This is a genomic window from Pseudoalteromonas sp. UBA6610 (assembly GCF_002433295.1).
In the GTDB taxonomy this organism is placed as follows: Bacteria; Pseudomonadota; Gammaproteobacteria; order Enterobacterales; family Alteromonadaceae; genus Pseudoalteromonas; species Pseudoalteromonas atlantica.
In genome coordinates this window covers 1-53,587 of the sequence record NZ_DJHW01000103.1, presented here as the reverse complement: position 1 = coordinate 53,587, position 53,587 = coordinate 1, and the positions used below count along the sequence as shown (strand labels likewise).

General features: G+C 41.2%; 48 protein-coding genes and 3 tRNA genes. 28 read left to right on the top strand and 23 right to left on the bottom strand.

All coding sequences use genetic code 11. The annotated features are described in order from the left end of the window. The 3 genes from B4F91_RS13840 to B4F91_RS13830 form a co-directional block, all read right to left on the bottom strand. On the bottom strand, positions 1–682 hold a 682-nt coding region (locus tag B4F91_RS13840), incomplete at its 3' end, for an ABC transporter permease (RefSeq protein ID WP_288635885.1). Then, positions 679–1,377 (bottom strand): ABC transporter ATP-binding protein, encoded by a 699-nt coding sequence (locus B4F91_RS13835; protein WP_286938253.1) that lies wholly within the window; start codon positions 1,375–1,377, stop codon positions 679–681. The genes B4F91_RS13835 and B4F91_RS13840, both read right to left, overlap by 4 nt. An 11-nt stretch (positions 1,378–1,388) precedes the next feature. Beyond that, positions 1,389–2,459: a CDP-glycerol glycerophosphotransferase family protein gene (locus B4F91_RS13830; RefSeq protein ID WP_096041158.1), complete on the bottom strand. Its 1,071-nt coding sequence runs from the start codon at positions 2,457–2,459 to the stop codon at positions 1,389–1,391. Positions 2,460–2,836: 377 nt separating this feature from the next. On the opposite strand from B4F91_RS13830, the gene B4F91_RS13825 reads away from it, so the two are divergent. The 6 genes from B4F91_RS13825 to B4F91_RS13800 all read left to right on the top strand — a co-directional run bounded on the left by B4F91_RS13825 (position 2,837) and on the right by B4F91_RS13800 (position 9,547). Then, the gene (locus tag B4F91_RS13825) at positions 2,837–3,940 is read left to right on the top strand and encodes a phosphoribosylaminoimidazolesuccinocarboxamide synthase (protein ID WP_286938256.1); all 1,104 of its coding nucleotides are present in this window, start codon (positions 2,837–2,839) and stop codon (positions 3,938–3,940) included. Positions 3,941–4,061: 121 nt separating this feature from the next. Continuing rightward, positions 4,062–4,721, top strand: a complete 660-nt coding sequence (locus B4F91_RS13820; protein WP_286938259.1) for a methylamine utilization protein — start codon at positions 4,062–4,064, stop codon at positions 4,719–4,721. Then, the gene (locus B4F91_RS13815) at positions 4,714–7,029 is read left to right on the top strand and encodes a bifunctional diguanylate cyclase/phosphodiesterase (protein ID WP_264390093.1); all 2,316 of its coding nucleotides are present in this window, start codon (positions 4,714–4,716) and stop codon (positions 7,027–7,029) included. The genes B4F91_RS13820 and B4F91_RS13815 overlap by 8 nt, the downstream gene beginning before the upstream one ends. Beyond that, positions 7,016–7,849, top strand: coding sequence for a DUF3034 family protein (locus B4F91_RS13810; protein ID WP_286938261.1), 834 nt, complete (start codon positions 7,016–7,018; stop codon positions 7,847–7,849). Before B4F91_RS13815 ends, B4F91_RS13810 begins: the two co-directional genes overlap by 14 nt. Beyond that, positions 7,849–8,268 (top strand): group I truncated hemoglobin, encoded by a 420-nt coding sequence (locus B4F91_RS13805; RefSeq protein ID WP_288635875.1) that lies wholly within the window; start codon positions 7,849–7,851, stop codon positions 8,266–8,268. Before B4F91_RS13810 ends, B4F91_RS13805 begins: the two co-directional genes overlap by 1 nt. Positions 8,269–8,443: 175 nt before the next feature. Beyond that, on the top strand, positions 8,444–9,547 hold the full coding sequence (locus B4F91_RS13800) for a capsular biosynthesis protein (RefSeq protein WP_286938264.1): 1,104 nt from the start codon (positions 8,444–8,446) through the stop codon (positions 9,545–9,547). A gap of 29 nt (positions 9,548–9,576) precedes the next feature. On the opposite strand, the gene B4F91_RS13795 is transcribed toward B4F91_RS13800, so the two are convergent. After that, the gene (locus tag B4F91_RS13795; protein ID WP_029773276.1) at positions 9,577–9,927 is read right to left on the bottom strand and encodes a DUF5522 domain-containing protein; all 351 of its coding nucleotides are present in this window, start codon (positions 9,925–9,927) and stop codon (positions 9,577–9,579) included. Positions 9,928–9,970: 43 nt separating this feature from the next. Between B4F91_RS13795 and B4F91_RS13790 the strand changes: the two genes are divergently transcribed. Further along, positions 9,971–10,297 (top strand): hypothetical protein, encoded by a 327-nt coding sequence (locus B4F91_RS13790; protein WP_286938266.1) that lies wholly within the window; start codon positions 9,971–9,973, stop codon positions 10,295–10,297. A 152-nt stretch (positions 10,298–10,449) separates the two neighbouring features. Here the strand turns inward: B4F91_RS13790 and asd are convergent, their stop codons facing one another. Both asd and rsgA read right to left on the bottom strand, forming a co-directional pair. Continuing rightward, positions 10,450–11,328 carry an archaetidylserine decarboxylase gene (asd, locus tag B4F91_RS13785; RefSeq protein ID WP_004589055.1) on the bottom strand — a complete coding sequence of 293 codons (879 nt, stop codon included), beginning with the start codon at positions 11,326–11,328 and terminating at the stop codon, positions 10,450–10,452. A gap of 15 nt (positions 11,329–11,343) precedes the next feature. Then, positions 11,344–12,402, bottom strand: coding sequence for a small ribosomal subunit biogenesis GTPase RsgA (rsgA, locus tag B4F91_RS13780; RefSeq protein WP_064386962.1), 1,059 nt, complete (start codon positions 12,400–12,402; stop codon positions 11,344–11,346). Positions 12,403–12,527: 125 nt separating this feature from the next. Between rsgA and orn the strand changes: the two genes are divergently transcribed. The 4 genes from orn to B4F91_RS13760 all read left to right on the top strand — a co-directional run bounded on the left by orn (position 12,528) and on the right by B4F91_RS13760 (position 13,874). Then, positions 12,528–13,073 carry an oligoribonuclease gene (gene orn, locus B4F91_RS13775; RefSeq protein ID WP_004589057.1) on the top strand — a complete coding sequence of 182 codons (546 nt, stop codon included), beginning with the start codon at positions 12,528–12,530 and terminating at the stop codon, positions 13,071–13,073. Between the two features lie 336 nt (positions 13,074–13,409). Beyond that, a tRNA-Gly gene (locus B4F91_RS13770) sits at positions 13,410–13,485 on the top strand. 195 nt (positions 13,486–13,680) lie between these two features. Further along, a tRNA-Gly gene (locus B4F91_RS13765) sits at positions 13,681–13,756 on the top strand. Positions 13,757–13,798: 42 nt separating this feature from the next. After that, positions 13,799–13,874 (top strand) — tRNA-Gly (locus tag B4F91_RS13760). A gap of 185 nt (positions 13,875–14,059) precedes the next feature. On the opposite strand, the gene B4F91_RS13755 is transcribed toward B4F91_RS13760, so the two are convergent. The 3 genes from B4F91_RS13755 to B4F91_RS13745 form a co-directional block, all read right to left on the bottom strand. Then, entirely contained in the window at positions 14,060–14,488 is a 429-nt protein-coding gene (locus B4F91_RS13755) for a secondary thiamine-phosphate synthase enzyme YjbQ (RefSeq protein ID WP_054983902.1), read from the bottom strand. After that, entirely contained in the window at positions 14,485–14,952 is a 468-nt protein-coding gene (locus B4F91_RS13750; protein ID WP_029773279.1) for a chemotaxis protein CheX, read from the bottom strand. The genes B4F91_RS13755 and B4F91_RS13750 overlap by 4 nt, the downstream gene beginning before the upstream one ends. 72 nt (positions 14,953–15,024) lie before the next feature. Continuing rightward, a complete protein-coding gene (locus B4F91_RS13745) occupies positions 15,025–15,459 on the bottom strand; it encodes a transcriptional repressor (RefSeq protein WP_029773280.1) in 435 nt (144 codons plus the stop codon). A 94-nt stretch (positions 15,460–15,553) separates the two neighbouring features. Here B4F91_RS13745 and B4F91_RS13740 point away from each other — a divergent pair, with 94 nt between their 5' ends. The 8 genes from B4F91_RS13740 to B4F91_RS13705 all read left to right on the top strand — a co-directional run bounded on the left by B4F91_RS13740 (position 15,554) and on the right by B4F91_RS13705 (position 21,097). After that, positions 15,554–16,174, top strand: a complete 621-nt coding sequence (locus B4F91_RS13740) for a MarC family protein (RefSeq protein ID WP_004589061.1) — start codon at positions 15,554–15,556, stop codon at positions 16,172–16,174. Between the two features lie 81 nt (positions 16,175–16,255). Beyond that, positions 16,256–17,245, top strand: a complete 990-nt coding sequence (gene dusA, locus B4F91_RS13735) for a tRNA dihydrouridine(20/20a) synthase DusA (RefSeq protein ID WP_096041166.1) — start codon at positions 16,256–16,258, stop codon at positions 17,243–17,245. A gap of 245 nt (positions 17,246–17,490) precedes the next feature. Beyond that, positions 17,491–18,183: a PspA/IM30 family protein gene (locus B4F91_RS13730; protein ID WP_064385744.1), complete on the top strand. Its 693-nt coding sequence runs from the start codon at positions 17,491–17,493 to the stop codon at positions 18,181–18,183. Positions 18,184–18,193: 10 nt separating this feature from the next. After that, positions 18,194–18,400, top strand: a complete 207-nt coding sequence (locus B4F91_RS13725; protein ID WP_054983547.1) for a PspC domain-containing protein — start codon at positions 18,194–18,196, stop codon at positions 18,398–18,400. 9 nt (positions 18,401–18,409) lie between these two features. After that, positions 18,410–18,736, top strand: a complete 327-nt coding sequence (locus B4F91_RS13720; RefSeq protein ID WP_286938385.1) for a hypothetical protein — start codon at positions 18,410–18,412, stop codon at positions 18,734–18,736. Positions 18,737–18,815: 79 nt separating this feature from the next. Continuing rightward, entirely contained in the window at positions 18,816–19,328 is a 513-nt protein-coding gene (locus tag B4F91_RS13715; RefSeq protein WP_286938387.1) for a copper chaperone PCu(A)C, read from the top strand. An 8-nt stretch (positions 19,329–19,336) separates the two neighbouring features. After that, positions 19,337–20,323 (top strand): DUF2333 family protein, encoded by a 987-nt coding sequence (locus B4F91_RS13710; RefSeq protein WP_004585847.1) that lies wholly within the window; start codon positions 19,337–19,339, stop codon positions 20,321–20,323. Positions 20,324–20,326: 3 nt separating this feature from the next. Further along, positions 20,327–21,097 carry a TIGR04219 family outer membrane beta-barrel protein gene (locus tag B4F91_RS13705; protein WP_004585848.1) on the top strand — a complete coding sequence of 257 codons (771 nt, stop codon included), beginning with the start codon at positions 20,327–20,329 and terminating at the stop codon, positions 21,095–21,097. A 24-nt stretch (positions 21,098–21,121) separates the two neighbouring features. On the opposite strand, the gene B4F91_RS13700 is transcribed toward B4F91_RS13705, so the two are convergent. Both B4F91_RS13700 and B4F91_RS13695 read right to left on the bottom strand, forming a co-directional pair. Continuing rightward, on the bottom strand, positions 21,122–22,009 hold the full coding sequence (locus B4F91_RS13700) for a TIGR03899 family protein (RefSeq protein ID WP_286938389.1): 888 nt from the start codon (positions 22,007–22,009) through the stop codon (positions 21,122–21,124). After that, positions 21,978–22,559 (bottom strand): SRPBCC family protein, encoded by a 582-nt coding sequence (locus B4F91_RS13695; RefSeq protein ID WP_286938391.1) that lies wholly within the window; start codon positions 22,557–22,559, stop codon positions 21,978–21,980. Before B4F91_RS13695 ends, B4F91_RS13700 begins: the two co-directional genes overlap by 32 nt. A gap of 141 nt (positions 22,560–22,700) precedes the next feature. Here B4F91_RS13695 and B4F91_RS13690 point away from each other — a divergent pair, with 141 nt between their 5' ends. Next, positions 22,701–24,902, top strand: a complete 2,202-nt coding sequence (locus tag B4F91_RS13690) for a bifunctional diguanylate cyclase/phosphodiesterase (RefSeq protein ID WP_286938393.1) — start codon at positions 22,701–22,703, stop codon at positions 24,900–24,902. A gap of 105 nt (positions 24,903–25,007) precedes the next feature. After that, on the top strand, positions 25,008–27,194 hold the full coding sequence (locus B4F91_RS13685) for a YgiQ family radical SAM protein (RefSeq protein WP_064385740.1): 2,187 nt from the start codon (positions 25,008–25,010) through the stop codon (positions 27,192–27,194). A gap of 86 nt (positions 27,195–27,280) precedes the next feature. Here the strand turns inward: B4F91_RS13685 and B4F91_RS13680 are convergent, their stop codons facing one another. The 7 genes from B4F91_RS13680 to lptD all read right to left on the bottom strand — a co-directional run bounded on the left by B4F91_RS13680 (position 27,281) and on the right by lptD (position 36,050). Beyond that, positions 27,281–29,296: a methyl-accepting chemotaxis protein gene (locus B4F91_RS13680; RefSeq protein ID WP_004585853.1), complete on the bottom strand. Its 2,016-nt coding sequence runs from the start codon at positions 29,294–29,296 to the stop codon at positions 27,281–27,283. A gap of 112 nt (positions 29,297–29,408) precedes the next feature. Beyond that, positions 29,409–30,227, bottom strand: coding sequence for a symmetrical bis(5'-nucleosyl)-tetraphosphatase (locus B4F91_RS13675; protein ID WP_248451329.1), 819 nt, complete (start codon positions 30,225–30,227; stop codon positions 29,409–29,411). A gap of 11 nt (positions 30,228–30,238) precedes the next feature. Then, entirely contained in the window at positions 30,239–30,628 is a 390-nt protein-coding gene (gene apaG / locus B4F91_RS13670) for a Co2+/Mg2+ efflux protein ApaG (protein ID WP_004585855.1), read from the bottom strand. Next, entirely contained in the window at positions 30,612–31,418 is an 807-nt protein-coding gene (rsmA, locus tag B4F91_RS13665; RefSeq protein ID WP_286938397.1) for a 16S rRNA (adenine(1518)-N(6)/adenine(1519)-N(6))-dimethyltransferase RsmA, read from the bottom strand. Before rsmA ends, apaG begins: the two co-directional genes overlap by 17 nt. Continuing rightward, positions 31,415–32,407, bottom strand: coding sequence for a 4-hydroxythreonine-4-phosphate dehydrogenase PdxA (gene pdxA, locus B4F91_RS13660; RefSeq protein WP_024031517.1), 993 nt, complete (start codon positions 32,405–32,407; stop codon positions 31,415–31,417). Before pdxA ends, rsmA begins: the two co-directional genes overlap by 4 nt. A 2-nt stretch (positions 32,408–32,409) precedes the next feature. Next, the gene (gene surA, locus B4F91_RS13655) at positions 32,410–33,705 is read right to left on the bottom strand and encodes a peptidylprolyl isomerase SurA (protein WP_064385734.1); all 1,296 of its coding nucleotides are present in this window, start codon (positions 33,703–33,705) and stop codon (positions 32,410–32,412) included. 92 nt (positions 33,706–33,797) lie between these two features. Continuing rightward, a complete protein-coding gene (gene lptD, locus B4F91_RS13650) occupies positions 33,798–36,050 on the bottom strand; it encodes an LPS assembly protein LptD (protein ID WP_024031518.1) in 2,253 nt (750 codons plus the stop codon). A gap of 101 nt (positions 36,051–36,151) precedes the next feature. On the opposite strand from lptD, the gene B4F91_RS13645 reads away from it, so the two are divergent. The 3 genes from B4F91_RS13645 to djlA are packed head-to-tail and all read left to right on the top strand — an operon-like array spanning position 36,152 to position 38,690. Next, positions 36,152–37,153 (top strand): aminoglycoside phosphotransferase family protein, encoded by a 1,002-nt coding sequence (locus B4F91_RS13645; protein ID WP_286938400.1) that lies wholly within the window; start codon positions 36,152–36,154, stop codon positions 37,151–37,153. After that, positions 37,150–37,812, top strand: coding sequence for an N-acetylmuramate alpha-1-phosphate uridylyltransferase MurU (gene murU / locus B4F91_RS13640; RefSeq protein WP_121636983.1), 663 nt, complete (start codon positions 37,150–37,152; stop codon positions 37,810–37,812). Before B4F91_RS13645 ends, murU begins: the two co-directional genes overlap by 4 nt. 17 nt (positions 37,813–37,829) lie before the next feature. Continuing rightward, positions 37,830–38,690 carry a co-chaperone DjlA gene (djlA, locus tag B4F91_RS13635; RefSeq protein ID WP_029773301.1) on the top strand — a complete coding sequence of 287 codons (861 nt, stop codon included), beginning with the start codon at positions 37,830–37,832 and terminating at the stop codon, positions 38,688–38,690. Here the strand turns inward: djlA and B4F91_RS13630 are convergent. The 3 genes from B4F91_RS13630 to rapA form a co-directional block, all read right to left on the bottom strand. Then, the gene (locus tag B4F91_RS13630) at positions 38,673–39,629 is read right to left on the bottom strand and encodes a DUF3530 family protein (RefSeq protein ID WP_286938403.1); all 957 of its coding nucleotides are present in this window, start codon (positions 39,627–39,629) and stop codon (positions 38,673–38,675) included. The genes djlA and B4F91_RS13630 overlap by 18 nt on opposite strands. Before the next feature lie 81 nt (positions 39,630–39,710). Further along, a complete protein-coding gene (gene rluA / locus B4F91_RS13625) occupies positions 39,711–40,364 on the bottom strand; it encodes a bifunctional tRNA pseudouridine(32) synthase/23S rRNA pseudouridine(746) synthase RluA (protein WP_024031523.1) in 654 nt (217 codons plus the stop codon). A gap of 535 nt (positions 40,365–40,899) precedes the next feature. Beyond that, positions 40,900–43,794, bottom strand: coding sequence for an RNA polymerase-associated protein RapA (gene rapA, locus B4F91_RS13620; protein ID WP_286938404.1), 2,895 nt, complete (start codon positions 43,792–43,794; stop codon positions 40,900–40,902). Positions 43,795–44,100: 306 nt separating this feature from the next. Between rapA and B4F91_RS13615 the strand changes: the two genes are divergently transcribed. From B4F91_RS13615 to B4F91_RS13605, 3 genes are all read left to right on the top strand, one after another. Next, on the top strand, positions 44,101–45,498 hold the full coding sequence (locus B4F91_RS13615) for a PhoH family protein (protein WP_004585867.1): 1,398 nt from the start codon (positions 44,101–44,103) through the stop codon (positions 45,496–45,498). A gap of 66 nt (positions 45,499–45,564) precedes the next feature. Next, positions 45,565–49,356 carry a PAS domain-containing hybrid sensor histidine kinase/response regulator gene (locus tag B4F91_RS13610; RefSeq protein ID WP_064385726.1) on the top strand — a complete coding sequence of 1,264 codons (3,792 nt, stop codon included), beginning with the start codon at positions 45,565–45,567 and terminating at the stop codon, positions 49,354–49,356. Next, positions 49,340–50,245: a diguanylate cyclase gene (locus B4F91_RS13605; protein WP_024031527.1), complete on the top strand. Its 906-nt coding sequence runs from the start codon at positions 49,340–49,342 to the stop codon at positions 50,243–50,245. The genes B4F91_RS13610 and B4F91_RS13605 overlap by 17 nt, the downstream gene beginning before the upstream one ends. Positions 50,246–50,333: 88 nt before the next feature. On the opposite strand, the gene B4F91_RS13600 is transcribed toward B4F91_RS13605, so the two are convergent. Further along, positions 50,334–50,714: a DUF3192 domain-containing protein gene (locus B4F91_RS13600; protein ID WP_004585870.1), complete on the bottom strand. Its 381-nt coding sequence runs from the start codon at positions 50,712–50,714 to the stop codon at positions 50,334–50,336. 294 nt (positions 50,715–51,008) lie between these two features. Continuing rightward, on the bottom strand, positions 51,009–51,953 hold the full coding sequence (locus tag B4F91_RS13595) for a D-2-hydroxyacid dehydrogenase (RefSeq protein WP_264390075.1): 945 nt from the start codon (positions 51,951–51,953) through the stop codon (positions 51,009–51,011). Between the two features lie 430 nt (positions 51,954–52,383). Between B4F91_RS13595 and B4F91_RS13590 the strand changes: the two genes are divergently transcribed. Then, a complete protein-coding gene (locus B4F91_RS13590; protein ID WP_273588899.1) occupies positions 52,384–53,523 on the top strand; it encodes a 1-acyl-sn-glycerol-3-phosphate acyltransferase in 1,140 nt (379 codons plus the stop codon). Positions 53,524–53,587: the final 64 nt, after the last annotated feature.

Sequence of the window (53,587 nt, the reverse complement as noted above, 5' to 3'; positions counted from 1 at the left end):
CATCGTGCTCATCGTGCTCATCGTCGTCATTATTCGCAGAGTGTGAACCACCATGTATTAAATCAATAGCTGCTAGAGGTATGTGTAAGGTTTTATCTACTGGCGTGCCAGTGGCGTTTAAAATACCGACGATAATGAATGGGTTGTCTTTATGATGATGAAAGCTCGTATTACCCATGCCGTGTGAGATTACTATGTTATCACCAAGTGCATACCCTAAACGGCTCGCTACATCGCTGCCAAGTACCACCTGGTTTAAATGCTCAAACTCGTGGCCTTGTTGAAAACTTAACCTTTGTTTTTTACCAAAGCGATAGTGGGTAAAGTAATCGCGGCTTGTACCTAGTACAGCTTGGCCTTTGTGGCTATCGCCTAAACTAATAGGAATGCTCCATTTAACACCACGTTGAGCTGCGATGTACTGATAACTTTGCCAGCTCACCCCATTATTGGCGTAACCTATTCTAAATACAGAGGAAAGCAGTAATTGAATATCGCCAGTGCGGGCGCCTACAATTAGGTCTGTCCCAGATATGGTATTACTAAAACTGGTTTTTGCATCCATGCGAATTCGCTCAATACTTAGTAAAAGCATTACGCTAATAGCAATGGTAAACAATGTGAGCAGTACACTTGCTCGGCGATTTAGCAAACTTTTATAAGCTAACTTAGTCAGGATCATAACTTCTCCTGCAAGCTAACTAGGCTAATTGCACGATTAAATAGCAGTTTTAATGTTTCGTCATGGCTTACAAAAACTAACGTACTGTTGGCGCGCTTAGCCTGTTCGAATAACAGCTTTATAAAGCTTTCTCTATTTGCGGTATCGAGTGCCGAGGTAGGCTCATCAGCAATTATAATCTCTGGGCTGCCAATAAATGCTCGAGCGGCGGCAACCCGCTGTTGCTGACCAATACTGAGCGAGGCAACATCTTTACTATGATAAGACTCACTTAAGCCTAATGCTGTTAATAAGCGTATCGCTTCTTTTTGTAAGCTTGGCTTGGACTCTGTTGTTTGCTGTAAGGCTTTTTGTTTTCTGCTTTTTGAAAATTCACAGCCAAGCGTGACATTCTCAATGGGTGTTAAATACGGTAATAAATTAAAGTTTTGAAAAATATAGCCAATATTCTCCGCTCTAAATACGTCTCTTTGCGTATTGCTAAGTGTATTTAAATCGCGATTTAAAATACGTATGTTGCCACTACTTGGTGTGTTTATACCTGCCAATAGCGCAAGCAGGGTTGATTTACCGACGCCGCTGGGACCATGTAAAAAAATATGCTCGCCTTTATCAACCCTAAGGGTTGGAATATTTAGCGTAGGCTTGGCATCATTTTTATGCCATTTAAAGGTTACATTATCAAGCTCAATCATACAGTGTGGTGTTACCAACCCCAATACTTGAGGTCTTTACGCATTTTAAAGCTTCTAATTATATTTATTGGCTTTGGTTTAAGTTTGTCGCTTTTGTGTAAAAACTCATTAGCTGCGTTAAGCACGCGTAAACTAGATTTACCGTCGCTATAAGGGTGAATATCTAGACAATAATTTTCAATATGCTGCATTAAATTTTTAGGTCTCGTTAATGCGTGCTCTATTGCTGCTTCTATTTTATCAGCCTCTGTCACATTGATTAAATGAGGCTGAGGCTTTTGATTTCGAAATGTAACAACGGGCTTTCTTAGTAATAAAAACATTAATAGCACCGATGATGTATCACACAGCATTATATCAGCCGCTTTGAGAAGAGGGATCACATTATCGGTTTCTATAAAGGTTAAGTTTTTATTATTTAATGCTTTATATTTATCTACCCATTCTTGGGGCATTTTAGGATGAAATTGCATTAAAATACGCCACTTCCCTTGCAGGCTAAATTGCTTTATTTGTTCATATAGTTTGGGAGCTAGTGACAGGTTTCGTGAAAAAGTAGAGCAAATTAGTAGTGTAGGACGTGGATCATTATTTACATAAGGGTTGTTTAGCGTATTACTAAAAAGAGGGTCTAATGTTGGCCAGCCTGTTTCTACTACTTTAAAAAAACCATATTGTCGCGCCAACTCTTTAAATTTGGTGGTGGTATTGGGACCCTGCGTACAGTATAAGTCGAAACACCCACGAATATTAAAGTGATCTTCTTTCCCTCTTCTATTTAGTTTTCCTGAATTAAAACCATGAAAAACAGCTACTTTTTTACCAGGAATAAAACTTGGAACAATATTACCAGGAATAAAAACTAAATCTGGATTCCATTTCTGGGTAGCGGGAATCGAGTTTAAACGCTTTTCATCATCATCTAAAAAGTCGGGGTTTACTTCATTACCCGCTAAAAACCACCGAACTTCTCCACCATGAGCTAAAATTTGCGCCTGAAGCGGCCTTAAAATAGCGTATGAATAATTTTGCGAAATATACATTAGGTATTTTTTATTTGCGGTCGCAGTTAGGTAGTCCAAGCGTTACTCCTCTAGTTAGCACGCTAAGTTTACCGCATTATTACAGCCATATAAATATTGCGTGGTTATTTAAACTGAGCTCTGGGTAATAAACCTATTTCTAGCAGCTATTTTCAGCGCTAACTGCGTTGAGTTTACTTGCAATAGGACAGCTATTGACGCGTAAATTCGCCTTGCTTTCATTGAAAATCTTTGGCTAGAGAAAATAAATTTAAATATAAGCATATTACAACACGCCCTAGTTAGTCACTTAACCAGAGTTCAGGTTATTTAGTTTTCAGTGCTGATTGAGCTTTAGGGTAGGCTGATTTATTATATAGCGCTTATAACCCCATACCATACTTTGCTCTATGAGCATCCCTAACCCCGGAGATAGCATGACTAGCTATAAAGTTTTAGACGTAAACGATGACTTACCCATTCGCACTAAAGGTGCCGTACACAGCGGTAAAGTTCGTTCGGTTTATTGGCTAACAGATGAAGACAGCGCACGCCTCATTAAAGAAAAAAACTATAAAGTTCCGCAAGGAACTGAGCTGGCAATTATGGTTATTTCAGACCGTATTTCTGCTTTTGATTGTATTTGGCAAGGCGAAAATGGCTTAAACGGCGTGCCGGGAAAAGGTATTGCGCTTAACTCTGTTGCATCTCATTGGTTTAAGTTATTTGATAAAGCTGGCCTTGCGGGTAACCACATTGTTGATATTCCACATCCTTATGTATGGATTGTACGCAAAGCAAGTACCGTAAAAGTAGAAGCGATTGCGCGCCAATATATAACCGGCAGCATGTGGCGTGATTACAGTAAAGGGGTTCGCAACTTTTGTGGCATAGATTTACCTCAGGGCTTAACGGCAAACCAAAAGCTTGAAAACGTACTAATAACCCCTTCTACAAAAGGTATTATCGAAGGCGTGGCTGATATTCCACCTGTTGATGATGTGAATATTACGCGCGCTAATATCACTGATAATTTAGACGTATTTAATTTTAAATCGGCAGAGGATGTGACTAAATACGAAAAGCTATTGGTTGAGGGCTTTAAGCTAATTAGTGAAGAGCTGGCAAAGCTTGACCAAATATTTGTAGATACAAAATTTGAGTTTGGTTATGTAGAGGATTTAGACGGTAACCAACAGCTTATTTATATTGATGAAGTAGGCACCCCAGATTCTTCGCGCATATGGGATGGCGCGGCTTACCGCGATGGTAAAATAATCGAAAACTCTAAAGAAGGGTTCCGCCAGTTATTAATTTCTACTGTGCCAGAAAGTGACGTGCTGTTAAATAAAGACCGCATGGATGAGCGTGAGCAACTTGCTAAAGACTTTATTTTACCAGAGTCGGTCATGCTTGAGGTGTCTAACACTTATGTAGGCATTGCCAGTAAAATCATTGGCAAAGAGATTGTAATTCCTGAAGATCCTCGCCAAGAAGTAATTAATATTTTAGATACTGATTACGACCTTATTGTAAAATAGTACAACTAAAGTATGTAAAAAAACAAAGCCCAGTCTTTATTTTTAGTTACTGGGCTATATTCCTTGCAATTAGTGCTAGTCTCTAATTAACTTAACCTAAGATTAACTTTTAGGTGTTGATATGTTTAGGCAAGTGCAGCAAGTTTTTAATAAAAGAGGTTATTTACTCGCCGCTACTTTATTTTTTAGCCAAGGCGTACTGGGCGCAAATATTGATTTAGTAATTCAAGACCAGCATGGTCAGCCACTAAAAGACGCAATCGTTGAGCTTTATAAGGCGGCAAAGTCAGAGCGCACTCCGTTACCCGTTGCGGTAATGGACCAAGTACATAAAGCGTTTTTGCCTGATTTACTGGTGGTGCAAAAAGGCCAGCAGGTTAACTTTCCTAACAGCGATAATATTCGCCATCATGTTTACTCTTTTTCTCAGGCTAAGCCCTTTCAGCTAAAACTCTATTCAGGCCAACCTAAAGAGCCTGTGACTTTTGATCAACAAGGTGTTGTTGTACTAGGCTGTAATATTCATGACTCTATGGTTGGCTATATTTATGTAGCCAATAGTGAGCACGTTTATAAAACGAATAATACGGGTAAGTTAACTTTAGACATAACGCCGTTACCGACTACGCTGAGTGTGTGGCATGCGCTACAAACTGCACCGTTGGAAAATAAAAAAATGATAACAATAAACAATAACAATGAGTTACTAATTAAGGTTAATACCTCCACCCCAGCACCGCGAAATACTTTTGGTAGTAAGTTTAAGGGCGGTAATGACTAACAGTTTAAAAAACCGCATTATTGTTTTATGTGTAGGCTTAGTGTTACTGACCACGATGGTGAGCATTGTTAGCTTTTGGTGGTCTACAAGTAAATTTCAAGAAGAAAAAGTAAATCAAGATATTAGCGTAGCGCAAAATGTATATAAGCAATATCTGAGCGCAAAAGAAAGCCTACTGCTTACTGCTGCTAAAGTACTCACTGCCGACTTTGGCTTTAAGCAAGCGGTTGCCACTCGCGATGCAGGCACCATAAGTAGTGTGTTGTTTAATCACAGCCAGCGTATTGATGCAGAGCTTATGCTACTGATTGATTTATCAGGTAAATTAATTTCAGCCAATACTAATGCAGATTTGTACCCTCAAAATTTAAAGCCGTTACTGGATGAGTTATTAACTTCGCCAGAGCAATCGAGCTTTGTTGTTCTTAATAATCAGTTATATCAAGTTATTTTACTACCTGTAAGGGCGCCTAGAACGGTCGCATACAGCTTAGTGGGTTTTAAAATTGATGACGAAGTCGCCCTAGAACTTAAAAACCTAACAGGAATGGATGTCAGCTTTATTGCTGAGCAGGACAACCTCGTAAGAAGCTCGTTGCTTAATCGCCCAGAGTTTTTTTCACCTAAAAACTACTTTAACACCACCACAACAACGCGTTTGTTTGGTGATTATCCTGTATATAAAAACCAAGATATTATGTTGCCCTCCCTACAAGGGGATGCGGTAACAATTTTGCTCAGTGCTGATTTAACGCAAAGCTATAACGATTTTGAAAACTTATTGTTTACGCTAATTATTATGGCCATTTTAACTATGCTGGTGGGGGTTATTACCAGTAGTTTACTGGCAAATAACTTAACAACCCCACTCTCTCAGCTTGCAGTTATTGCTAGGCAGTTTGCACAAGGTAATTACGCGTTTGAATTTAATGCATCTAAACAAAGTACTGAAATAGCAACCCTTGCTAACGCCTTTGATAACATGGGTAACGATATTAACGAGCGTGAACAAAAAATTAGTTTTCAGGCACGCCATGACTCGCTTACCGGCTTTTATAACCGCTCGGCTATGCTTGAAGTACTCGATGATGAGCTGACTCCCTCTACACAATACACCCTAGTTGCTATTGATATAAAAGGTTTACGGCATATAAACGATAAGCTAGGCCCACGCGTAGGCGATGAATGTTTAAAAGCGGTTGCCAATCGAATTAGTGGCTTTTCGGATGAACTTGGCGGCTTTCATGCGCGTATTGGTGGCGATGAGTTTTTAACTGTGTTTCCAAGTGCCGCTGCCAGAGAGAAAAAAAGCGGTATAGTTGGTTTAATGGCACAGCTATTAGCGTGTTATACCATTAAAACGTTAAAAATTAACTTACGCTTTAGCGCTGGGGTTGTCGAGTATCCTATGCAAGGCCTTGCCAGCGATGATTTAATGCGCCGCGTACTTATTGCCGTAGACAATGCAACAGATAGCCAAGACAGTATTCATTATTACCAAAATGGTGAAGACGAAGCGCATTTAGATCGTCTTAAAATGTTAGATGAGCTTAAACAAGCCATTAGCGATGATGATGGGCAATTATTTATGACCTATCAGCCTAAACTGCATTTACACACACAAAAAATAAATAAAGTCGAATCACTGATCCGCTGGCAACGTAAAGATGGCAGCTGGGTAAACCCAGAACTGTTTATTGATTTAGCCGAGCAATCGGGGCTTATTGTTGAGCTTACATCATGGGTTGTTAACACGGTGGTTTCTCAGGTGGCTGATTGGCAGGCTAAAGGGATTGAAATGCAGGCAGCAATTAATGTGTCAGCACAAGATATTGCCTCACCGAGTTTTCATTCAGCGTTAGTGCGTACTCTAAAAAAATACAATGTTGATCCAACCCTCATTACTGTTGAATTAACTGAGCGCGACATGATTGAAAATGAAGAAAAAGGCATAAAAGCATTACAAAACTTAAAAGCCATTGGTGTAAAAATTTCATTGGATGATTATGGCGTAGGGCAAACATCACTGGGGAGATTAAAAATGCTGCCTATTGATGAGCTAAAGTTAGATAAGTGCTTTATTTTAAAGTTAGATGAGTCGCGCAAGGATCAATACATAGTGCAGTCGTCGATTACCTTAGGGCATCAATTAGGCTTTAGCGTTGTTGCAGAAGGCGTTGAAAACAGAGATTCGTTAGACTTACTTAAACTTATGCATTGTGACCATGCTCAGGGTTACTACCTAAGTAGGCCTTTAAAAGCAGAGTTATTAGAACAGTGGCTAAAGGAATATTATGAAAAAAGTTAAGTGTTTATTACTTGGGTTATTACTTAGCTCGAGTTTTTCTGGTTTAGCAAGCGATGGTAAGTTATTAGCGACCCCCGGGGTTTCGCAAATAGAAGGCAGCGGGGGCGGCGGTATTGTGCCTTGGGCACAGCTTGCAGGTTACGCCAGCGAAGACGAGTTCTCTGTGAATGGCTTTTGTAGCCGTGCAGATGTAACAGACTACACTTTAGATGTATGTGGAGTACAAGTTAACCTATTTAATCGTGTAGAACTTAGCTACGCTCAACAACGTTTTGACGTGCCTGCACTTGATACCGAAATAGAGCAATCTATCACGGGCGCTAAAATTCGTTTATACGGCGACATAGTTTACAGTGACTGGCCGCAATTGAGTGTGGGTATACAGCATAAATCCCTTGATGATGGCGCTGTTGCGACCCTCGTAGGTGCACAAGATACTAGTGGCACTGATTACTACCTAGCAGCTAGTAAACTCCACTTAGGCGCTGTAGGGGGGCTTAACTGGTTTTGGAACGTCACAACTCGCTACAGTGAGGCTAATCAACACGGTTTGCTTGGTTATGGTGGGGCAAATGATGATGCAAAAATTTTATTTGAAGGCAGCACGGCTGTGTTTTTGAGCCGAAGTGTTGCCGTAGGTATAGAGTATAGGCAAAAGTCTAATAACCTTAATTTGGGTGAACAAGACTGGAAAGATTTATTTGTTGCTTGGATGCCAAACAAACACGTGAGTGTCACCGCTGCATACTTAGATTTAGGTAGCATTGCAGGTGCGAGCGATCAAACAGGGTGGTACTTATCGGTAACAGGGTATTGGTAATGAAAAACGTTGTCATTTTATGGTTGTGTTTAAGTGCCCTGGCAGGGTGCGCAAGCTCAACAAATTTATCACTTTATCAAGAGCTTGATGGCCGAGCGGGGCTTGCGCGTATTGTAGACAGTTTTATTTACCAAATAGGTAATGATGAACAAGTACTGCATTATTTTGAACACAGCGACATAAGCCACTTTAGAGAAGGCTTTATTATGCATATGTGTATGCTAGTTGATGGCCCATGCAAGTACAAAGGTGACTCTATGGTAGATATTCATACTGGGATGCACATAACTGAGAAAGATTTTAACCATGTGGTGGACTTACTTGTAAATGCGATGGAAGAGCAAAATATTAGCCATAGCATACAAAATGAGATTCTATCTAGGATGGCACCGCTGCGTAGTAAAATAATAAGAATTTAGGTAACATCTGTAAATTATTTACTCGTAGCAGTGAACCTTACTTTTGTAATAGTGTCCACTTAGTATTATTTCCTATAAACAATAATTGGCGCGCACAGCTTGTATGTCTTACCTATTTATATCCCGCAAAAATGTACACGCAAAGTACTATAAAAAAATAATCAAAAAGCTGAGTATGGATTGCCAACTGCATGTTATGGGGGCGCCAAAGCTTTCAGCTATACACTATTTAAGTAAAGCGTTTAAAGTTGATTTTAACGATGTTATTAATGCACAACTAAAACGTAAGCGCGCCCGTAATAACCTTTGGAACAATGCTTTAGTATCGGCGGTTTACAAAGTGGGGCTGCGCTTTTTTGAGCGTTTGCGTTACGCAAAATATTTAGCTTTATTAACGGAAGTTAACCCTGATGTAATGGTGATATGGAATGGTAATAAACTGCCTAATACTACCGTTGCTATGGCTGCCAAGGCACTGGGTATTAAGCAATTTTATTATGAAAATGGTTTACTTCCGGGTACCACCAGTTTAGACCCTAAAGGGATTAACTTTAATGCGTCGCTAAGTCGAGATCCTGATTTTTATTTAAATTTTAATGCAAATAATGCCTTAAACTTTGATGCACCGGCGCTTGTCCCTCGAGAAAACCATAAAAAACGCTGTGATTTTGCAGCTGAAAATATACCTGAACGCTACATATTTGTGCCTTTTCAAGTGCCTCACGATACGCAATTAGCGAGCTTTTCGCCATGGATTGACTCAATGGAAATGCTATACGATGAAGTTGTTAGCGCAGTGAAAGCATTGAACGACCCTAGTTTAAAGGTCGTTTTTAAAGAACACCCGTCGTGGCACAAGCATTACACCCATTTATACGATAAAGACCCAATTGCACTTTTTGCAAACGGCAATAAAACCTGTGAACTTATTGAATGCGCAGAAGCGGTGATCACTATCAACTCTACGGTCGGTTTAGAAGCACTGTTACTAAATAAGCGCGTAATTACTGTAGGGCAGGCTTGTTATAATATAGAAGGCTTAGTTAAGCATGCTGATACTCGTGAGGGCTTAGCTGCCCAAGTAGCAGATGTAGCTCAAGGATGGCAGTTTAATCCGCAACTACGCGATAAATTTTTTTGCTATTTAAAGCATGTGTATAGTGTGCCGGGCGTTTGGAAACACGCCGAAGAAGAGCATATCAAAGCAATTGAGTTACGTTTTAAAGGGGGGGATAAATTTGCACAATACAGCAACGATGTGCCCAACGAACTTATTTAACCGCGTATTGTATATCAACATGTTGTGATTTAGCTGTAAGGACAATTTTTACAGCCATTTTTACAGCATGTACCTCGCTTTAAAAAAAACCATTTACTAAACACCATGTAGCCATTTTGCATGGTGTAGTCTAGCCCTTCAATTAAATTGTCATTACCTCTAAATTTTTTAGCAAACTCAATTTGTGCTTTGATTGGCTGAGTATAAATATGGGCTAAATAAGCGTTTATTTTATTAAGCGTACATTGCGGGCATAAACAGCTTGTTGCTGACTCTTCAAGCGGTAAAATAGCAGGTAATTGGTTACACCAACATGCGTTTATATCGTTTACATTACAACTAAGCGCAGTGTGGCATTGTGAGCAGTTTAATCTCGTCATTTTAAGTCTTATCAGCAGTAGAGCAGCAAGAATAACAAATATTATGAATATACAAAAAGCATTGGCCGAATTTATTACCTTTGGTGAGCAAAGAGATGATGCTATTAGCGTGATTATTTCTACCCCAGCAGAGGAAAGTGCTCCCGGTTATACACTCACAAAGCCGGTATTGATTGACGTGCTAACACGTTGTGTAAACCACGAAATAGAGATAGATGATTTAGAGTTATGGGCAAATGTGGTTGAATCGCGAGATGATATAAATTGCGCCGAACACGAAGGGATTATTTTTGCGCTCAGTAATAGCGAGCAAATGGGTGAACTTGATAAGCGTAAGCTGACTGTATTGTTGAAGCTGCTACAGAGCTAAGCGTAATTTAGTAATGATTGTATTTAAACCGTTTTAAATTATCATCAGGTGCAGCGAAATCAAACTTAGCTTATAGATTAACATTGCTCTGAACTCAAAACCGTGAACTACGAGAACAGAGCAATGTGATAAAACGTCTTTATTCAGAGGGCTTACAGCTCTTCACTTTCTTTAATTGTTGCAAATGCGGTGTTTAAACGTGTTACTGTTTCAGGCAGTTGGTCGTCTAAAATGTCTGCTTTATCTGCACCCCATGCTAGTACCACTGTTGAGCCTAGTTTAAAGCGGCCCATTTCTTCACCTTTTTTAAGGGTAATGGCGTTTTCGCCTTTAGTAGGGTAGTTCCAGCTAAACACATCGCTACCGGCTGGTGGTGTTACGGTGCCAGCCCAAACGGTCTCTATGCTGGCAACAATGGTTGCGCCTACTAGTACCATAGCAAGTGGGCCAATTTCGGTTTCAAAAATAGCCACTACACGTTCGTTACGAGCAAATAAATTAGGGACATTTCGCGCTGTAAGCGGGTTTACCGAAAATAAGTCGCCCGGTACGTAAATCATTTTACTTAGTGTGCCGTCTATAGGCATATGAATACGGTGGTAGTCTTTTGGCGCTAAATAAATAGTAGCAAATTTTCCGCCTAAAAATGGTGTTGTATCATCTTCAGAGCCACCTAATAGTGCTTGTAGACTGTAGTCATGACCTTTTGCTTGTATCAGCTGCCCATCAACAATGTCGCCCAGTTGGCTAATTGCACCATCAACAGGGTGAGTAATTACGTTCTCGCCTTGCGCCATTGGACGCACACCATCTTTTAATGGGCGAGTAAAAAATTCATTAAACGTTTTGTAGTGCGCAGGGTCTTCATACAAAGCCTCGTTCATGTCTACTTTATATTGTTTAATAAATAGTTTAATAAGCGTTGTAGTTAAAGCACCGGCTTTTGCTGCTGCTAATTTACCTACTACGCGTGAAATAAAGTGCTTTGGCATTGCATACTGCATTGCAATTTTAAATTTGTCTAAACTCACAGATTGTTTCCTAAATTAAACGCGAGGTGCGCGTGCACCAGCACGGCCATCGGCCATTGTTTCTAAAATACGGTGGTAGCTGTCGAATCGCAATTGCGAAATATCGCCATCGGCTACCGCTTGTTGAATTATACAGCCTGGGTCGTTTAAATGCTTACAGTCTCTAAAACGACATCCACCTATAAACTCTCTAAATTCTTTAAAGCACCAGGTTACCCGTTCAACATCTAAGTGCCATAAACCAAACTCACGTATTCCCGGTGAGTCAATTAGGTTACCACCACTTGGTAGGTGATGTAAGCGCGATACAGTGGTGGTATGTTGCCCTAAGCCACTGTTTTCTGATACTTCTTTAGTTAATATTTCGGCATCAGGAAGCACAGTGTTAACTAAGGTTGATTTACCTACGCCACTTTGACCAACAAAAATATTATTTTTATCAACCAGTACGTTTTTTAAATCATCTATGCCTTCGCCGGTTACACTACTTACAAGCAGTACCTGATAACCAAGGCCTCGATAAATATCGAGTACTTTTTGAATTTCATTTAGGCCTTCGTCGTCGATTAAATCGATTTTATTAAGTACTAAAATAGGTTCTATACCCATGTCTTCACAGGCAATTAAGTAACGGTCGATAATACTGGGCGTAAACTCTGGTAGTACCGCTGAGACCATTAAAATTTGATCAATATTTGCAGCGATTACTTTTACGCCATCGTAAAAGTCGGGACGCGTAAGCTGTGAGCGGCGTTCTTGTGTTGCTTCAATAACACCCGCTAAGTCGCCTTCACTTACTTTTGCGCGGCGAAATAGTACTTGATCACCACACACTAAGTTAGTAACGGTACGGCGAATATTACAGCGTAATACGTCACCTTCTTGTGTTTCTACATCGGCGTGTTGGCCAAAACGGCTGATCACGACAGCGTTTTCGGTTGCGCCCAGATTATCTGTTTGCCACTCTTGTGCGCCACCTTTTGCCAATTTTGTATCGGCATTATTTAAGCGCTTTTGATGATTAGCCTTGATCCTGCGAGATTGGCCTTTACTTAATTTTTTCTGTTTTGCCACTTTTGGCCTATAACCTTGGTTTAAATGTCGGCTTTGCGTATAAAAAAGCTTTAGCTCGACGGTTGATGCTAATATGATATATCGAAATGCGTTGGATCTAAAGAAAAGCACTGTTTAAGGTTACTATGACTATTAATGAATCTAATTTAATTTGGCTTGATCTGGAAATGACTGGACTTGAGCCGGCCACAGATAAAATACTCGAAATTGCAACAGTAGTAACTGATGCCGATTTAAATATACTCGCGGAAGGGCCTACTATAGCTATTCACCAAAGTGATGAGTTGTTAGATGGCATGGACGAATGGTGTACTACACAGCATGGGAAATCAGGTCTGACGGCCCGTTGTAAAGCCAGTACATATGATGAAGCTTATGCGGTTGAACAAACGCTTAATTTTTTAAAGCAGTGGGTTCCTGCTGGTAAATCACCTATGTGTGGTAACTCAATAGGTCAAGACAGACGCTTTATGAATAAGTATATGCGCGAGCTTGAAGACTTTTTTCATTATCGAAATTTAGATGTAAGCACAATTAAAGAGCTTGCCCGACGTTGGAAGCCTGAGGTACTAGAACAGGTAAATAAAAAAGGCTCTCATTTAGCTCTCGATGACATTAAAGATTCTATTATGGAATTAAAGGTGTATAGAGAAAAATTCTTTAATTTGTAAAAAACACTTGCAAACACATTAGATTATTGTAGAATCCTGCCCCGCTCAAGACGATAACCCTCGCGGGGTTGGTGTGTTTGAGTGGTTTAAATACCATCAGTAAGTTCGGCACTAGCTCAGTTGCCAGAATGTAGGACGCGACCTGTCGCGCACCAACGGACAAATTACTGACAATCTTTAAAGCGGCACTAGCTCAGTTGCCAGAACGTAGGACGCGGCCTGTCGCGCACCAACGGACAAATTACTGACAATATTTAAAGCGGCACTAGTTCAGTTGCCAGAATGTAGGACGCGACCTGTCGCGCACCAACGGACAAATTACTGACTAAATATGAAGCGGCACTAGCTCAGTTGGTAGAGCGCGACCTTGCCAAGGTCGAGGTCACGAGTTCGAGCCTCGTGTGCCGCTCCAATTTCTCACCAAAGAAATTGGAATATTGAATGAAATGTAATGCGGCACTAGCTCAGTTGCCAGAATGTAGGACGCGACCTGTCGCGCACCAACGGACAAATTACTGACAATCTATAAAGCGGCACTAGTTCAGTTGCCAGAACGTAGGACGCGACCCGTCGCGCACCAACGGACAAATTACTGACTAACTATGAAGCGGCACTAGCTCAGTTGGTAGAGCGCGACCTTGCCAAGGTCGAGGTCACGAGTTCGAGCCTCGTGTGCCGCTCCAATTTCTAACCAAAAGAAATTGTACAAATATATAGTTTATAAAGCGGCACTAGCTCAGTTGGTAGAGCGCGACCTTGCCAAGGTCGAGGTCACGAGTTCGAGCCTCGTGTGCCGCTCCAATCTCTCTAAATACCCCACTAAAATAAACATCTCTTTAAAACAATATCTTGATCTGATTTATAGCTACGAAAATTATTTATAAATATTAAACGCACGAGTGGCCGCATGCCGCCGCGCGATATAAAGGGTTTTAAATAATGCGAAGTGACGTGGTAAAAGCTAGGGAGGGGAGGTCAATACAAGGTTAAAAGGTTTCGCCTTGCAAGGTCGCTATAATACGTCTTGCACCGCCAGCGTCGCGATGCTCACCTAAGTAAATACCTTGCCATGTACCTAGCGCTAAGCGCCCATTGCTTATAGGAATACTTAATTCACACCCTAACGTACTGGTTTTTATATGGGCTGGCATATCATCATCACCTTCGTAATCGTGACGATAGTAAGGCTGGCGCTCGGGAACAAAATGGTTAAAGTGGCTTTCCATATCCATGCGCACTGTTGGATCGGCGTTTTCGTTTATGGTTAAACTTGCCGATGTGTGCTGAATAAACAAATGTAATAGGCCAACTTTATAATTGGCCAGCTCGCTCAGCTGCGCGAGTATTTCATCATCAATTAAATGAAATCCTCGAGCACGCGGTTTTAAGGTTATTTGAGTTTGTTGCCAGCTCATAACTTATCAAAGCTAACTTCTATATTTGCATCGCCTGCATCACAGCTAAATGGCATAATTATTTTTTTGCCCTTACTTTTATGTGTGATGGTGTGGCCTTTACCTGCAACTACAATTGGCGTAGCCATATCAAAGTCATAGCCTTTTTCGCCGAGTAAGTTTTTAGCTCCACCGGTAACCATATTAGTAATTTCCCCAACCATATCAGTTACTTCATCGTCTATGTTGTCAGGGCGCTCACCAAGCATGCGTTCCATGATGGTCAGAGCTAAGTTTTCATCAAAGGTAATTGAAAATGAGCCACGAGTTTGCGCGCCCACCATGCCAATTAAACCAGATACATCGCCACAGGCGACTTCGTCTGTTTTTATACGCGGCTTACCTGGTTTTAACTCGGTTTGTGCCATTGTAGATAACACATTGATCAAAGAAGATAAAAATGGATTAATGAACTCAACATTCATGTTAGGTACTCTTAAAATTGGTGCTAAAGTGGCTATCTAAATATGAGTATAGCTTTAAAACAAACTTTGGGTTTAGCTTCTACAAGACTCACACTTACCGTGTGCTTCAATAGTTTGTCCTGATACAACAAAGCCGCTTTCTGCTGCTAAGTTGTTTAGCTCGTGAGAAATAACCGTAGAGTGCAGCTCTTTTACAAAGCCACAACTATCACAAATTAATAGCTGCACAGGATGAATATGATCAAAGTGATGGCAAAGCATAAATGCATTGGTGCTTTCTATTTTGTGAATAAAGCCCAGCTCTGATAAAAAGTCTAGCGCACGGTAGATTGTTGCAGGTTTTGCGCCTGTTTCTGTTACTTTTAATTGCTCAAGTAAATCGTACGCCCCAACGCCGCCTTGGGCGCTAGCTAATAGGCGAAATACTTTTTCGCGGATAGGCGTAAAACGCGCACCACGGTTGTCACAAACTTGTTTTGCTTTACTTACGAGTGATTCTATATTCATCATTCTCTTATCCTTACGCTACCGTGATATACTAACATACTGTGTTGTACTTGCAGCGTTTTTATTAAACACTTTTTATCTAGGAACCCCATTAATGCATGAACTGGTAGCTATATTTATTTTCTTTTTTGCGGTGATAGACCCTATAGGTACAGTGCCTGTATTTATTGCTGTGACACGTGGGGAAGATGAAAAGTTTAAACGAAAAGTTGTTTTTAAAGCCGTGGGTGTATCCGCTGTGGTTTTACTCTTTTTTGTTATTGCCGGTGAGCAGCTATTAAATGCAATTGAAATACCGCTGTCGGCGTTTCAAATAGCGGGGGGCATAGTCCTGCTTATTTTTGCGCTTTCAATGATTTTTGGTGAAAGTAAGCCCGAGTCTGAGATTAAAAGTGTGCGCGACAGCACAGAAACCGCTATTTTTCCGCTAGCCATTCCCTCTATAGCAAGCCCAGGCGCCATGCTTGGCGCAGTACTGATGACCCGTAACGAAGAATACACGTGGGTTGAGCAAGTTACTACATCGTCGATGATGTTGGTTGTATTAGTTGTTGTGCTTGTGCTGTTGTTACTCGCAAATCATGTGCATAAATTAATAGGCGACAGTGGCGCAAGTATTATAAGTAGAATCATGGGGTTAATTTTAAGCTCTGTGGCAGTTACAAATATACTCAACGGTATCGCGCATTATTTTGGTTTACAAATATACAGCTAACATTGATGCTAATTAGGCTTTTGTGTAAAATACAGCGCCTTTTTATGGGCGCATTTACTTATAATCCCCGAGGCTTTTACATTGCAAAAACGCACATTAGATAATCCAACGTTAAACAGACGTTTTTCTGTTGCACCCATGCTTGATTGGACTGATCGTCATTGTCGCACTTTTCATCGTAAGATGAGTAAGCACGCTGTTTTATACACTGAGATGATCACCACGGGGGCGATTTTATTTGGTCGCGGCGATTACCTACACTTTAATCAGCACGAGGGGCCGGTTGCTTTGCAGCTGGGGGGGTCTGATCCCGAGGCGCTAGCAAAGTGTGCAAAGCTTGCCGGTGAGCGTGGCTACGATGAGATTAACTTAAATGTAGGCTGCCCTTCAGATAGAGTACAGAACGGGCGCTTTGGTGCATGCCTAATGGCCGAGCCTGAGCTGGTTGCCCAGTGTGTTGCGGCAATGAAAAGCGAAGTTAGTATTCCTGTTACGGTAAAAACACGCATCGGTATTGATGAGCAAGACTCGTATGAGTTTTTATGCGCATTAATTGAAGCCAGCCATAAAGTTGGCTGTGATGACTTTATTATTCATGCCCGTAAAGCGTGGTTAAATGGTTTAAGCCCTAAAGAAAATCGTGAAGTACCGCCTCTTGATTACCCACGCGTTTACCAACTAAAAAAAGACTACCCACAGCTCGACTTAAGCATTAATGGCGGCGTTAAAACAATTGAAGAAAGCCTAGCGCATTTAGCGCATATAGACGGCGTTATGATTGGTCGCGAAGCATATAGTAATCCATTTATGCTTAATGAGGTGGATGAAAAGATTTATGGTGAGGTGGCTAATACTCAGACTCGTCACGATGTGGTGCGCGCTATGTATGATTACATAGAAGAAGAAATGCGTTTAGGTGCTAACTTTTGGCATATAGCACGCCATATGCTGGGAATTTTTCAGGGGCAGCCAGGGGCGCGCGGATTTAGACGTCACCTTTCAGAAAACGGTCACGGTAAACAGGCTGATTTGTCGGTAATGGATAAAGCATTAAGTTTTGTGCCTGAGTAATACTAAAGCGTTGACCAGTTATAAAAAAACCACTTTATAAAGTGGTTTTTTTATAACTAAAATTTAGTCAAAAGATAAATAAATTAGTGATTTTAGCTTATTAGCATTCAGTTTTTAGTCAGTTTAAAATAACGTATTAGTTATCTAACTGTCTGAATATAAAGGCTTATAAATAAATTTTTGTTAATTGGCATAACTCTTGGAATCCTGTTGTTGTTATCAATTAAAAACAACAGGACAAAACAATGAGTATATTTAATCGCGTAAATGATGTTATCCAATCCAATATTGCTGCCATGCTGGATAAAGCAGAAGACCCAGAAAAACTCCTCAACCTTATGCTAAGTGAAATGCAAGAAGCGCTTAACGAATGTAGAAGCACGGCCGCAGCCTTGCTGTGCGAAGAAAAAACGCTTAAACGCCAAATTGCACAAAAACAAAAAGACTTAACTTTGTGGCAAACAAAAGCTGAGCTGGCAGTTGCTAAAAACCGTGACGATTTAGCCAAGTCTGCGTTAGTAGAAAAACAGCGAGTAGATGAGCAAATTGCAGCAAAAAACACTCAGCTAAATACTCTAAAAGAGTCGATAGAGAAAATTACGGCAGATTGTGAGCGCTTACAGCAAAAAATGGCGCAAGCTAAAAGCAAACAAGCTCAATTAATAAAACGCCACGATATTGTTGCTGCACGTGAAAAAGTGAACATGCAATTACACAGTGACAAGGTCGCAAATGCTTTGTCTCGCTTTGAAATGATAGAACAAAAAGTGGAAGGCATAGAAGCACAGGTTGATGCTTATGAACTTACAAATACAGCGCAATCAACCGCTGAGCAAATTGAGTCTTTAGTTAAAAATGAAAAAATAGATGCAGAGCTGGCTCGTTTAAAAGCCAGTGTTAAGCAAAGTAATACCAATACAACTGCGCCAAGCGCTTAAGGAGTAGAGTATGAATAACTTTAAAACACAGCGTAGTTGGTACAAAGATTCACTGAATAAAAAAATATCGGGCGTATGCAGTGGGTTAGCGCGTCGCCTTGATTTTCCAGTGTGGTCAACACGCTTAGTAACAATTTTATTATTTATAAGTTTTCCGTTTGCAGTAGCGCTTGGTTATTTGATTGCTCACTGCTGCCTTGAAGAGCGTGCGTATTAGGAGAGGGATATGAAAACCTTAGCAATATGTGTTGTCGTATATTTGTTACTTTTTACTGATACTGTGTCGCTAATACATTTTGATTCATGGCAGTTTCCACTTTGGATTGCAGATATGAGCTGGGTGGGGCTTGAGCTGGCTGGTGTTTTAGTCGCTATTATTGCAGTAGTAGCCGTAATGGCTTTAGTGACCATGGGGTTAATAGGCGCAGTGATTGTCGCGCTGGTTGGCACCATTTTGGCACTGTTATTTGGTTCAGTGATGATAGCCTGGCCATTATTATTTGTAGCTGTACTATGCTGGTTGGTGCTCGATAACAAAAAAGTAACCTCTTAAGCCTTAATTTAACTGACTATTATTAGTTAACTATGTTAAATTTAAAGTGAAAATTTATGCTTTCACAAGGAATAAAGCGATGATGAAGCAGTGCTTTTTTATGGCCTCGGCGTTAATGATTAATGTGTTTTCGTCATCGGTTGCTGCACATGCTGGGCACAGCCACGATACAGACGAAGCTAAGCTTGAAGTAAGCCATGCACAAGTAAGGGCATTTTTGCCTGGTAGTAAATCGAGTGTTGGCTATTTAACAATTTCTAACCACGGTGGTGGTGTTGCTAAATTAACTAAAGCGACCATCGAAGGTTTAGGCCGTGTAGAAATACATGAGCATAAACATGTCAACGGCATGATGAAAATGCAACAGGTTAAAGCCGTTACTATTAAGGGCCATGAAAGCCTAAGCTTTGAGCCTGGTGGTTACCATTTAATGGTATTTGATCCACAAGAACCGCTAAAAGTAGGGCAAGAACGTAAACTCACGCTATATTTTAGTGACGGTAACCGCTTGTTTAATAATGCTCAAGTGGTTTCGCTTGAAGCGCAAGCTGCGCATTCAAAGCCATCTAAAAAACAACACGCTCATCACTAGGAGGATAAATGTCGCAACATAAAGGAAAAATAGCTGGTGCCTTAGTGGTACTACTTATTATTTTTTACGCTATTGCAGTTTATTGGAGCATTGAGCCGGCACGTTTTAACGTAGTAACTAATGCAAAAGAAACGGCGCAAGCACGCAACGAAAAAATGGTAACAGGCTATACAACCACCTCAACGCTTATTACCGTTGCTAGCACATTACTTGATAAGCAAGGTGGGTATTTATCAAACGATGTGATGCCGCCAAGTGTGATAATGGATGACATGCCTGCGTGGGAATATGGCGCGCTTGAAATGGTGCGTGATTTAGCGCTATCAATGCGTAAAGACTTTAGCCGTTCACAGTCGCAATCTACCGAACATGAAGCCCTTAAAAAAGCGCAGCCGCAATTTAATATTAGCTCTGAAGCATGGGCATGGCCAAGTGCCGAGGGAGAGTACCAAAAGGGAATAGACTACCTTCTTGTGTACCGCTCACAAATTGCTAACGAGCATGAGCGCGATAGCCAATTTTATTCACGTGCAGATAATCTTCGTAGCTGGTTAAAAGAAGCCGAAAAGCGTTTAGGCAGTTTAAGTCAGCGTTTAAGTGCAAGTGTTGGCCAAGACAAAGTAAATACCGATTTAGCTGGTAATTCCTCAAACACGCAAGCGACCTACACACCACTTCAGCAACAAGTAAGAACCTCGTGGTGGGAAATAGACGACGTGTTTTATGAGTCGCGCGGTGCAACGTGGGCGTTATTACACTTTTTACAAGCAGTTGAGTATGACTTTGCTGATGTATTAGAAAAGAAAAATGCGCGTGTAAGCTTACAGCAAATCATACGTGAGCTTGAGGCAACACAAGAAACCGTGTGGAGCCCAATTATATTAAACGGGAATGGTTTTGGCTTTGTGGCAAATCATTCTTTAGTTATGGCAAATTATATTTCAAGAGCCAATGCGGCTTTAATCGAACTTAGCGAACTACTAGCTCAAGGATAAAAAATGAAAAAGTATTGTTTAGCAGCTGCCCTTTCAATGGCATGTTTAGCCCCTGCAGCACAGGCAGACACTCTATTAGGTTTATATGTAGGTGTTGATGGCTGGCAGTCAGATAACGACGGTCAGTTTTCTTACAAAGATAACGCACCACAAGATTTTAATTTTGAAGACGAAACCTTTATTAGCTACTACGCGGCACTAGAGCACCCAGTGCCATTAGTTCCTAACCTAAAGCTTAAATACACTGAGCTTGAACTTAATGGCTCAGCAACCCTTACTGATACGTTTAGCTTTAATGGCTCAGATTACGTGGTTGGTACAACAGCAAATACATTAAGTGATTTAACTCACATTGATTACATTCTTTATTACGAAATCTTTGATAACGATTTAATTTCAATTGATTTAGGTTTAAACGCAAAGCAGTTTGACGGTGACATTGTTGTAACTGGTACCACTCAACAAGGTGGCACTAACTTCTCTGAGACTAAAGATTTTTCGGGCTTTGTGCCACTTGCTTATGGCCGTGCTGAAGCAGGCTTACCATTTACGGGTTTAAGTGTGTTTTTTGAAGGCAGCTTTTTGGCTATCGACGATAGTAAAGTACAAGACTACCAAGTAGGCGTAGCATATGAACTTATTGATAACCTAGCGGTAGATGTAGCTATTAAAGCGGGTTACCGCTCAATGACGTTAGAGCTAGATGATGTTGATGATATTAATACCGATATTGACGCATCAGGCCCATTTGCGGGTATTCAAGTTCACTTTTAATTAGTGAGTTTACAGCGTGGTGTGTTATTTATTAACATACCACGTTAAATCAAATTCTCCCTCCAATGCATTATTAATTAATTGCTTATACACCTTATTTACAGGGTAATTTATAAGCTTAGAAAGCTCATCGCCTGTTTGGGTAAACTTGTAATAGCTTAATACTAAGTCACTGCTTTTAGCTTTTAACGTCACTTTTTGCGATAAAAACGACAGGGTGAGTTCTTGTCCTGCTTTTAATACCGCCGATTCAATTTCTTTTCTGTAGATTAAATTAAGATCCATTAGCGTTAAAATATCAGGAAAGCTGATCCCCGTTTTTCCTAAATTAAGCGATACCTTATTGCCTTTTCGTAGTAAGTCGAAAAGCGAAGGCTTTTTATAAAACCCCAATAAAATAAAGTGGCTGTCGTCTTTTGCATTGTAGCTGCTCAGCGATACACACTTTTGTAATGCATCTGCTTCGCGTTGGGTCATATGCTTGAGTGTTTGTAAGCTTTTTATAGAAAATGTACCGGGGTTGAGCGTCTCGCCAGTTAAAATTTTAGCCCACAGTGTTTGCATCGATTCATTTGAGGTGTCTTCACATAGGGCAATAAAGCGCTCTATCCAGTCGGCATCTGGTTGTTTATTACTTGCCACATCGGGGCAAAATCCCATTGCTTTAGCTAAAATGGTTTCTATATTTTGCTGCTGTTTTATAAGCAGTAAATCTTGGCGCTTTTGGGCGCGCGCTAAAATAGGGTTATCGCTATTTATGTGATAAAGCGGGTTTAGATCGCCTTTAGAGCCGTAACTTTGATCTGTACTTGATTGCCCAGTATTTGTGGTTATTTTTTTTACGGGGTAGCCAAGTAAAGACTCAATTATATTGGCGAGGTTAATTCTCGCTTGGGCTGATTTTACTGTCATCGTTATCCAGCTGTGTTTTTTGGTCGCGTAATTGCGCTACTGTTTGCAAGTTATTTAAGCCAAGTGACACTGTATTGCTTAATACATACTCACTAAAAATTGATAGATAACCCGAAATTAGCGGGGTATTGGTTTGGCCATTAATATTACACGTTACATTTACCACACCTTCTACTTCGGTAAATGTAATTTCACCTTCAATAATATGCTCATTTTTTAAAAGCGCATTAAAGGTCATTCTATTTTGCGAAAGCGAAGTAATGGTCATTTCTCCATACCCCCAGTCACTTTGCCACGATTGATGCGCGCCTATACCGCGACTAGGTTCGCCTAAAGTAAAAGTGATAGACGGATCTACTTTGCCCCAAGGTGACCATGTATGCCAAAGGCTAAAGTCAGACACCAGCGATTTAACGGTCGCTACATTGGCATTTATTTGTATGTTTTTATTTACGCTGTAATTTTGCGGCAGGGTTAAACCAATCAAAATAGCCACTAAAACTAACAATAAGAGCGTTTTTATAAGGATTTTAAAAAATTTAATAGGCACACCTTTTACGAGTTTTTTAGTTTGAAATATAACAACTTTTTATTAATCGACTATAGTATGAATTAGCCTATAAACCAAAAATATATTTTTAGCACATAGGTATGAGCTTATATAAGTATTAAAACTGATAAAGGGTAGATAATGTCGTCAGAGCAAAGCGATTTTTTATTTTTAGCGCCAGACAGCGAAGAAGAAATAACCCAAGAATTATCTGATTTTTGGGATGTTTTGATCGTTGATGACGATCCTGAAATACATTCAGTGACTAAGCTTGCGTTATCGGGCGTAGAGTTTTGGGGGGCAGGGCTGCGTTTTCACGATGCTTACTCTGGCAGCGAAGCCATCGAAATACTCAAAAACAATAATACAATATCGGTTATTTTTTTAGATGTAGTGATGGAATCTGATGATGCGGGTTTGCAAGTTGTAAAACGCGTACGCGAAGAGCTTAACAACCAGCATGTGCGAATTATTTTACGTACCGGCCAAGCGGGCAACACCCCAGAAGAAAAAGTAATTCGCGAATATGACATTAACGACTATAAAACAAAAACAGAGTTAACTCGTTCTAAATTAGTAACTTCTTTAATTACCGCTATTCGCTCGTACGAGCAAGTATGCCAGCTTGAGTATCAAAGTGATGCGATGAACACCATTGTTTCGGCTTCAAAGTCTATTTTAGGGCTTACCGATATTAAAGTGTTGTGCAAAGAGATTATTAAACACTTGGGCATTATTTTAGAGTGTCAACAAGTTGGGTTAGTATGCAGTAAGCTAGATGGCGATAACTTTATTCAAGTATTGGGTGGTAGTGGCCATTATGAGAGCTACTTTGGTGAAAAGCTTGCTAATGTTGATAGCGTTGCGCTTGAACAAGTAGATCAGTGTTTTGAGTCGGCTCAGCATCGCCAAACTGATTCGAGCGTAACTTTTATTGTTAAAAGTAAGCACCGCCAGGCTGCTATTTATTTAGAGTGCGAGCATAAACCGAGTGATGCGCAGCTGCAATTTGCAGAGATTTTTCTTACTAATGTGAGTGTAGCCCTTGATAACGTAAGGCTGTTTGTAAAGCTAAGAGATGCGGCCTACAAAGATGTACTAACCGGTATTTCTAATCGTACTAATTTTATTGAGCGGGTAGTGCGTTATCAAAAGCCACACGTTAATGACTACGTTTTTGTATTAATTGATGTGATTGGTTTTGCAGATATTAACAATGGCTTAGGACAAGAAATTGGCAATCATTTGTTAATTGAGATTGTAAAGCGACTTAAAGATGCTTACCCAGACGCAAAGTTATTGTCGCGTATTGGCGCAGATGTTTTTGGCTTTATTATTCGCCAAACGGAGTTTGACCTTGAACAATTTAACGACGTGCTAAGTGTGCCTTTTAGTGCTGGCGAGCATATTTTACCTGTCGATTTTAGAATTGGTTTATGTCAGCAGCAAGACTTTCAAAGTACTGGGTTAGATACACTCAAAGTTGCCTATATTGCGTTAAATCAAGCTAAAAAGCTTAAATGCAAAGAGGGTATTTACTACGATATTGATATGCAAGACAAAATGGCTTGGCGCTTAGGTATTATTAGGCAGTTACGTCATGACTTTGCTCGGCAAAAGCTCCAAGTGTGGTATCAACCTCAGCTTTCACTCGATAATTTATCTTTGATTGGCTGTGAGGCATTGCTGCGCTGGCCATCAGAAGATGGCTCGTTTATATCTCCTGCGGTGTTTGTGCCTTTAGCAGAGGATGCCGGTTTAATTGTTGATATTGGCCAATGGGTTTTAGAACAAGCTTGCCAACAGCAAAAACGCTTAGAGGCACTCGGTGAAGAAATTTGCATTGCTGTAAATGTATCTGTGCCGCAATTTAAGGTTAAAGGCTATGCTAAAGCAGTAAAAAACACCTTACAAAAGTACGACGTTAAACCCTGCAATATAGAGTTAGAAGTGACTGAAAGCGTGGTAATGGATGAATTAGAAACCGTGATCAATACCCTAAAAGAGTTAAAAGAATTAGGCGTAGAAGTGGCGATTGATGATTTTGGAACGGGCTTTTCTTCGTTAAGTTACTTACAAAGTTTACCGCTTGATAGGCTTAAAATAGACCGCGCATTTGTAAAAGATTTACCTGATAACGATACCGGTGCTATTGCTGCTTTGGTGGTGTCGCTTGGTGCTAAACTAGGACTAAAAACAATTGCTGAAGGTGTAGAAACACAGCAGCAGGCAGAGTTTTTGAAAAACTTAGGGTGTGATGAAGTACAAGGTTTTATGTACGCTAAGCCAATGCCTGAGCATGAACTTTTAGAGTTTATTAAAGAGCGAAATAAAAAAACTTAATATCAACAGACTTTACAGTAGGCGCGATATCTCTAGGCAATGTTGTATAAATAAGCAATGTATTAGGATATAATTCGCGCCTTTTGTTATTCTACGGCCAAAACTATGAGCTCCCTTAAAGCTGAACGCGCGCTATTTTCATACCCCAAATATTGGGCAGAATGTTATGGCACCGCCCCATTTTTACCTACCACTCGCGAAGAAATGGACGCTCTTGGCTGGGATAGCTGCGACATTATAATCATTAGCGGCGATGCCTATGTTGATCACCCTAGTTTTGGTATGGCGGTTATTGGCCGTGTACTTGAAGCGCAAGGCTTTAGAGTAGGTATAATTGCTCAGCCAGATTGGCAATCAAAAGATGCCTTTATGGGGCTTGGTAAACCAAACTTATTTTTTGGTGTAACAGCCGGCAACATGGATTCGATGATCAACCGCTACACGGCAGAAAAACGAATGCGCCATGACGATGCCTATACACCAGGTAATGTGGGCGGCAAGCGCCCTGACCGTGCGGTGATGATTTACTCTCAGCGCTTACGCGAAGCCTACAAAGGTGTGCCTATTGTTATTGGTGGTATTGAAGCAAGCTTGCGCCGTATTGCTCATTACGACTACTGGCAAGAAAAAGTACGCCGTAGTATTTTATTTGATGCCAAAGCCGACATCCTTATTTATGGTAATGCAGAGCGCCCGCTGGTGGAAGTAGCCCACCGTATAGCCGCTGGCGAAACTATGGATACAATTCAGGATATTCGTGGTACAGCGGTTATTCGTAAAGAGCCAATACCGGGCTGGCGCGGAAGTGATTCAACAGCGATTGATAAAATAGGCAAAATTGACCCTATCCCAAACCCCTATGGGGCTGATGATGTTGGGTGTAGTAAATCAGAGTTTAAGCAAGCCGGTATTGATTTAAAAGCCGAGGCCGCTAAACCCATTACCGTTCAGCCTGCGCGCCCTAAACCGTGGGAAAAAACATATGTTAAACTGCCTGCATTTGAGCAAGTAAGCGTTAATAAACCGCTTTATGCCCATGCTTCGCGAATTTTGCACCAAGAGACCAACCCAGGCTGTGCTCGTGCGTTATTTCAGCGCCATGGCGATCGCTCTATTTGGGTTAACCCGCCGGCATTTCCGCTCGAAACCCATGAGATGGATGATGTATTTGGTTTGCCTTATCAGCGTATACCGCACCCAAGTTATGGTGATGCAAAAATACCAGCCTACGATATGATTAAAACGTCGGTTAATATTATGCGTGGCTGTTTTGGTGGCTGTTCGTTCTGCTCTATTACCGAGCATGAAGGGCGTATTATTCAAAGTCGCTCGCAAGAGTCGATTATTGACGAAATAGAACAAATTAGAGATAAAGTACCTGGTTTTACCGGTGTTATTTCTGATTTAGGTGGCCCAACGGCTAACATGTATAAATTGCGCTGTACGAGCAAAAAAGCAGAAAGTACCTGTAGACGACTTTCATGTGTTTACCCTGATATATGTAAGCACATGGATACAGACCATACACCTACTATCGATTTATACAAAAAAGCCCGTGAAGTGAAAGGCATTAAAAAGATTTTGATCGCCTCAGGCGTTCGTTACGATCTAGCCGTACAAGACCCTCGCTATGTAAAAGAGCTGGTGACGCATCATGTGGGTGGTTATTTAAAAATTGCCCCTGAGCACACAGAAGATGGCCCTTTGTCTAAAATGATGAAGCCGGGCATGGGTGCTTACGATCAATTTAAAGAGTTATTTGATAAGTACTCAAAAGAAGCGGGTAAAAAGCAGTATTTAATACCGTACTTTATTTCAGCGCACCCAGGTACCAAAGACGAAGACATGGTTAACATGGCATTGTGGCTTAAATCTAACGACTTTAAGTTAGACCAAGTACAAAACTTTTACCCGTCGCCTATGGCCAATGCAACCACCATTTACCATACAGAAATGAACTCGTTGCGTAATATTAAAAACAATAAAGAGCAAGTACCCGTGCCAAAAGGAGCGCGCCAACGTCGCTTACACAAAGCCATATTGCGTTATCACGATCCATCGGGTTGGCCAATGATCCGCGATGCACTGCGTAGTATGGGGAAAGCCAATTTAATTGGTAAAGGCCCAAATTGCTTAGTGCCAGAAGAAGGCCGCGATGAAAAAGCACATAAAGGCGCTGGTAAAGGTAAAGGAGGGCGCCCAGCCTTAACGCGCCATACTGGGTTTAGCCAATTTAAAAAGGCTAACACTAAGCCTAAAGTGGGCGGCAATCGCCAGCGTGCTTCTCGCTAAGCGTTAAAACCAGTAAACAAAAAAACCCGATACTGAGTAACAGTATCGGGTTTTTATTGCGTTAATTTACTGCTGTTAGGTGTACATTACACCTTAAAGTTTTCTACCGATATTCTTAGCTCTTCAGCAAGTTTGGCTACTTCTGAGCTTGAAATATTTGTTTGATTTGCACCCTCAGCTGTTTGCTCGGCTATGGCTACAATAGATTCTAAACGTTCACTAATTTCTTGTGATACTTGTTGTTGCTCTTGAGCAGCGGTAGAGATTTCTTCACTTACATCGTGTGCTTGCGATACGGCAAGTGTAATTGAGTCTAATGCGCTGCTTGCTAAGTCGCTTTGTTCAACACATGATTCTGCTTGCTGTTTACCTTTATCCATTGCTGTTACAGCCGCTTCTGCGCCACTTTGAAGCGATTCAATCATAGATTGTATCTCTTGGGTCGACTCTTGTGTTTTGCTTGCCAGTGAGCGTACTTCATCCGCTACTACCGCAAAACCTCGGCCATATTCACCGGCACGTGCTGCTTCAATTGCAGCGTTAAGTGCTAATAGGTTGGTTTGCTCTGCAATGCCGCGTATTACATCTAAAATACTGCCTATAGATGCGCTGTCTTGATGAAGCTTATTAATAACACCTGATGCATCGTCCACCTCGCGAGCAAGTTGCTCAATAGTGGCTTTGTTTTGATGAGATATCCCTTTTACGCGTTCAGCTTCTTTATCGGCATTTTTTATTTCGTTAAGTGCCTGCTGTGCGCTGTTGCTTACTGTTTGCGACGTGCTGCTCATTTCGGTTGTGGCGGTTGCCGCTTGCTCTACTTGTGCTTGTTGGTTACGAATAGCTTGGCTTGACTCACCGGTAATGGCCGATGTTTGCTCAGACGCCGCTGCTAATTGAGTTGAGCGTGAAATAATGCCTTTAATTAAGCTACGTAAGCTATCTATAAGGGTGTTACAGCTTTTTGATAGCTCGCCAAATTCATCTTTTGCAGAGTCATCTAAGCGTTGGGTCATATCACCGCTGGCAACAATATCTAAAATCCGATTAACCTCAGCCAGTGGCTTAGTGATTCTATTAACGGTAAGAATCGCAATTGCGATTGCAATTAACGTTGCGATGATCATACCTGCCCATGTCCAGAGCGTCGCTGAGTCTACATCCTCGCGAACACCTTCTTGTAATTTGTAAGCCACAGTACTTGCTTGTGTTACTAAATCATCAATTTGCGACAGTGCCATAGTGGTTGCTTGCTCTGATTGGGCAAGTTCTTTTTCGGTAAGTGCGATAGCGTCAATAAGGCGCTGCTTATTGGCCGCTAGGCTATTATTGCCGCTAATATTTTCTATCAGCGTATCAACGTATGCTTGTAAATCACTGTATAGGTCGTTGTTATCTTGCTCTATAGCTGGCTTTATTAACGTTAAAGTACGAATTACTTCGTCAAGGTAATAAGCTTGCTCATTTTTTACAATATCTAAGGTGTTTGTCGTTTTAACCGTGAGCATATCGGTACTGTTACTCACCACAGACATAAAGTTGTTTTCTAAGTTATTGGCAGCTTGGTAAGCGCGTGGGTGGTTTTGCTCAAAGTTAGTAATATCTGTGATATCAAGCACGACTGAGTTGGCATCTTCAGCTGCAATCTCAATTGTTTCAAGCTGTGCTGTGAGGGTTTTATTAAGTGCTAGTTGTTTATCTTTATCAGCTAATAGATTTTCGACCGTACCTAAAAAGCTTAAGTAGGTTTTTTCTACAGCTTGGCTTTTTTGACTCAGTGATGCATCGTTTTTTACAACACGTTGAAGGTCGGCGTGCAGCGAGTTGAATTTGTCTTTTTGCTCAAGTACTTTTTGTTTTATAGGGGTGAGCTGTGCGCTTGAGGTGGTATAAAAACTAGCTTGGGCTGCTTTACTCATTAAAATAAATTCAGCTTGTAGTTCTGAGCTTTTATTAAGCGCGGGCAGTGATAACTGGTTTACCTGCTGGGTAGAGCGGTCAATGCTCGCAATTTTTATTAAAGAGTTACCACCAATGATTATGAGTAATAAGGTGATAAATATAAAACCACACCAAATTCGTTGGCTTACTGTCAGATTCATATGGATTTCCAATTAAAGTACTTCAATCACATCTTATCGGCTTTTTAACCAATAAGTTAAGCAATTAATATCTATTAATTTAAATTTAACATATGTGCTGGGGTTTTACAGTTTATTTAGATAAAAGCGTCGGCTTTTCTACTATTTTTTGCTTAGTTTGCAAGTTCATCATCGTTAAAGCACCGCCCCATACGCATCCGGTATCGAGCGCATGTATGTGATTGAGCTGAGTAACCCCTTCAAGAGCGGCCCAATGGCCAAATATAAGGTTGTTTTCTAATGCTTTTATATTAGGGTGAGTGAACCAGGCTGTTAACGTTTTATTATCGTTAATTGCGCCTTTCGCACTAAGCTCTAACGTGTTGTTGCTGGTTAAAAAGCGCATGCGGGTAAAGTAGTTAACAATGTACCTAAACTTATCAAATTCGTTTAAATCGTCATGCCATATAGCGGGATGAGGCTGATACATTTTTTCAAAAAAGTGCTTAGCATTTGCCGATTGATAACAACGCTGAGCAAACTGTGCGTGTTTAAGTGCGCTTTCTATAGACCAATTAGGGTTAAGCCCTGCATGCGATATAAAGCTGCGGTGCTGTGCTAAATAAATAGCAAGCGGCTGAGTTTGCAAATAGGCGATATAGTGAGGAAGCTTTTTACTATCAAAAATAGCACCGAGTTTATCTTTGGGGTTGATTGGCTTATTAAGATAGTGACAGGCAACCATGTGTAAATCATGATTGCCTAAAGTAACAGTCATGCTGTCTTGATGGCGATAAATATAATCTAGGCAGGCCAGAGAGTCCGGCCCACGTGCGACGATATCGCCCACTAAATAAAGGTGATCTTTGCTTGGGTTAAAGTCAACCCGTTTGAGCAAGCGGCTAAACTCTTTAAAGCAGCCTTGTAAATCACCAATTGCGTAATCAGCCATGGCGCTTTTTACTAATGTAAAATGTTAGGGCACGCTAAACGAAATACGCTTATAGGTGCTTCAAACTCAGAGCCAAACTCATTGCGCAGTGTGTAGTGTCCCTGCATGGTGCCAACAGGGGTGTCTAATATTGCGCCACTGGTGTATTTATAAGTTTCGCCTGGGCCTATAACGGGGGTTTCGCCCACAACGCCTTCGCCCTCTACTTCAACTTCTTTACCATTGGCATCGGTGATCAACCAATAACGGCTTAAAAGTGTAGCGCTGCAAAGACTGTGGTTTTTAATTGTCACTGAGTAGGCAAAAACGTACTTTTCTAGCTCAGGCTGAGATTGCCCTTCAACATAAAAAGTCTCTACAGAGACTTTTACAGGAGAGCCAATATTACTGCTTGTTGTCATAAATCCAATTAGCTATATCAATAAATTGTTGTAACGTTAGGCTTTCAGCACGCAAAGTAATATCAATACCAATGCTGGTAAGCTCATCTGCGGTGAGTAAGTTGCCTAAGCTGTTACGCAATGTTTTACGGCGTTGATTAAAGGCTTCTAAACACACGGTGTTTAAAATTTTCACGCTTTTAGCGGTACGTTGCTCGGCTTTTTTAGGGATCAGACGAATAACCGCAGAGTCTACTTTAGGTGCTGGTTTAAAACACTCTGGCGGTACTTCAACCACGGGCATTGCGTGGCAGTAGTATTGTGTCATCACGCTTAAGCGGCCAAAGGTTTTGCTGCCTGGGCCTGCAACCATACGTTTTACTACTTCTTTTTGCAGCATAAAGTGCATGTGCTCAATATGATCAGCAAACTCAAAAAGATGAAACAGTAATGGCGTAGAAATATTGTAAGGCAGGTTACCAAACACTTTTAATTTTTTGTCATCGCGTACTAGGCTTGCAAAGTCAAACTTCATTGCATCGCCTTGGTTTACGTTTAATTTAGGACCCAAAAAAGGGTGCTCAATTAAACGCTGAGCTAAGTCTTTATCTAGCTCAACAACAGTAAGTTGGTCGCTTAAATCGGCAACAGGCTCGGTAATTGCGCCTAAACCTGGGCCAATCTCTACTAGGTTGTCTTGTGGTTTAGGATCGATTGCAGTCACTATTTTATCAATGATAGATTCATCAAATAAAAAGTTTTGCCCAAAACGTTTACGGGCGCGGTGTCCTAAATGTACTTTATCGGTCATTGATTCTGTGCTTTTTCATGGGCGAGCTTAATTGCTTCGCGGATCGCTAATTCAAAACTGCCAACTTCAGCGTCACCGGTGCCTGCTAAATCAAGCGCAGTACCGTGATCAACCGAAGTGCGGATAAATGGTAAACCTAAGGTTATATTTACCGAGTTACCAAATCCTTTGTATTTTAGCACAGGTAAACCCTGATCGTGATACATAGCAAGCACGGCATCGGCTTGAGAGAGGTATTTATCCTGAAATAGGGTGTCGGCAGGAAGCGGACCAATTAAATTCATGCCTTGGCTGTTTAAAAGCTCAAGCGTAGGTGAAATTGTCTCTATTTCTTCTGTGCCTAAATGGCCGTCTTCGCCGGCATGGGGGTTTAATCCACACACTAAAATTTTTGGTTGCTCAATACCAAACTTAGTTTGTAAGTCGTGGTTTAAAATACTAATAACTTTAGTTAAGCGCTCTTGTGTAATTGCACGCGATACATAAGCCAGCGGTATATGCGTTGTTACTAGGGCAACACGCAAGCCTTCAGTTGCTAGCATCATTACTACATCAGAGGTGCCCGACTGCTGAGCAAAGTACTCAGTGTGGCCACTAAAGGAAATACCGGCTTTATTAATAATCCCTTTGTGAACAGGGCCCGTGACAACGGCATCAAAGGTACCGTCCATATTTTTTTCGCTGGCAATACGTAAGGTATCAAGCACGTATTGGCCGTTTAAGTCATCTAGTTCACCTAGCTTAACGTCAGTGCCTAAATCTACTTGGTGAATATAAATGCTACCTGCAGGCGCTATAGCTGCAGGGGCATTTTCATCAAAATCAATTAGCTCAATATTAAGGCCCAAGTGTTGAGCGCGTTCTTTTAATAACTGTTTGTCGGCGATAGCGACCAGTTGAGCTTGCCATGGTTGCTGCGCTAATTGCAGCAGCAAGTCAGGGCCAATCCCCGCAGGTTCACCCGGGGTAATTGCAATTCGTAATGTCATAATTACTCGTCTATAGGGAAAATTTCAACATGGGCTTGTTCGCGCATTTCTTGCTGCCAGTTAAAACTTTCTTCTTTAAATTTACGATTAAACAACATGCCGTGCGCACGGTTACGTTTAGCTAGCTCAGTTTTATCTGCTACACGTTTATCTAAAAGTTGTACTATGTGCCAACCAAATTGTGTTCTAAATGGTTCACTAATTTGATTTTTATCAAGTGATAATAAAGTATCTTTAAACGCCGGTACATACGTTGTAGGGTCAGTCCAATCATACTCACCGCCTTTAAGGGCTGAGCCTGGATCTTCTGAGTATTCTTTAGCAAGCTCAGCAAAGTCAGCGTTTCCTGCGCGTAAATCTTTGGCAAATCCTGCTAGCATGCTACGTGCTTTTTCTTCACTTAAAATAATTGAAGGCTTAATAAGAATATGGCGTGAGCGTACTTCTGTGGTTTCTACTAATTGGCGACCACGTACATCTTGCACCTTAATTATATGAAAGCCAGCACCCGAGCGAAGCGGGCCAACAATAGCGCCTTTCTTTTGACCTTTTACAGCTTCGGCAAATAACGAAGGCATTTCGTTGATACCCATATAACCGAGTTGTCCGCCTTCAAGCGCTTTTGAGCCACCTGATGATGAAATAGCGATGCGTTTAAACTCTTGGCCATCGTTTAATAGCTCAATAACTTTGTCAGCACGGGTTTTCGCACTGGTGATTTCATCTGCTGTTGCATCGTTAGGAATATCAATAAGGATGTGGCCAATATCATACTCTTCAGAGTTTTGACCTTGGCTTTCCATTATCTTTAACAGGTTATCTACTTCTTGTTGGCTAATATAGATTCGACGATCTACATTGGCACGGGTAACCTGTTGGGTGGTGATCTCTTTACGAATTTCTTCGCGGTAGGCTTGAAAGCTCTCGCCAGCGGCTTCAATGGTACGACGAAGATCGGCAATGCTGCCGCCTTGATCTTTTGCCATATTCGCGAGTGTTTGGTCTAACTGGCTGTCTGAAATTTCAAGGCCCATACGTTCAGCCATTTGCATCATAAGCGTTTGGTTAACTAAACGCTCAACGGCTTGTACGCGAAGCGTTTCGTCTTTAGGAAGTTGTTGGCCTTGCTCTGCGGCTTGCTTTTTAACACGATTAATTATGGTGTCTACTTCACTTTTTAAAATTACGCCTTGGTTTACAACACCAATTACTTTGTCGATTTCCTGTGGGGCGGCAAATGCGCCATGGCATAAGCTTAAGCTTAAAATAGCTGTTGATAATAGTTTTTTTAAATTCATATTCTTTTTACTACTCTTCTAATAGTACTGCTTTAAAACAGGGCGTACTGCATTTTAGGGCTTTAAAGTATCACCTTAATTGCTCGTTTGCCTTAATTATTAAGAAAATACGGTCTACGGTAGCCAAAAATACCTTGTTGTAATAATTTTTGTGCATCGTAACGGCTCTTACTGCCAAGTCCTTTTAATACAAAGTTTAAACTAATACCTGAATCAAAAGTGGCTTGTTGCTGCCCGATAGACTGATTTAAATCGGTTTCAATCTGACGGTGACCAGTAATTTGGATTGCCCAACAGCATGATTCATACTGTAATCCGCTTAAAAATTCGATGCTTCGATTATTTTCAAGGTCCCGGTGGTAGCTTGCAATAAATTGCCACTGATCACTAATTGGGATACTTGTAAATACACCCGTTTGCTCGATTGTATTTCCTGAGACATCATTTGCATAGCGATGGTTCAATTGAACTAGCTCATTATTGTCACCTTTGTAATCGAGGGTGACATTTGACTGGATCATTTGCTTACCATCCGTGTCGTATTGCATACCCGCTGAGAGGTACCAACGGCGGTGCCAATGTAGCATTGTTTGCGCTGCAAAAAGGGCGTTGTAGTTTGTCTCTGAGTCTAAATCTTGCTCGGTAGGTTTAGCCGAGTCGTTTAGGTAAAAAATTTGACCCGCGCTAAAGTTAAACACTTCTTCGTGTTTATTATCAAATAAGCGTGTTGTTGCACCTAACGTAAATTGGTTAGCTGCGGCTATACGGTCTACACCCGAAAAGCGCGTATCTCTAAATAGGCCAAAAAAGTCATCCTGTAGGCGAGTGGTGTCAAATAGACCTATCTCAGATTGATCCTTATTAGGGGTATATAAATACTGTATTTGTGGCTCAAGAGTTTGAATGCCATCTTCAAAAAAGGTCGAGGTGTCACGTTCAAAGTTAAGCTGCGAGTACAAACGTACTTTTGGCAAGGTACGCGAAACGCTATCGCTATATTGAGTACCCGTTAAATTACCACTTTGTTTGTAGTTAGTTTGCAATAAGCTCACTTCTGAGAGAAACGACCACGCATGTGTTGCGTAGTTAAAGCGCGCTTTTGGCTCTACGTGTACACGGGTAGCACTGTCTATGGCTATTTCTGAAGAGTCGTTAGTAAAGTGGCTTACTTCACCCGACAAACTAAAGTCAAAGTTATCAAAACGCCATGGGGCGGTTTGTGTAAAGCTAATTTGTGGAACCGCGGCATACGACTCTAAGTGATCGCCCAGTACTTCAAAGTTCTGAAATTTAATATCGGTACGCCATGTGTCACCAAGGTGAGTCACAGAGCCAGTACGATAAAGTTGGGTATCGGTTTTATTTGCGTAATTCGAGCTTAAATCGGTGATGTAGTTGTCATCACTGACGTTAGTTACATCAATATTGGCGCGCCAGTCTTCACTTAAATAGCTTTGTTGCTGCCAATGAAACATATAGCGCTCATCAAGGCTTGGCTCCGAATCATCGCTATCTAAGTATTCAATACCGACTAAGCCTTCATGTTGCTCCGTGAGGTATCTAAACTCGGTTTGCAATTGTAAGCCTTTGCGCGACATATAACGTGGTGTAATAGTGGCGTCAAAATTAGGCGCAATATTCCAATAATAGGGCGTAACAGTTTCAAGGCCGTAACGGTCGGAGCTTGAAATGCTTGGTGTTAATAAGCCCGACTTGCGTCGCTCATCCAGCGGAAACGTGAAATAAGGTAAATATAAAACGGGGGTATCAAGAATACGTAAAACGGCATTATAGGTTTCGCCCCAGCCTTCTTCACGAGAGAGGTTAATTTCGTCGGCTTCTATTTCCCACACTGGTGTATCGCTTGGGCAAGTAGTAAAGCTTGCATTCATTAACAATAAGCCAGACTCGTTGACAGTGAGTTTTTCGGCGCCACCTTTACCTTGTTGCTCTGTTAAGCTGTAATCGGCACCTAGTAGGCTTATTTCTGAATTATTTAAATCGGCATTTAAACCTGAGCTGTTTACTTGGCTTACACGGTCTTGATAAGTAATAGGGCCTGTTGCATTAAGTAAACCGCGCTGTTTATCTATAAGCGCAGTTTGTGCGGACAAACTCATATCAAGGGTGTTAATATCAACATTGCCGGTAAATTCAGCGCTTTGTGTGCCTAGGAGCTCTACATCGTCAGCTTGTATATCAACCGATCCTACCGCTAAGTTTGGTAGAGGTTGCCAAGCTCTGGTTTGCATTGAAATGCCACATAAATTGTGTGCCAGTTCAGTTTCGGCAAGCGATGGTGCGCTAATTACGCCTAGCATCAATATGCCCCAGGTTTTGCTCATTTATCGACCTTAATGCTCTTTGGTTTATTATAAGCTAGACATAATAAAGGAAAACAATGGCAAATACAGTAATTGACCTATAAAAATAGACATCTTATATAATGACACGCTTTGATAATTTACAACTATTTATAAATACGCACTTTGATGCTAAACCACACTCCTTAGTAGCCATTACTGGGGATGCCAGCTTTCGCCGTTATTACCGTTTAAGCTGTGCCGGAAAAGCGTTTATTGTGATGGACTCCGACCCACAAAAAGTAAATAACGCTCCGTATATCTCTCTTAATAAAGTATTCACCGACAACGGCTTTTTATTGCCTGAAATAATTGCAAGCGATGAAGAACAGGGCTTTTTTGTGTTAAGTGACTTAGGAAATACACATTTAGCCGATAAGCTCGATGAACCAAATAGAGATGAATATTACAAGCAATTAATCCGTTTAGCGGCAAGCTGGGCCAAAACACCTGAGTCAGCAGCTATGCAAAATTATAATAAAGAATTTATTCACCTTGAGCTGAATATTTTTAGCCAATGGCTGGTTACTGATTTTATTGGCTTAACATTAAATACTGAGCAACAAACGCTTTGGCAGCAAAGCTGTGAGCTATTAACGAACGCTATGCTAGCGCAGCCTAAGGTGACGGTTCATCGTGATTATCACAGCCGTAATATTATGTATAGCAATGAGCAGTGGGCAATTATAGATTACCAAGATGCCGTGCGCGGGCCGCTGTGCTATGACTTAGTGTCGCTGTTACGTGATTGCTACTTTAAGTTGCCACAAGCACAGCTTAATCAGCTGCTTGAGTACGGCTATGAAGAATTTACAGCGCAAAAATTAATAACAGATACTTCTTTTGAGCAGTTTAAACAGTGGTTTGATTTAACGGGTATTCAGCGCCATTTAAAGGCAGCGGGAATATTTTGCCGGCTCTATTTACGCGATGGTAAAACCGGCTACCTTGATAATATTTTACCGACGTTGGGTTACATTGTTGATGTTGCTAAAACCTATCCAGAGCTTGCAGCGTTAAGTGAGTGGGTAAGCAGTATTATAATACCTCAGGTAACACTAAAATTAGCTAAGGAGCGCACATGAAAGCCATGATTTTAGCTGCCGGGCGCGGCCAGCGAATGATGCCGCTTACACAAGCTATGCCTAAACCTATGCTAAAAGTGGCAGGTAAACCGCTGATTGAGCACCATATTAATAACCTTAAAGCCGCTGGCATTACTAACATTGTTATAAACCTAGCTTGGCAAGGGGATAAAATAAAAAGCTATTTTAAAAATGGTGCTGAGTTTGGTGTGAGTATTGAATATAGCCAAGAGGCTGAGGGCGGCCTTGAAACCGCAGGCGGAATTATTCAGGCGCTGCCATTACTGGGGGAGCAATTTATTGTAATTAATGGCGATGTATACACAGATTACGATGTGAATGCGCTTACACAATTGCACCTGCAAGATGGCGAGGCCCACATAGTGTTAGTAGAAAACCCACCTCATAACGAAAAAGGGGATTTTGCGTTAAGTCACTTATCGGCTGAGAGTCAAAAGTATACATTTTCGGGAATTAGCCGTTACCACGCTAATTTTTTTAAAGGTTTAGAGCCAGGCATACGCCCGCTTGGGCCAATATTGCGAGAAAAACTCGCCCAACAGGTTATCTCAACTGAACTTTATATTGGTCAGTGGGACGATATAGGCACACCACAGCGACTCGCGCAGCTCAACGAGCGCATACAAAACACACTTTAATAGAGGCAGTTAATTAGATGTGGGGAAAAATACTCGGTTTTTGTTTTGGCTTTATGTTTGGCAAAATTTTTGGCGCCATTTTAGGTTTATACCTCGGCCATTTATTTGATAAAAGTTTAAAAAACGATTTTGATAAAGCCGGGGGCTTTTCAGGTTTGTTTAAAGGTGATGATGTAAACGAGCGCCAAGCGTTGTTTTTTTCGAGCTGCTTTGCGGTTATGGGGCATATTGCAAAGTCGAACGGTCGCGTAAGCGAGGTGCATATAAAAGCGGCAAGTATGTTTATGGATGAAATGGGGCTAAAGGGCGATGAGCGCCGCGAAGCTCAGCATGCATTTCAATCAGGTAAAGACAGCGACTTTTCGATTAAAGAAACAGTACACGACTTTAAAGAACGCTTTGCAAAACGTTACGACTTACTGCAACTGTTTTTAGAAATTCAAATTCAAATGGCGTTTTCTGATGGCGTGCTCGCAGAGCAAGAAAAACAGCTGTTACAAGAGGTAAGTAAGCAATTAGGTATTTCTAAAACCCATTTTGCTTTTATTCTTAAGCGTTACCAAGCTGAATTTAGTTTTAGACAGCAGCAACAACAGTATAGGCAACAGCAGCAAGGTCAAAGTAGCAGTTACCGTGAAGGTTCTGGTCATCATGTGCCCCCTAATAACAGCATGAACCGCTCACAGGCCTTGGCTTTATTAGGATTAAGTAGTGACGCGACGCAACGAGATATTAAAGTAGCGTATCGTAAATTAATGGCGCAGCATCACCCTGATAAATTAGTATCTCAAGGGCTACCTAAACACATGATGGAAGTAGCAGTTAAAAAAAGCCAAGATATTCAAGCGGCTTACGAGTATTTAAAAAAGGCGGCGTAAAAAACCGTCTATCACTTTAGTTAACCGTGCATGCTGCTCTGGCGCATCGCGCAGGCCAAAGAGTTGGCGCTGGCGGTAATCAAATTTAGCATTTCGATTTACCCAGCGCTGGCGGTTTTTAAGGCTCATAAGTATATCGGTATTGTCATTTGCATAGTAAATATCAAGCAAGGCGGGGGTCACCAGCGATGTGGTTTGCGCTAAACCTTTATTGCGCTGTGTATTAGGTAAATAACTACTTAAGCTTATAAACGCATCTATTCGCGAGTCAGGAAAATCGGCATAGTATTCTAGCAATACTCCCGCACTGGTACCTTGTGCTATGACGACAATATTATTTGGCTCACTCATTGCGTTTTGATAGAGCGCCTCATAACGCATTATTAAATTAGTTTTATAATGACTTAGTACCTCGTTACTCACCAAATCAATGGCATTAACAAAGTGTGGCTCTTGAGCCGTTGTAACAGCACCGTCGCTGTTACTTTGCGCCGTTTTTGTTGGATCTTCATTTTGCGCTTGCGTACTTGATTGCGTGCTTGATTGGGCAGCTGCTTGTGCAGCCATGTTACTTGCTTGCCAATCTATATCGGGTACTGTCATGGCGTAGGTTGTGTAACCTAAATTAGTAAGCTCTTTTCGCAGGTAACTCATGCCCGCATTGCTAGTGGGGGTAGAATTCCAATCAGGGATGAGTAATACAATACCTCTAAAATCGCGGCTCATGTATTCGCTATACAAGCTTAAAAACTCTGTATCGCCAGCAAGTATGGGTTTAACTTCATCATTGGGTAGTAGACGTTTTATATCGCTATTTTCGATACTTGATAAAGAAGGTGGGGCTATATGCTCTGCAGCACTGGCATATGCGCTTAAGCATAACGCAGAGCAACAGCATACACTTTGTAGCGTTTTTTTGATTAGCTGCGCAGATATCATAGTAAGCCCAAAACGTGAGTAATAACTAAGTATCGGCGCGATAAGGTAAAAGTTTAGTACTAACTTTGCGGGCTTTACCCATTAAAAGTCGGGCTCTACCTCAAAGGTCAGTACTTGCTCTGTCACGGGGTGTTTTAGTTGCAACATTTGCGCATGTAGTTGTAAACGTGGCGCCGCGGCTAGGGCCTCTTTATGGGCATAAAGTCTATCGCCCAGTATTGGGTGGCCAAGGCTTAGCATGTGCACGCGTAATTGGTGCGAGCGCCCCGTAATTGGCGTGAGCTCTACACGTGTTGCGCCCGCTTCTCGTGCAAGTATTTTAAAGTGGGTTAGCGAGGGCTTACCGTTTTCATAATCAACCATTTGCTTAGGACGATTAGGCCAATCACATATAAGTGGCAAATCAACCGAACCGGTATCTTGCTCAAGTTGGCCGTAAACACGTGCAATATAGCGTTTTGCAGTTTCACGTTCTTGAAACTGCATACTTAAATGCCTATGAGCTGCCTTATTCATAGCAAGGCAAAGTATGCCCGAGGTTGCCATATCTAGGCGGTGCACTATTTTAGCTGTAGGAAAAACACGGTTAACGCGATTAATTAAGCTATCGGCATGTTTTGGATCTTTACCTGGCACGGTTAAAAGTTCGCTGGGTTTATTAACGATGAGCAAGTCGTCATCTTGGTGCAGTATTGTTAAATACGGACTCATTGGGGGATTGTAATTAACTAACACGGCCGACCTCAGTAATTTTGCAGGGCGCTATTTTAGGGGAGCGAGAGCAAAGGCTCAAGGAAAAGATAAAAGTTTAATTGCGTATTTTTCATGCTGGAATAAAACTGCACCAGCTTAAAGTTATAGGAACACATTATGGCAAGGCAAAGTATTTCACTTACTGAACAGAATGATTTATGGCTTCGTAATTACGTTGAAAACGTGGGGGGATTACACAAATAAAAGTGAATTGGTTAATGATTTAATTCGCCGTGCAAGAAGAGCAGAAGCAATAAATGGTAAGCTTGCTAACTCAGAAAAAAGCGGTTTTAGTGAACAATCGGCGTGCCGTTTGTGGCTCAGACAGCATTTTTTACAGAGTTACAGAAATAGGTATTGAAATAATGGCTATACTAGGTGGCTAAGATACTGATGAGTAATTGTAGAGGTGAATGTAAAAAGCACGGCCTGTAAACCGTGCTTTTTGAAGTGTAGTTTAGTTAAATCTTGAGCTAACTAACGGCAGATAGCTATAAACTAAACGCTCAAAAACCCTTTAGTGTGAAACTACGATTAAGCGTATCGCATCAAGTTTTAACTGGGCTTTTTCGATATGCGTTGTCAGCTCGCTGCGCTGCTTATCGAAGAAGGTAATTTCTTCTTGGCGAATATTAGGGTTAATTTGCTTAAGCGCTTCAAGGCGAGCTTGTTCTTCACCTAAGGTGCTTTGCATTTTTTCAAGTGACGCACTGCGAATAACCTCAAGCTGTTGCTGGGCCATCTCTTTTGCGGTATTGATCATTGGATGAACCGCACCTTGTAGAGCACCCGCTAACTTACTTGCAGTTTGACGACCAACGGCTGAAAGCTGTTGGTTAAAGCTATCAAATGCCACGTTTTCGCCGAGGTTATTACTGGCTTTATCAAGTAATATGCGAATAGGCGTTGGCGGTAAAAAGCGACCTACTTGCAGGGCTTTTGGTGCCATAGCTTCGGCTACAAATATTAGCTCAACAAAAAAGGTACCTGGTGGTAATTTTTTGTTTTTAAGCAAAGCTACAGAAGCACTACCAAAGTCATCATCACAAATCATGTCCATTGTGCCTTGCACCATAGGATGATCCCAGCTAATAAAATGTACGTCTTCTTGCGAAAGGGCGGTATCGCGGTCAAATGTAACCGTCATGCCATCTTCTTTTAAGCTAGGGAACGATGCACTTAGCATATGCTCTGTTGGCTTTAAAATAATGGTGTTTTCGCCTTTGTCTTCTTGGCTTACTCCAAATGTGTCGAATACGTTGATCATGTAACTTGGTAACTCAAATTGGTTATCAAGTGCTTCAATTTGTTCAACCAATGAATCGGCAGCGCCTTGGCCAGATGAATGCAGCTCTAATAAACGGTCACGGCCACTTTCCATTTGCTTGCGTAGCACGGCATTTTGTTTGGCTACTTGCTCAAGTAGAGGGTCGAGCTCTTCTTCATCACAATTATGGGCAGCAATGTAATCAAGTAGGTCTTCACTAAACTCTTTATACAATAGCTGGCCAGTGGTAGATGTGCTTTCAAATGCATCAAGGCCTTCGTTGTACCAACGCAGTAATACTTCTTGCGCTGTATTTTCAAAATACGGCACATGAATATTAACATCCTTTGTTTGCCCAATACGGTCTAATCGGCCGATACGTTGTTCAAGTAAGTCAGGGTTTAGTGGTAAATCAAATAACACTAAGTGATGCGAGAACTGGAAGTTACGTCCTTCTGAGCCAATCTCTGAACACAGCAGTATTTGTGCATTGTCGTATTCATCGGCAAAAAAGGCGGCTGCGCGGTCACGCTCTATAATCGACATGCCCTCGTGGAACACAGATGCTTTTATTGCTTCACGCTCACGCAAAATTTGCTCAAGGCTAATAGCGGTTTCGGCTTTGGCACAAATAAGCAGTACTTTTTCGTGCTTTAGGGTTTTAAGTGTTTCGATTAACCAATCTACACGCGGATCAAATGCGCCCCAGCTTGCACTTTCACCTTCAAACTCTTGAAAGATTTTTTCTGGAAACAGAGCGCGTTGTGCGCTTAGCTCTGCACTTTGTATACCGCTCATGCTGCCAAGTACTGACATTGCTGTTTTATATTGCTTTGGCAGTGCCATTGGGTAAGCATGTAATTTACGGCTAGGGTAGCCATCAATTCCGCTGCGACTGTTTCTAAACAAAATACGACCTGTGCCGTGGCGATCAAGCAGCATGTTAAGTATTTCTTTACGTGCCGGTAAATCACCTTGCTGAGCTTGTTCAAGCACATCAGTAATATCGGTTTCTTTTAATAGCTCAATAAGTGTGGCTTTGGCTGTATCATCAAGGGCTTGTGCTTGCAGTAGCTGATTTGCCGCTTCGGCAACGTCTTTGTAATTAGCTTCTTCTTCTTTGAATACGTCGTAGTCGTAAAATCTATCTGGATCGAGCAATTGCAAGCGGGCAAAGTGGCTACGGTGACCAAGTTGATCAGGCGTTGCTGTTAATAGAATAAGACCCGGAATATCTTGGCTAAGCTCAGCCATGCGCTGATATTCGGTGCTCGGCTTACCATTGTTAATGCTTAGGTGGTGCGCTTCATCAACAACTAATAAATCCCAATCAGCAAGTGTTGCTTGTTCAAACCAGCGTTTTTTCTTGGTTAAAAACTCAAGGCTGGTAAGCACTAGCTGCTCGGTATCAAATACGTTTGGCGAGTCTGCAAAGGCTTCGTCGCAGCGCTCTTCATCAAAAATAGAAAAACGTAAATTAAAGCGGCGTAGCATTTCTACTAACCATTGGTGCTGCAGGTTTTCTGGCACCACAATAAGTACACGGCTAGCACGGCCACTAATGATTTGTTGGTGTAAAATCATGCCGGCTTCGATGGTTTTACCAAGGCCTACTTCATCTGAGAGCAGTACCCGTGGGGCAAAACGTTTACCTACTTCTTGTGCAATATAAAGCTGATGCGGAATAAGGTTAGCGCGCTGGCCAATTAAGCCTTTAATAGGCGATTGCTGGCGCTCAAATTGGTGTTGCCATGTTTGGTAACGTAAGGTGTAGCGATCAAAGCGATCTACTTGGCCTGCAAATAAACGATCTTGCGGTTTATTAAACTTAATAAAATGATCTAAAAAGGTTTCTTTTAGCTTTGCTTCTTCGCCGGTATCAACGCGAGTACCTACGTAGCAAAGTAGTTCACCTTGCACTTCAATAGACTCTACTTCTAATTCCCATTCTTCAACGCTTTTGATCACATCACCTGGATTAAATGCCACACGGGTAACCGGTGCTTCTGCACTAGAATAAACACGGTTTTCACCACTGGCAGGAAATAAAATGCTGACCTGGCGGCCTTCAATGGCAACTACGGTGCCTAATCCTAAATCTGACTCTGTATCACTGATCCAACGCTGACCTAAGGAAAAATTCATGTATGTCTCGTCTATGAAGAAAAAGGCGGCTATGTTACCTGTTACATAACACCACTGCAAGGCGCTATTTGACTCACTTTTAATTAATTTTATAAGTGCGAATTAATCCCATTAACAGTGCTAACAAATGGCTCTTTTTTAGGTAAATAAAAACTATATCGTGTTTGTAATAAAACGGACTTTTATGACAAATAGACTAAACTTAGATTATGCCTTAGCAATTAAGTATTGCAGGTTTGAATTTAGGCCCGTTTTACTTAGTTATTTTGGTATAGCATAAAAATCATAAAACGTAAGGAAAGTGCTATGGAAAAAGCTTCGAACCTTGAAAGTAAAATGTATGTGCTAGACACCAATGTATTACTCCACGAACCCCTCGCTTATTTGTCTTTCCAAGAACATAACGTTGTCATTCCCATGACTGTTTTAGAAGAGCTTGACCACATTAAAGATAGAAAACACGACGTAAGCCGTGATGCACGAGTGGCTATTCGCGGCTTAGATGAGGTACTAAAAGACGCAACTCCAGAGCAAATGTTGCAGGGTGTTGCACTGCCTAGTAATAAAAAGGCAAATGCCAATTCAACCGGTACGCTCATTATTGTTAATGACCATCTTTTTGCCGATTCTATTTCTGGTTTACCGGGGGATGAAAACGACCACCGCATTATTAACTGCGCCGTGTATTTACAAAAACAGCACAGTGATTCAAAAATTGTATTAGTGACAAAAGATATAAACATGCGCCTTAAAGCAAAAGGTGCAGGCCTTAAATATGTTGAAGATTACCGTACCGACCAACTAATTGATGATATTGCTTTATTAACTAGCGGCTATAAAAAAATAGAGGGTGATTTTTGGCAGCACGTAGGGCAATGCGAAACACAGCAGCACGGCCGTGATACGTTTCATTATGTGGCTAAAAACTTAATTCCAGATGTGTTTTGCAATGAGTACATACTTGATGGCAGCGAGCACTTTGCTGCGCGGGTCAAATCTTACGATAACGAGCGTATTAAATTAAAAGATATTAGTGTTGAGCGTTTAATGCACCAGCAAGCGTGGGGCGTAAAACCTAAAAATATTTACCAAGGTATGGCACTCGACGCCTTGCTTGACCCTAGTATTGAGCTGGTTATTTTAACCGGCCCAGCGGGGTGTGGTAAAACATTACTGGCACTGGCCAGTGCGCTTGAAATGGTGATTGAACGTGGTATTTACGACAAGGTCATTGTAACGCGTAATACCCCCGAAATAGCTGAGTCTATCGGTTTTTTACCCGGTACCGAAGAAGAAAAAATGGCGCCGTGGCTAGCTGCAATTACCGACACCTTAGAGGTACTTCACAAAGGAGACGAGAACCCAATTTCGAGTCGCAATTACATAATGGAAAAAGCCAATGTACAGTTTAAGTCGGTGAACTTTATGCGTGGGCGTAGTATTCAAAATGCAGTGGTAATTTTGGATGAGAGCCAAAACTTAACGGCATCTCAGCTTAAAACTATTATTACCCGTTGTGGCGAGGGAACAAAACTAATTTGTAGCGGTAATTTAGCGCAAATAGATAGTAACTACTTAACCCCCGTTACTTCCGGCCTTACTTATATTGTTGAGCGTTTTAAAGACTTTGAAGGCAGTGCAACAGTTAATTTAAACGGGGTAGTGCGCAGCCGTTTAGCCTCCTTTGCAGAAGAAAATTTATAACTTGCGCAGAACAATTTGGCTCGATAGTCTAGTGGCTGACTATCGGGCCAAAACTTAGGCAAAACGTTGAAATTTTTACCTCTAAAAGACTATTACCGCTCTTTATTTGTAGCATTATTTGTTCCCTTATTTGTGGCATTTTTACTGTGTTTGCACTTGTATAATATAAAAGTTGAGCGCGCCATAGAAAAACGTCAAGCCGATTTTGAACAAGTGTCGGCTCAAGTTAGCCATATAATGAGCTCGGTAAACGACTTTTTTGACAATGCCTTTATATCGTATCAGCAGCCTAGTGTTGAGCAGTTCAATCGCAACTTACTAGAAGGTATTAATCAATACGACAATTACTACTACCGCCACTTTAGCGAGCGCCAAGGCGAAATAGTCGGTAAAGGGCAGTTTGCTTTTTCTAACCGTGCGTTGATCCAATGGCAGCAAGCTACAACCCTAAGCCCAACGTTTAATACCGCGTTATCGCTTATGCAATCGTTGTCGGCTGTTGCCTATGTTGATGATTCGGGGTTTGCCTATGTGGTAAGGCGTAATAAAAGCCAAAGCACTATGCTTAATAAAATTTTAAATGGTAATTTTAAGCCCACATTTATACCTGGCCAGCTTACCTCAAGCGCCATTGTTAAAATACGCGATAGCGCTTATTTTGCTATTGGCCGTAAAAAACAACCTAATTCGTCAGACTACATCATTTTAATATACGATTTAGAGGCCATGTCTAGCTGGCTTAAAAAGGTGGCACCAAGCGAAGGCGAATATGTGTTTATGAACCAGTCGCATCAAGTAATAGCCAGCTCTGTTAAGCAGTTAAATGAAGCAACAGCCCTAAAAGATTATTGGCCTGAATTAGCCCATAACAATGAAAAAATAAACTTAGTTAATAACAAAAATGCGCAGTTTTTTATGCAAGCAATGGGGAACCTGCCCATTCATGCCGCCTTTTATGAGCCGCAAATAAAAGTGATCACGCCAATTAGGTATGAGGTTCTTTTAGAGTTTGCGTTTTTAACGTTATTTTTAAGCTTAATGTTTGCGGTATTTTTTTGGTTAAGCCAACGTATTTTTGTTAGACCTATGACTCATTTAATGCAATATTTTGAACAAAATGATGCCCCTAAAGCTGCGCTTTCCAATTACCCCATTCCTTTAAATTGGCAGCCTTGGTTTTCTCGCGTTAAATATGTATTTGATAAAAATGCACAGTTAGTTGAGTCGCTCCAAGAGGCTAATAAAGAACTCGATGAGCAATTACAGTTGCAATCTCAAAAGCTAAAACGCAGCTACGAAGCAAAAGAGCGACACCTAGCGCTATTAAATACCATGCTAAATAGTGTGCCTGATCTTATTTACTTTAAAAATATTGATGGCTCTTTTTTAGGTTGTAATAAAGCATTTGAAGCCTATGTAGGCAAAGAGCAAGCCATCCTCGTCGGTAAGCGTATTGAAGATTTAGACAGCGACGATTTACAGTTAAGCCTACTAGAAAAGCAAGTTTTACAAACCAAAAGTAGCATTGAGCAACGCATAGATAGCACCGACAAATCGTATCAATTAACGATTGCCCCATTTTATAACGAGCACCAGCACTTATTAGGCACTATGGGAATTGGGCGAGACATTACTGAGCAGCAGCAAACTCTATCGGCGTTAAAAGCGTCAGAATCTAAATTTAGAAGTGCAATAGAGTTTGCAGCAAACAGTGTGGTGTTACTTTCGCTTGAGCACACCATATTGCAAGTTAACAAAGCGGCTCGTAAGTTATTTTCACAGCAAGATATTTTAACTGGTGAGCCACTAAAAATGCTGTTTGATGAGGCGCAGTGGCAAGAAATAAAAAATGCGCTTTGTCACTTATTAGATGATAAAAAACGGGTTTATCATTTAACGCTCTCACAAGGAAAGCTAACAAGTTGGCTGCAGCTGAGTGTGTCGCTGGTGTGGGATGAAAACCGTGATCCCTCTTATTATGTTATTCATATTCAAGATGTAAGTGCGCTGACTAAAGCTAAGCATGACGCAGAACGCGCAACAATAGCTAAAAGCCGCTTTATTGCTAATCTAAGCCATGAGATCCGCACCCCTCTTAACGCTGTGTTAGGGCTGTTAGATATGATAGTAGAGCAAGGCTTAAAAAATAAGCAGCTGCAACAAACTAAGCAGGCTAAAAACGCAGCTCAAAGCTTATTATTAATGCTAAACAGAATGCTCGATTTTGCCCGAGTAGAAAGTTCGCAAGCGCAAATAAAACCGGTGCCTTTTTGCTTAGTTGAACTGATTGATATTTGCGAGAGCTTAACAGCGCCATTGTGCCAAAACAAAGGGTTAAGCTTTAATATTGAAATAGATCCACTCATTAACCCCGCGCTGGTGGGGGATTCAATACGTTTGCAACAAATATTAGGTAACTTACTTACCAATGCCGTTAAGTTTACTAATAAAGGCAGTATTACCTTAAAAATGGTGCTTGAAGAAAATGACGTTTTAGATCAGCAACGTATTTGTTTTCACGTAATAGACAGTGGTGTAGGTATTGCTAAAGCTGACCAACGACGACTGTTTGATGCTTTTACTCAAGGCGATGAATCCTCTACGCGTATTCACCAAGGGGTCGGGCTTGGACTTGCTATAGTTAAACATGGTGTAGCCTTAATGGGCGGCGAAATTGCAATTAATAGCGACAAAGGCCGTGGATGTGAGTTTTTCTTTACTCTAGCGCTTGCGGTAGATACGGCTAAAAATAGTGTATTTATACCTAATACGTTAGCCATTGTGAGCGATGACACTGTACAGCTAAACGAAGTGGTTAATGCCTACTCACAAGTGGTAGCTATTGATTTAGAAGAGGCGCTTCGCTACCCAATAAAGCTTGCTGATGCACAGCAACTGATTATTGATGAAACCACATTGAACGATTTATTAAAGGTTGAATCTATACACGAAACGCTCAGTGGCAACTCATCCCCTGTGGTTGTGGTGAATCACGAACACACTTTAGCATTGCCTTGTACCACGCAAATTAACGCGCAACATGTTAAAGCTACGGCGTTAGCTCAGCGCTTGATTAGCTTAAATGCTAATGCGGGGGCAGAGCCACCTAAAGCCGCTGAAAATAATGAAGAAGTAAAAAAAGATATATCGGGTCTACTTATTATGGCGGTTGATGATAACCCGCTTAATTTAGACATTATTAGCAGTGTGCTAAAACAGGCCCATATAAATGTAATAACGGTTACCAATGCGCCAGATGCAATAGAGCTGCTACAAATATTAAAACCAGATTTAATTTTGATGGACGTGCAAATGCCGCATATTGATGGTTGCCAAGCAACGCAATTGATTCGCCAACAGTTTGACGCGCGCCAGCTGCCTATTTTTGCTTTAACAGCACATTGTGAACCTGCAGATGTTGAGCGCTCACTTAGTAGCGGCATGAATAAGCATTTAACTAAACCTGTGGTTGCAGCTGTGCTGTTAGATGCAATTAGAGACGTAGACTTTATAAAACCTAAGTTTTATGACCAAAGCTTTGCGCTCACCCAGTTTAATTTTGATGAAAATTTACTGGCAACCATGGTCGGAAAGTTTGCGAAGCTGTGTGAAACGCAGTTAGAACAAATTGAAGAAAACACCCAGCGAGATGAAGTGGTACGCTTAGTGCATAGCATTAAAGGCGTGGCGGGTAACTTAGGTTTTATTAGGCTTTCATTGTGTGCAAAACAATGTGAAACGCACCTTAAAACAACTAACGAGCCGCTTCAGCACACTTTAAAAGAGCTAATCATTCAGCTAAAGCAAGTGATTATATTTATTGAAACCTTAGGGGGACGGGATGTCGAAAAAAGCTAAAATACTGATTGTGGATGATGATCCCCTTAACCGGCTGGTGCTTGAAAAAACACTGGGCACGGAGCATGACGTATTTTTAGTCGAAAGCGGCGAAAAAGCGCTCACCTTTATTAAATCTAATCAGGTCGATTTAATTATTTTAGATGTGGTGATGCCAGGCATTGATGGTTATGAAGTGCTTGTACAGCTTAAAGAAAACCCTATTACTCAGTCTATTCCTATTGTGTTTATATCGGCTAATAATAGCCACACCGATGAAGCAAAAGGCCTTGAGTTAGGTGCAATGGATTACATCACTAAACCCTTTAATGCGTCTATAGTCAAAGTGAGGGTACGCAACCAATTACTGATCAAGCAAAAAAATGATTTGTTAGAAATGCTTGCCTCAATTGATGGTTTAACGGAAATACCCAACAGGCGTTATTTAGATGAAAACCTCTCTCGTGAATGGCGCAGAAGTAAACGTAATGGCTCGTGTTTGTCTGTTTTATTAATGGATATAGATCACTTTAAGCGTTACAACGATTGCTATGGCCACCGAGCGGGGGATGAGTGTTTAAAGCAGGTTGCCCAGGCGTTAGCAGCGCAATGTGAGCGTAGTACTGACTTTATTGCCCGCTACGGGGGAGAAGAGTTTGCTGCGGTATTACCCGATGTTAATAAACAACAGGCATTAGCATTTGCCCAAAAGTTAAGAAAAGCAGTAAACAGCCTCAATATAGAGCACAAAGCTTCGTTAAATGCAGATCACATAACAATCAGTATTGGCATTGCCAGTATGGAAAACGGCAATGCAAGTGCCGAACAAGCCTTACTCGAACAAGCTGACCTAGGGCTATATGCCGCAAAAGATGCAGGGCGAGATCAGGTGGTTGCGCTTAACTTATAATGTGGCTGTGTTTATATTAAAGCGTTATTTAAATCGGCCCCACACGTTAATGTTATTACCAAGTAGGGCTGCTTTACGCTACTAGCGATTATTTTGTGATCATGCCCAGTGCGCTTTCACCAATACCCACCAATTTATCATTTTTAAATACCAATGGCGTGCATTCATCTTTTGTTGTTTTGCCATCAGAGTGAATGCTGTTAGTCACGTAAAACAGTACCTGATACACATCATCGTCTTTTTTCAATAGCTCGGTAAAGTTTGGCGTTTTTAATTGCGCTAAAACAGATTGGTAGCTGCTATCCATTGTTAAATCTGCAATCGCTTCGCGGTTTTTTTTATGCTGATGTTGCCAGCTTGATGAGTCGTTACCTGCCCAGTGCGTTTCTGCTTCGCCATCTGATACGGCAATAACACAGCCTGTTAAAAACGGAGCAATAAGTGCAGCAGCTAAAAGTGATTTTTTCATTGTTATAGTCCTTGATGAGTTTTAATTTAATTATTTACTTATCAGGAGCAAGTAATAGGCCAATATAACAAAGTTATAAAATTCATAGGGTTAGATTGTGATGGCTGTTTTTAAGTGATTAATTATAAAAATCATTAGCAAAAACAGCCACTTTTTAGGTTTTTTAACGATTAAGCTAGCCTGCGTTTATTTAGCATAGCGAAAACACGTTACAGCTATTTACTAAATAGGATGAGCGACTTTGAGGCAGGTAAAACCTAGCCTCAATGCGCTAATTATTATTGCAAATTGCTATTATACCAAGCGGTTACGAGACTCGCCGTTAGTAAAGGCTGCAATATTTAGACTTACCTCATTAATTAAGCGCACGATAGACTCTGTGCTGGCCCATGCAATGTGAGGTGTAAGAAGCAAGTTTTCGCCTGTGTAATTAGCTAGCGGGTTAGAAGGCTCTGCCGGCTCTTTAGTAAGTACATCCACTCCCGCACCGGCAATTAAATTTTGCTCTAGGGCTGTGGCTAAGTCGGCTTCATTTATAATGCCACCACGGGCGGTATTGATAATAATACTGCTGGGTTTCATCATTTTTAGCTCATCTAACGAAATTAAATCACGTGTTTCATCAGTAAGCGGGCAGTGCACGCTAATTATATCAGCGGTTTTTAATACTTCTTCAAAAGGTGTACGGCCTTCTCTACAAGAGGCGCCTTTACGCTCTGCAACCACTACATTGGCTCCAAAAGCTTGCGCTACTGTCGCCACACCTTTACCTAGCGTTCCGCCACCTATAATGGCAAATGTTTTACCTTGTAAATCATTAAAGCTGTAATCTAATCTGCAAAACATCTCACTTTTTTGCCAAGCGCCTTGCTGGCAGTCGCGCTGGTAGCGGTGTGTATTACCTAATAAATTAGTCACTAACGAAAACGTGTGCTGTACAACCGAAGGGGTTGAGTAGCCTGCTACGTTGGTAACGGCAATACCAAATTCTTCAGCGGCGTTTAAATCAACATTATTAGTGCCTGTTGCACTTACACAAATAAGCTTAAGCGTTTTAAGTTGGCTTATCGTATCGCGATTTAGCACAACCTTGTTGGTAATAAGGACGTCCGCGCCTTGGCTGTGAGCAACAACTTGCTCAGGTGACGTAAGTTCGTAAGTAGTTAGCTCACCTAGTTCTTCAATGCAAGTTAACGAGGTTTTAGCTAAAGTAGCGTTATCGAGAATGGTGATTTTCATTGTGTGTCCTATCTAAATGCGTACCGTAAAATGGCAAGAGCGTTTAAGGTACTACGAATACACACCTTTGTTAATGCTATTACTACCAAATGCTTAGTACAAAAAGTCAGGTTGCTGATAAAAGTTTAAATTGGCTGGTCTGCCCACTCAAATATAAATAACATGATATTTTAGCGGGCTATATCGCTGGGGCCTGTTTATCAATTGAGGTTGAACTCACTTTCCTGTGAAAGGTCAACAAGCCTTATTAACGTTGATAAAACTAAAAAACAATGCACCAACCCCTTTTTGTGTGGTCATAGACTGAAATGGCTCGCAAATAAGCATAACCAAATGGCTATTTCTTATTTAAGAGTGGCTGAGTTATAATCAAAATTATATATAAACGGTACGTTTTGCGTGCCGTTTTTTTAACATTGTAGATGCAGTAATGAGTGAATTAGAAGATAAGTACGCAGACATAAGACCTTACAACGACGATGAAGTTGCGGCCTCGCTAGCGCGTTTAATTAACGATAATGCGTTTATAGATGTAATAGCAAAGTACAACTTACCGCGCTTTATATCCGCTATGCCTTTTATTGCTCGTACACTGGTGAGAAGCCAGTTACGAAAAAAATGGGGTAAATTTACGAGCGTTGAAGATGTACAAAACGAAGTTGCAAAGTATTTAGATAAACTTATAAAACGCACTACCTCAAAAGTTACCTTTTCGGGTTTAGACAAATTAGACCCGCAGCAGGCGTATTTATTTATATCAAACCACCGCGACATAGTGCTGGACCCTGCACTTGTTAATTGGGGTTTGTATCAATATAAAATGAAGACGGTGCGTATAGCAATTGGTGATAACTTATTGCAAATACCGTATATAACCGAGCTGATGCGTTTAAATAAAAGCTTTATCGTTAAGCGCTCAGCCAAAGCACCTAAAGAGATGCTTAAGGCGCTTACGCAGTTGTCGTCGTATATTTATGACTCGTTAACAGCAGGAAATTCTATTTGGATTGCGCAAAAAGAAGGGCGTGCAAAAGACGGCTTTGATCAAACAGATCCGGCGCTTTTAAAAATGCTGCAACTTAATGGTCGTAAACAAAAGAAAGAATTTGGCGAGTACATTAAAGAGTTAAAAATTGTTCCGGTGTCTATTTCTTATCAGTATGAGCCTTGTGCAATTTCTAAAGCAAAAGAGCTTTATCATAAACAGCAGCACGGTGAATACGTAAAATCAGCAGGCGAAGACATAGCAAGTATTGTTGAAGGATTTAGCTCTGCTAAAGGGCATGTGCATTTAGCATTTGGACAACCGGTTGAAAGCGGTTGCGATGATGCTGATGAGCTGGCGCAAACAATTGATAAGCACATTGTTGAGTCTTTTTACTTACACCCAGGAAATTACATTGCCGGTGGGTGCAAGCAAGCAGTTATTGATGAGCCCGATACCGCCACTTTTGAGCAGCGTTTAGCCTTAGTGCCAGAAGAGCTAAAGCCACTTGTTTTAGCTATGTATGCAAAGCCATTTCAACGCAAAACTGAAATCACAAACAAAGTATGTGAGCAAAGCCATTAGGCATCTGCGTTGGCAAATAGCGTAATAAAGCAGCGTAAACGCTAATGCCAGTCAGTTAAGCTGA

Bases quoted from the DNA above. Each gene is read 5' to 3' on its own strand.
- B4F91_RS13835 (WP_286938253.1), bottom strand. From the start codon at position 1,377: ATGATTGAGCTTGATAATGTAACCTTTAAATGGCATAAAAATGATGCC.
- B4F91_RS13825 (WP_286938256.1), top strand. From the start codon at position 2,837: ATGACTAGCTATAAAGTTTTAGACGTAAACGATGACTTACCCATTCGC.
- B4F91_RS13820 (WP_286938259.1), top strand. From the start codon at position 4,062: ATGTTTAGGCAAGTGCAGCAAGTTTTTAATAAAAGAGGTTATTTACTC.
- B4F91_RS13815 (WP_264390093.1), top strand. From the start codon at position 4,714: ATGACTAACAGTTTAAAAAACCGCATTATTGTTTTATGTGTAGGCTTA.
- B4F91_RS13810 (WP_286938261.1), top strand. From the start codon at position 7,016: ATGAAAAAAGTTAAGTGTTTATTACTTGGGTTATTACTTAGCTCGAGT.
- B4F91_RS13805 (WP_288635875.1), top strand. From the start codon at position 7,849: ATGAAAAACGTTGTCATTTTATGGTTGTGTTTAAGTGCCCTGGCAGGG.
- B4F91_RS13800 (WP_286938264.1), top strand. From the start codon at position 8,444: ATGGATTGCCAACTGCATGTTATGGGGGCGCCAAAGCTTTCAGCTATA.
- B4F91_RS13795 (WP_029773276.1), bottom strand. From the start codon at position 9,927: ATGACGAGATTAAACTGCTCACAATGCCACACTGCGCTTAGTTGTAAT.
- B4F91_RS13790 (WP_286938266.1), top strand. From the start codon at position 9,971: ATGAATATACAAAAAGCATTGGCCGAATTTATTACCTTTGGTGAGCAA.
- orn (WP_004589057.1), top strand. From the start codon at position 12,528: ATGACTATTAATGAATCTAATTTAATTTGGCTTGATCTGGAAATGACT.
- B4F91_RS13755 (WP_054983902.1), bottom strand. From the start codon at position 14,488: ATGAGCTGGCAACAAACTCAAATAACCTTAAAACCGCGTGCTCGAGGA.
- B4F91_RS13750 (WP_029773279.1), bottom strand. From the start codon at position 14,952: ATGAATGTTGAGTTCATTAATCCATTTTTATCTTCTTTGATCAATGTG.
- B4F91_RS13745 (WP_029773280.1), bottom strand. From the start codon at position 15,459: ATGAATATAGAATCACTCGTAAGTAAAGCAAAACAAGTTTGTGACAAC.
- B4F91_RS13740 (WP_004589061.1), top strand. From the start codon at position 15,554: ATGCATGAACTGGTAGCTATATTTATTTTCTTTTTTGCGGTGATAGAC.
- B4F91_RS13730 (WP_064385744.1), top strand. From the start codon at position 17,491: ATGAGTATATTTAATCGCGTAAATGATGTTATCCAATCCAATATTGCT.
- B4F91_RS13725 (WP_054983547.1), top strand. From the start codon at position 18,194: ATGAATAACTTTAAAACACAGCGTAGTTGGTACAAAGATTCACTGAAT.
- B4F91_RS13720 (WP_286938385.1), top strand. From the start codon at position 18,410: ATGAAAACCTTAGCAATATGTGTTGTCGTATATTTGTTACTTTTTACT.
- B4F91_RS13715 (WP_286938387.1), top strand. From the start codon at position 18,816: ATGATGAAGCAGTGCTTTTTTATGGCCTCGGCGTTAATGATTAATGTG.
- B4F91_RS13710 (WP_004585847.1), top strand. From the start codon at position 19,337: ATGTCGCAACATAAAGGAAAAATAGCTGGTGCCTTAGTGGTACTACTT.
- B4F91_RS13705 (WP_004585848.1), top strand. From the start codon at position 20,327: ATGAAAAAGTATTGTTTAGCAGCTGCCCTTTCAATGGCATGTTTAGCC.
- B4F91_RS13700 (WP_286938389.1), bottom strand. From the start codon at position 22,009: ATGACAGTAAAATCAGCCCAAGCGAGAATTAACCTCGCCAATATAATT.
- B4F91_RS13690 (WP_286938393.1), top strand. From the start codon at position 22,701: ATGTCGTCAGAGCAAAGCGATTTTTTATTTTTAGCGCCAGACAGCGAA.
- B4F91_RS13685 (WP_064385740.1), top strand. From the start codon at position 25,008: ATGAGCTCCCTTAAAGCTGAACGCGCGCTATTTTCATACCCCAAATAT.
- B4F91_RS13680 (WP_004585853.1), bottom strand. From the start codon at position 29,296: ATGAATCTGACAGTAAGCCAACGAATTTGGTGTGGTTTTATATTTATC.
- B4F91_RS13675 (WP_248451329.1), bottom strand. From the start codon at position 30,227: ATGGCTGATTACGCAATTGGTGATTTACAAGGCTGCTTTAAAGAGTTT.
- apaG (WP_004585855.1), bottom strand. From the start codon at position 30,628: ATGACAACAAGCAGTAATATTGGCTCTCCTGTAAAAGTCTCTGTAGAG.
- rsmA (WP_286938397.1), bottom strand. From the start codon at position 31,418: ATGACCGATAAAGTACATTTAGGACACCGCGCCCGTAAACGTTTTGGG.
- pdxA (WP_024031517.1), bottom strand. From the start codon at position 32,407: ATGACATTACGAATTGCAATTACCCCGGGTGAACCTGCGGGGATTGGC.
- surA (WP_064385734.1), bottom strand. From the start codon at position 33,705: ATGAATTTAAAAAAACTATTATCAACAGCTATTTTAAGCTTAAGCTTA.
- lptD (WP_024031518.1), bottom strand. From the start codon at position 36,050: ATGAGCAAAACCTGGGGCATATTGATGCTAGGCGTAATTAGCGCACCA.
- B4F91_RS13645 (WP_286938400.1), top strand. From the start codon at position 36,152: ATGACACGCTTTGATAATTTACAACTATTTATAAATACGCACTTTGAT.
- murU (WP_121636983.1), top strand. From the start codon at position 37,150: ATGAAAGCCATGATTTTAGCTGCCGGGCGCGGCCAGCGAATGATGCCG.
- djlA (WP_029773301.1), top strand. From the start codon at position 37,830: ATGTGGGGAAAAATACTCGGTTTTTGTTTTGGCTTTATGTTTGGCAAA.
- B4F91_RS13630 (WP_286938403.1), bottom strand. From the start codon at position 39,629: ATGATATCTGCGCAGCTAATCAAAAAAACGCTACAAAGTGTATGCTGT.
- rapA (WP_286938404.1), bottom strand. From the start codon at position 43,794: ATGAATTTTTCCTTAGGTCAGCGTTGGATCAGTGATACAGAGTCAGAT.
- B4F91_RS13615 (WP_004585867.1), top strand. From the start codon at position 44,101: ATGGAAAAAGCTTCGAACCTTGAAAGTAAAATGTATGTGCTAGACACC.
- B4F91_RS13605 (WP_024031527.1), top strand. From the start codon at position 49,340: ATGTCGAAAAAAGCTAAAATACTGATTGTGGATGATGATCCCCTTAAC.
- B4F91_RS13600 (WP_004585870.1), bottom strand. From the start codon at position 50,714: ATGAAAAAATCACTTTTAGCTGCTGCACTTATTGCTCCGTTTTTAACA.
- B4F91_RS13595 (WP_264390075.1), bottom strand. From the start codon at position 51,953: ATGAAAATCACCATTCTCGATAACGCTACTTTAGCTAAAACCTCGTTA.
- B4F91_RS13590 (WP_273588899.1), top strand. From the start codon at position 52,384: ATGAGTGAATTAGAAGATAAGTACGCAGACATAAGACCTTACAACGAC.